Genomic DNA, 56683 nt, shown 5'->3' on the forward strand with positions numbered 1-56683 from the left:
TTCTTTGGAGGAAGGTAATGTTACAACCACGGAGAACTAAATATAGAAAAATGCATCGCGGCAGAAGGAAAGGCAATGCACAGGCAGGTAACCAAATAACATTTGGTGAATTTGGAATGAAAGCCATTGGAAGAGCGTTTATAACTGCAAGACAGATCGAAGCTGCAAGAAGAACTATAACTCGAAGGTTTAGAAGAGGTGGTCAGGTTTGGATACGTATCTTTCCAGATAAGCCAATTACAAGTAAACCTTTAGAAACCCGACAAGGGGGAGGAAAAGGTGCTGTTGATCAGTGGGTGGCTGTAGTTAGGCCTGGAAGGGTTTTATTTGAGGTTGCTGGGGTATCAGAGGATGTTGCGAGAGATGCTTTGTGGCTGGCTTCTCAAAAACTTCCCATAAAGGTAAAAACTGTGGGTAAAGAGGATTTATATACTGCTTAATTAATAATGTAGTAGGGATAAATAATGGACGTTCAAGATATTAGAAAAATGAATAGAGAAGATTTAGCAAAAGAGATGGAAGACAGTCATAAAGAATTAATGGCGCTTCGATTTGGTGCTGCTACGCGGCAATTAAACGATACTTCTCAAATAAGTAAAGTTAGAAAGAAAATAGCTAGGTTAAACACGGTAATTCGTGAAAGAGAAATACTCGGGCAGGAATAATAATGGAAAAGATTAAAAAAATTAGAATAGGTACAGTTGTAAGTGACAAAATGCATAAAAGCATACTTGTTGAAGTTGAACGAATGCAAAAGCATAGAATATATGGCAAAAGAATTCGTCGAGTATCTAAATACAATGTACATGACGAAAATAATGAATGTGTTGTGGGAGACAATGTATCAATTATTGAAACTCGACCAATATCTAAAACCAAAAGATGGAGAGTTTTGAATATTAATAAAAAGAGTGAAATGAATCAGCAAGATCTTTCACCATTGGCAGAGGAAAATGCCACAGATAGTCAAACAGAAGATGCATAGAGGGAAAAAGTGATACAGACATACTCAAAATTAAAAGTGGCAGATAATTCCGGAGCAAAATCGATTCAATGTATTAATGTTCCTGGAGGTACCGGAAGAAGATATGCATATGTAGGTGATATCGTTGTTGCTTCAGTGAAAGAGGCAGAGCCCAGAGCTGCTGTAAAAAAGGGCGATGTGGTTAAAGCTGTTATAGTCCGAACATCATTTCCTATAAGAAGAAAAGATGGTTCATATATCAAGTTTGATGAAAATGCAGCAGTCATATTAACAGAGAGCCAACAACCAAGAGGCACGAGAATTTTTGGACCAGTAGCGAGGGAATTGAGAGAAAAAAATTTCACTCGAATTGTGTCCTTAGCTCCGGAGGTTTTATAAATGAAAATCAAAAAAGATGACCAAGTTAAAATATTATCCGGTAAGGATGCGGGAAAAACAGGTAAAGTTCAACAAGTTTTTCCCAAACACTCGAAAATTATTGTTGAAGGAACAAATATGGTTTCAAGACATATGAAGGCTAACTCTGATATGAGACAGTCAGGGATTATAACTAAAGAAGCTTCTTTAGATATATCTAAAGTTCAATTAATGTGCCCCAAATGTAATAAAGGGGTAAAAATAAAATATACCTTACTTGAGGATGGCAAAAAAGTAAGAGTTTGTAATTTATGTAGTGAAATGGTAGATCAGTAATCATGACAAGTAAACAAGTAGCAACACCAACTTTATTAAATAAATATCGTCAAGATATTATGCCTGTAATGATTGAAGAATTTGGGTATAAATCACCGATGCAAGTTCCAAAATTAGAAAAAGTTGTATTTAACGTTGGGGTTGGAGAATCACTAACAAATTCAAATGCTATCGAATCAGTTGTTAGAATGATTTCAACCATTTCTGGACAAAAACCTGTAATTACAAAAGCAAGAAATTCATTGGCAGGGTTCAAAATTCGTGAAGGTATGAGTATAGGCGTTATGGCAACTTTACGATCTAAACGAATGTATGAATTTGTGGATAGATTGATAAATGTTGCCTTACCTAGGATTAGGGATTTTAGAGGTATACCGACAAAATCATTTGATGGAAGAGGAAACTATTCTTTGGGAATAAATGAGCAAGTAATATTTCCTGAAATAGATTATGCCCAAATAGATAAATTAAGATCTTTTCAGGTTACTGTTGTAACCTCAGCAAATTCAGATAAAGAGGCATTAAGATTATTACAGTTGATGGGATTTCCTTTTATACAAAATCAAAATCGTCAAAATTAACGAGGTAGAAAATGGCAAGAAAAGCTTGTGTAGAAAGAGATAAAAAAAGAGATAGAATGATCGAAAAATATAGTGATCAGTGGGAAACAAATCGCTCTATAGCATTAGATAGTAATTTAAGTTGGGATGAAAGACAACAAGCACGTTTAAACATGGCAAAACTCCCTAAAAATTCCCATTCAACAAGAAAAAAGAATCGATGTTTCGTAACTGGCAGATCACGTGGTTACATTCGTCATTTTGGACTTTCAAGAATAACATTTAGAGAATTAGCCCTTCGAGGTGAACTTCCAGGTATAAGAAAAGCAAGTTGGTAGGTGCTAAGTGAGTATGACAGATCCTATAGCTGATATGTTAACAGTAATACGAAACGGTATTCTAGTACGACGTGAGAAAGTTGATACTCCTCACTCAAAACTAAAAGTTTCGATACTTGAAATATTAAGACAAAGTAATTTTATCGATAATTATGAAATTACTGCGGATGGAAATAAGAAAAGATTACAAATTGGTTTGTTATACGATAGTGATAAACCAGCTATTGAAGGACTGAGAAGAGTTAGCAAGCCAGGTTTAAGAGTTTATATGAATAACAAAGAACTTTCTAAGTTTTTCGGCTCAAGAGGAATTTCAGTCATTTCCACCCCTGATGGGGTTATGACAAGCCAACAGGCCTGGAAAAAAGGAATTGGAGGAGAATTGCTTTGCCATGTATGGTAAACAATTTAACTAAGGAGAAAAAATGTCAAGGATAGGAAACAAACCAATACAAATACCGTCTGGTGTAACAATTGAGATAGCTGAGAGCATGGTGACAGTAAAGGGACCAAAAGGCGAGCTTTCACAATATGTTAACGATGGGATTATACTCAAACAAGAAGAAGATCAAGTTTTGGTTACTCGTCAAAGTGAATCAAAAGAACACAAATCTCTCCATGGTTTAATACGGTCACTTGTTGCAAATATGGTAGAGGGTGTTTCCTCTGGTTTCGAAAAAACACTAGAATTAGTTGGTGTTGGGTACAGAGTACAACAATCAGGCAAAGGGGTAAATTTGCAATTAGGCTACTCGCATACTATTGATGTTCAACCCAAAGAAGGAATAACTTTTGAATTAGAAGGAAATAATTTGATTAAAATACAAGGTATTGATAAACAGGCTGTTGGTGAAACTGCGGCAAATATCAGAAAATTACGAAAACCTAATGTTTATACTGGCAAAGGTGTTCGTTACCAAGGTGAACAAGTTAGAAGAAAAGCCGGTAAGAGTGGAGCTAGCGGTGGCTAAAATAACAACAAAAAAAGGACAAATGATTTCTAGACATGCAAGAGTGCGTAAGAAGGTGATAGGGACATCCCAAAGACCCCGACTTACAGTATTTAGAAGTTTAAATAATGTTTATGCACAAATCATTGATGATTCGTTAGGCAATACTATAGTAGCTTCCTCAAGCTTGAAACTTGATACTGGTGGTCAAAAAAAATCTGAAATTGCATATATTGTAGGTAAAAACATTGCTGAACTTGCTAAAAAAGCAGGAATTAGCAAAGTGGTTTTTGACAGAGGTGGTTACAAATATCACGGCAGAGTTAAATCTTTAGCAGATGGTGCTAGAGAGGGAGGAATTGAATTCTAATGACATTCAACAGAAATAATACAAATCAGCAAGATTATCAACCTGAATTTTCTGAAAAAGTTGTTGATATTAAAAGAGTTGCTAAAGTTGTCAAAGGTGGTCGTAATTTAAGTTTTAGAACACTAGTAGTGATAGGCAATGGCAAAGGTAAAGTTGGTGTGGGATTAGGGAAATCCGAGGCTATACCTGACGCCGTGCAAAAAGCCACATCTGTTGCTCAAAAAAACCTTGTAAGTTTTGATTTGAAAGAAACTACAATTCCATATCAAGTTGAAGCTAAATATGGTGCAGCTCAGGTTATTATTAAGCCTGCTCCGCAAGGTACAGGAATTCGTGCCGGTGCTTCTATGCGTGCAGTTTTGGAACAAAGTGGGGTCAAGGATGTTGTTGCGAAATCTTTAAGAAGCCAAAATCCAATCAATGTAGTACGTGCAACTATTTCAGCTCTAGGACAATTAAGCGAAAAAAATTCTGGTGCTGAAGAAGTCCAAGATGGAGGCTCTGAAGATGTCCAAAATTAAGATAACTTTAGTCAGAAGTACAATAGGTTTGCCTCAAAACCAAAGAAAGATAGTAAAGGCCTTAGGTTTTAGAAAATTAAATCAGAATGTTATTCATGAAAGTTCACCCACAATTAATGGGATGCTTCATAAAGTTAAACATTTAGTATCCATAGAGGATGTTTCCATTACAGATGGAAAGAAAGGTGGCTCATGAAACTACATGAATTAAAGCCTGCCGATGGTTCAAAACGTAATAGAAGAAGAGTTGGGAGAGGAAATGGTAGTGGAATGGGAAATTATGCTACTAGAGGGATGAAAGGCCAGAAATCAAGAAGTGGCGGATCAATAAAACGAGGTTTCGCTGGAGGTCAATTGTCTATGATTAAGGGGCTTCCTATGCTTAGAGGTTTTACCAATAAGTTTAGAACTGAATATCATCCTGTGAATATCTCATCTTTAAATTCTTTTGAATCCGGTAGTACTGTTGGACTGGAAGAGCTTAGGGCAAAAGGGCTCATAAAAAACGAAAAAACAAAAATAAAAGTTCTTGCAAGAGGATCAATTGATGTAGCTTTAACTGTCAAAGCACATAAATTCTCAGAACAAGCTCAAAGTGCAATTGAAAATGCAGGAGGAAAGATAGAGCTGCTATAAGTATGACTACCTCAGCGTCAAGAAATAAAGGACCGGGAAGACCAGCGTTGTTACAAGCGCTGATTGATTCATTTCGCACACCTGACTTAAGATTTAAAATATTATTTACTCTTGGTATGTTAGTTGTGTTTAGAGCCCTAGCTCACGTTCCGGTTGTTAATGTCGATAAAGGAATGATTAGCCGTCTATTTGAACAAGGGGACCCTACTGGTCAACTATTAGGATTTTTTGATCTTTTCAGTGGTGGTGGGCTTAGATCCCTTAGCATCATTTCTCTTGGTGTTTATCCTTATATTACTGCTTCAATTATTATGCAAATAATGAATCCTGTAATCCCGTACCTACAAAACCTTGCAAAGGAAGGTGAACAGGGTAGACAGAAGATTAACCAAATAACTCATTATATGATGATACCAATAGCCATAGCACAAGGATATGGTCAATTAACTTTAATGAAGCGACTTGGAGGTATTAGTGAGGAGTCATTTAGTTCGACATTTGGCTTAGACACTATTGCGATTTTGTTATCACTTGCTGCTGGTACTGCTTTTTTAGTTTGGCTTGGTGAATTGATTACAGAACATGGAATTGGTAACGGTGTTTCAATAATTATATTTGCTGGTATAGTTGCAAACTTTCCAACAGTGATTGGACAAGGGTTTATACAAAGGAATAGTAACCTGGGAGGCCTTTTAACATTGGTTATACTAGGTTTGGTTATTGTCTTTTTGATAGTTTTGTTTAACGAAGCACAAAGAAGAATTCCTGTGCAATATGGGCGGAGCTCCTTTCGAGGGGGGCGTATGTATCGCCAACAAGGTACAAGCTATTTACCTTTGAGGGTAAATTCGGCAGGTATGATTCCCTTGATATTTGCTTTTTCAATAATGATTTTGCCAGCAACCCTTGCATCCTTTTTTGCAGACCCCACCAGTGAATCAATTGGTGGCAAGATAGCTAATTTTTTTACTGTTACTTTTTCTCCTGATACAGCCTGGTATTGGCTATTTGTGTTTATATTAGTTGTAGCTTTTACTTTTTTTTACACGATGATTATGTTCCAACAACAAAACCTACCAGCTACATTGCAGAGAAATGGCGGTTTTATACCAGGAATAAGACCAGGTAAACCTACAGGGGATTACCTTAATCGGTTAATCATACGAATAACTTGGGGTGGCGCCATATTTCTTGGACTTATAGCAGTAATGCCGTATTTTGCCACATTAATAACAGACATTAAAGCTATTCAATTAAGTTCTGCGAGTCTACTAATTGTAGTTGGTGTTGCTCTTGATACATTACGCCAGCTGGAATCCCAATTGCTTATGAGAAATTATGAAGGGTTTATGAATTAGTATGAATAATATTGTTTTTTTAGGCCTAGCAGGTGCTGGTAAAGGGACTCAGGCTAAAATACTTTCAAATGTTATGAATATCCCTATGGTTTCATCTGGGGATTTGTTTCGTTTTCATTTAAGTAATGAAACAGCATTAGGTATTGAAGCTAATAAATATATGAGTACAGGTGCACTAGTGCCAGATGACATAACAATAAATATGATTCTTCAAAGAATTGAAGAAGAGGACTGCAATAACGGTTTTATATTAGATGGGTTTCCAAGAACACTGGAACAAGCAGAAAGTTTACATAAAGCTGTTAATGGAAATATAAACAATGTTGTATATATCGAAGTGGCACAAAATGAATTGGTAAGACGGCTTTCTGATAGAGTTATATGTACGATTAAGTCATGTAACGCTATTTTGTCAAAATCCGATATTATGGGGATGGATTCAAATTGTCCAGTATGTAATGAGCAGAGTTTAACCCAAAGGAAAGATGATTTACCTGACGTGGTTGAAAATAGATTAAAAACACAGATCCCTTTAATTAACCAATTATTGGATTACTATAAAAATCAAGAAATTTTAATCAGTGTAGATGGTGAACAGGATGTTGATATCGTTGAATCTGAGATACAAATCAAATTAGGTATAAATCAATGATTTGGATTAATTGATACTTTGATGTACAATACCATATCTCGGGAAAAGGGAAAAAAAGAGTGAATATAATTTTAGGAACACAACAGCAAGGAATAATAATAAAATCTCAGAAAGAGATAGATATTATGCGTCGTGCAGGAGAAGTAGCTATAGGTACAAAAGAAACAATAAAAAAAGAAATACGAATAGGTATGACGACAAAAGAATTAGATCTTATTGCAGAAAATCAGATAAGAAGCATGGGTGCCATACCCGCCTTTAAGGGGTATAGAGGTTTCCCGGGAACTCTTTGTATTTCTATAAATGATGAAATCGTTCACGGAATTCCTGGTGACAGGGTGTTTCAGGAAGGCGATGTCGTTAGTATTGATCAAGGTGCAATTGTTGAAGGGTTTTATAGTGATACTGCTATTACTTTAATTATGGGAGAATCAGACAATAAAACAAAAAACTTAGTTTTAGACACTAAAGCTGCAATGGAAGCAGGAATAGCTCAGGCAATCCCAGGTAATCGAATTGGTGATATTGCTGCAGCAGTACAAAATATAGGTGACTCAAAAGGGTATGGGGTGATAAAAGATTTTGTTGGGCATGGTATTGGTCGATCTTTACACGAGGAACCAAGTGTTCCCAACGTTGGTGTGGCTGGAAGGGGCCCAAAACTTGTTCCGGGGATGGTTCTGGCAATAGAACCTATGTTTACTTTAGGCACATGGAAAACTCGCACTCTTGATGATGAATGGACAATAGTTACAGCTGACAATAGTCTTGCTGCACATTGGGAACACACCGTTGCTATAACCGAAAATGGTCCAGAAGTACTAACTTAGGGGTGGAATTTAAGGGAGAATATGTCAAAAAAAGAAACAATAGAAGTAGAAGGGACAGTAATAGATACATTACCAAATGCACAGTTTAAGGTTGAACTAGCAAATGGACATGAGGTTTTAGCCCATATATCAGGAAGAATGAGAATGAATTACATAAGGGTTTTACCTGGAGACAAAGTTTTAGTAGAACTTTCTCCATATGATTTAACTAGAGGAAGAGTTACTTTTAGATTTAGATAGAGGATAAAATGAAAATAAGAGCTTCTGTAAAAAAAAGATGTGACAAGTGCAAAATAATTAAAAGAAATAATGTTGTACAAGTTATTTGTTCAACAACACCTAGGCATAAACAAAAACAAGGTTAATAAACTTTGTAAGGAGGAAAGATGGCTCGTATAGCTGGTGTAGATATACCTGATAATAAAAGAATAGAATTGGGACTTACGATGATTTATGGCATAGGTCCAACAGCTGCTTCCAAAATACTAAAGCAAGTTCGTTTAGAAGGAAATCCCAAGATTGGCGATATTGAAGAATCTCAACTTCAACAGATTAGAGAAATTGTAGACCAAGATCACACAGTTGAAGGAGATTTACGCCGAGAAGTTAATATGAATATAAGGCGATTGATTGACATTGGGACTTATCGAGGAGTTCGTCACAGAACTGGTCTTCCAGTGAGAGGACAAAGAACGAAAACAAATGCAAGAGGTCGAAAAGGTGGAAAACGAACTATTGCAAATAAAAAGAAAGTAATAAAGAAATAGATATAAGGAGAAATAATGACACAATCTCGTCAGAGGCCTAGAAGAAGAGATAGAAAATCTGTACCAAAAGGTAATGCTTATATATCCTCAACCTTTAATAATACCATCATTACACTGACTGATTTAGAAGGTAATGCTATAGCATCTGGAAGTGCTGGAATGGTTGGATTTAAGGGAGCAAGGAAAAGTACTGCATTTGCTGCCCAGAGAGCAGCGGAAGCGGTTGCTAAAAGAGGAATGGAGCATGGTTTAAGAGAAATTGATGTTATGGTTAAAGGCCCTGGTGCTGGACGAGAAGCTGCAATACGAGCTATACAATCCTCAGGTATAGCTGTGAACAGTATTCGTGATGTTACCCCAGTTCCGCATAATGGATGCAGACCTCCAAAAAAGAGGAGAGTATAAATGGCAAGATATACTGGCCCAAAAAATAAAAAAAATAGAAGATTTGGATTACCTTTAAAAAATGGGAAACCTGATACCAAGAGGACAGGTACTGGAAGAGGGAGACGTTTATCAGATTATGGACTTCAGTTGAGAGAAAAACAGAAGGCTAAATATCTCTATGGGATTTTAGAAAGACAGTTCCGTAATTACTATTTGAAGGCTTCAAATCTTGAAGGTGTTACTGGAGATAGGTTACTTCAACTACTCGAAAATCGCTTGGATAACGTTGTGTATAGACTTGGTTTTGCAAAAACAAGACCACAAGCCCGTCAGTACGTTAGCCATGGCCACATTCAAGTAAATTCTAAGAAGGTTAATATCCCTTCTTATCAACTTAAAACTGGTGATCAAATTACATGGAAAGAAAGTTCTCAATCATCTGACATTGTGAAAAATGCCTCAGATAACGCTGGGTTTGAGTCAGTAGTCCCTACATGGCTAAATGTCGATTCAAGTCGGCTTTCTGGTGAAGTATTATCCGAGCCAACGCTTAGTGATGTTGAATTAATTATTGATACTAGATTAATTGTTGAGTTTTATTCAAGATAATTAAATTCTTGTAACGACAGGAGGAAATCATGGCAATGATGCCATCAACAGAAGAAGAATTAAATGATTCTATGGCAGTAATACCAGTATTACTAGTCGAAGAAGAAGACGAAAGATATGGTCGTTTTTCTCTAGGTCCTTTAGATAGAGGTTACGGTATGACTTTAGGTAATCCACTAAGGAGGGTTTTACTTGGTTCAATACCTGGAGCTGCCATAACTTGGGTTAAAATAGATGGTGTTTCGCATGAATATACTTCTGTTCCCCATGTTCGTGAGGAAGTTTTTGAATTATTGCTTAAATTCAAAGAAATAAGGATAAAAGCACTCTCTGATCGCCCAGGAAAATTAAGGCTAGATGTTTCTGGAGAAGGAGTAATTACAGCCGGAGATATTATGGTTCCAGGCGACTTTGAAATTGTAAATCCGGAACTGTATATTGCAACACTAGATTCTCCAGATGCTCATTTAGTTATAGAATTTAATGTTGAAAAAGGATCAGGATATATTTCAGCAAATAGTAATGAAGGGTATCCTATAGGAGTTTTGCCCGTAGATTCTATTTATACCCCAGTATCAAAAGTTAGTTATGCAGTAGAACCAATGAGAATTGGTCAAGTTACAGATTATGAAAAGCTAATTGTTGAAATTTGGACAGATGGTACTATTATGCCATCTGAATCCCTCATCGAATCAGGTAATCTTCTAGTAAAAAGTGCAAATTTATTGACAGCAATAGGAACTAGTATTGCAGAAGGTGGGGAAGAAGAATCTTCCAGTAGTACAAATTCTTCAGTCCCTCCAGAGATTTATAATAGTCTTGTCGATGGATTAGGCTTATCAGCCAGAACTTTAAATTGTTTAAAAAGAGCTAAACTTAATCGAGTTGGAGAAATATTAGAAAAAGATAAATCTGAACTAATGCAAATTAGAAATTTTGGACAAAAATCTATGGATGAGCTCTTCGATAAATTAAAAGAACTTAATCTTCTTCCTGAAGAAAACACTGAAAATGTAGAATCTTCAGATGACGAAGATGCTGAAGAGTAAAGAGGTTTTATATGAGACATAGAATAAAAGGAAGACATTTTAATAGACCTGCTGATCAAAGAAAGGCATTATATCGGTCTTTAGTACGATCTGTAATTATTAACGAAAGAATTACGACTACTGAAGCAAAAGCTAAAGAAGCAAAAGCTTTAGTTGAAAAATTGATTACCTATGGTAAAAAAGGTTCTTTACATGATAGAAGACAAGCAATGTCTTTTTTACCTGATAGTAGGGTTGTTTCGAAAGTATTTGATGATATTAGTCCTAGATATAATGAAAGAAATGGTGGTTACACCAGAGTACTTAAAATAGGAAATAGAAAAGGCGATAATGCCCCTATGGCCATATTGGAATTGGTGTAAAAGGATTAGAATGGATAGGAAAATCGCTTTACTAATTGAATATGATGGAACTAAGTATTATGGTTTTCAATATCAACCAAATTATCCCACAATACAAGGTGAAATTGAAAATGCATTGAATAACCTAAATCTTTCAACAGAACGAATAGAAGGTGCTGGAAGGACAGATACAGGTGTTCATGCAAAAGGACAGATAGCATCGTTTGTAACAAATACTAATCTAAATATTAAAGATATAGAATCAGGGATAAATCATTTTCTACCATCTGATATTGCAGTTCAGAAGGCTTACGAAACTCCAATAACCTTTAGTCCTAGAAGAGATGCTATTAGTAGAAGATATAGATATACATTTTTAAATAGGCCTACAAGATCTCCATTATCAGAAAGATATGCATATCGGGTATCCAAACATATAAATGTTGATAAAATGACAAAGGCATTGTTTGCGTTAAAAGGTACACACGATTTTGTAAATCTTTGTGGGAAATATAATGGTAGTACAGTTAGAAATATAATGGACGTGAGTATAAATATTGATGATGAAAGACTGTACATTGATTTAGAAGCAAATGCATTCTTACCTCATCAGGTAAGAAGGACAGCAGGTCTACTTTATCAGGTTGGTTTGAATAAGTTTGATTCAGAAGAAGTTGAAAAACTCATTGACATTGATAATCAGATTACTAGACCAAATATACCCACATTACCGGCATGTGGTTTAGTTCTATTAAAAGTTAAATACAAGGATATGTTTGAATATGACTATTATTAAAAGAAAAAAAACCTATACAGCTAAAAGTGGATCTTTAGACCCAAATTGGCATTTAATTGATGCAACAGATCAACCTTTGGGTAGATTGGCTTCTAAAGTTGCCGTAATACTTCAGGGCAAAGATAAGCCAACATACACACCTAATTTATTGACAGGAGACTTTGTAGTTGTTATAAATGCCAAAGATATTGCTCTTACAGGAAATAAAATTGAGGACAAAGTTTATTATCATCATTCTGGCTATCCTGGGGGTCTTAAAGAAAGACCTTTGTCCAAGTTAATGGAAACGGTTCCAGAAAAAGTTATATACAATGCAGTAAAAGGAATGTTACCGAAGAATGCAATAGGTAGACAAATGTTTAAACGATTAAAAGTTTATCCTTCTCAAGAACATCCACATAATTCACAAATTTCAAACAGTTAGAAATAGGAGACTTCATAATGGCTAATGAACAGTATTACCATGGTGTTGGTAAAAGAAAAACATCTATAGCACAGGTTAGATTATATAAAGAACCTGGTAGCGTAGTTGTCAATGGAAAACCTTTTACTGAGGCTTTTGGTTGGGATACATGGCAAACTATGATAAATAGACCATTAGACGTCACAAATAATACGGGTAAGTGCAGCATTCAGGTAAAGGTTGCTGGCGGTGGTATAGTTAGCCAGGCTGGTGCAATTAGACATGGAATTGCTAGAGCATTGGTAGCTATGGACGAGGAATTAAAACCAATTCTCAAAAAAAATGGGTTACTTACCAGAGATTCGAGAATCAAGGAACGAAAAAAATATGGGCTTAAACGCGCTCGTAAAGCTCAACAATATAGCAAGAGATAAGTATAATTTTTATCAAAGATATTACTATTTCGATTCGGTAATAATAGGATTATAGTGAGGGTCTAATTCGTTAGCCATTGCTAAATAATAACTTATATGGTCACCAAGTGTTAATAAAGAAAACAGGTGCGTAAGTTTGTAATTACCAACTCCATTTATCTCTCTATACAACAAGTCCTGTTTTTTCAATAAGCTTTTTAGTTGATTAAATTTTTTCTTTACTGATTCAGGATATAAATTTGATGTAAGTAAAATAAAAAAGGGATTTGTTTGTTTAAAAACTTTTGATTGATAACCCTCAATAGAATTGTGAAACATTTCCGGTATATTATCTATTACAGCAATTGTTTTACTATTTTCGTTTATTTGAGTTCTCCAACGGTTCGCTGTAGATGTAAGAAAATCCCCACTTATAATAATAGGAAGGCAGTTGAGAATTTTAGTACTAATATCCTTTGCTAGATTTTGCGAAGTTGGAATTCGAATTTGCAAACCATCAATCAAGGTTTCATTTATACTCAAACAGTCATTTATTTCTTCGTGATTAATATCAATTAAGTTATTTTTTGAAAAAAAAGCGATAAGAGAACCTAGTACAAAGGATAAGGAGCTTCTTGCTTCGAGAGTGTTAGGTATTTCTATTAAAGGAATTTTTCGTTGCTTCGCTATATTAGTTAAATCTCCTCCTTGTGAAATGATTACTATACTAGCTTTTTGCTCAATTGAGTCATTAAACATTTTTATTGTTTCTTCTGTATTTCCTGAGTATGAACAAATAAATACCAAAGATTGCTCATTGATTGACTTAGGTGTATTCCATGTTTTAACTATTTGTGTAGGTAGCTTGAGTTGATCTTTGACTAGATCTACAAATACTTCTCCGCCTATTCCTGATCCCCCCATTCCCATAAAGTAAATCGATGTAATATTGGGGTCAATCGCAATATTATTAACATTTTTTGTATTAATTCCATCCTGAAATAATTCAGTTGAATTAGTTATTCTTTGGATATATTTTGTGGAATCGTATTTTTTATATATATTAAGCTGATCTAAATAATCTGAATTTCTCAATAATCTCCTAACAAAATATGTAATCTTTTAACTCATTAATTATATTTGTAACTTCATGTTGGCTGTGCGATTCGGCATAAATTCTTATTAACGGTTCTGTTCCTGAAATTCGTATAGTACCCCAAGAATCATCTTTCAAGTAAAATTTAATACCATCCATATCAGAAGTAGATATAATTGATTTATTATCAATGCTTTCTATTGTTATATCTTGTAATTTTTTAACAATAATGGAATATTGCTTTGCTGTATAGCCAAAATCTGATCTGTCAAAAAATGTTCTACCAAATTTAGAATACATTTCATTTTTAAGTTGTTGTAAACTTTTTTTGCTTGTTGCTAATAATTCAAGGATTAGTAACGCGCTTATTATTCCATCTCTTTCAGGTACATGAAATTTAAAAGCATATCCTCCACTTTCTTCTCCAGCAATTAGTGCGTTTTGGGAAAGCATAGCCTCACATAAATGAGGAAATCCAACAGCGGTTTCTATTATTGGGACATTGTAATATTTAGCTATTTTAGTAAATATACTTCCCATTGTTATAGAAGTAACAATCCCGCCTAATAATTTTTTATTCTCAAATAAATGTAAAATAATAAGAGCAAAAGCTTCAGCGGTATTGATGTAATTTCCTTGACCGTCAAATAACCCAAGTCGATCAGCATCTCCATCAAAAGCAATTCCGAGATCATATTTATTCTCTAATAGTTGTGTTTGCATTTCCTCGAGATTTTTGGGTATAGGCTCTGGTTGGTTGATATCTGGAAATGAGGGGTTAGGATCTTTATGCAATTCAATGACATTTCCTCGATTATTATTAAAGAAATCGTCTAAAAAACCTATTCCTGCTCCATACATATAGTCTACAAGAATATTTATTTTACTTGAATTAATTAACTCCAAATCAACGAAATTTTTTATATTGTCGATATAATTTGGTTTTGGATCAAAATTTGTTAATAGATTGTTTTTAGATTTAGTTAAGATATTAGAGTTTACTTTAGATATTTCTTCTTCTACTTGCTTAATCACGTCTAAAGAAGCACTTCCACCATATTCAGACTTGTACTTTATTCCATTCCAGTTATAAGGATTGTGGCTTGATGTAACTATTAAAGCCCCACCTGCGTTTTTATCGATTACGCTAAAACTAAGAGATGGTGTTGGAGAAAATGTATTGGACAAGATGCAAGGTATTGAATTGGCGGTCAATATCTTCGCTATTTCCTTGGCATAAAAATTAGAATCTTTTCTTGTGTCGTATCCAACTATAATTGGTTTATTGTTTTGATTTGTATTAATCAAGTAATTTGATAGACCTTGAATACATTCTCTAACTGTTTGGATATTAAATCCTTGGCCCATAATGTCACGCCAGCCATCTGTTCCAAATTTAATTTCCAAAATGTCTCCTATAATTGCTCTTTTATTAATTTGGCAATATCAGTTGATTCCCAAGGCAAATCTAAGTCTTCTCTACCAAAATGTCCATAAGAAGCTGTGGGGGTATAAATAGGATTTCTGAGATTCATATTATTAATTATTGCCTGGGGCCTAAGATCAAAGTATGTGTTAACAATTTCAGATATCTTTTGATCAGAAAGATGTGATGTTCCAAAAGTTTCCACACTTACGGATATGGGTTTTGCCATACCGATTGCATATGAAATTTGTACTTCTGCTCTTTCTGCAATACCAGCAGCAACTAAATTTTTTGCCACATGTCTTGCTGCGTATGCACCAGATCTATCAACTTTTGTAGGATCTTTTCCGGAAAAAGCTCCCCCACCATGGCGGGCACTACCACCATAGGTGTCTACTAAAATCTTTCTACCTGTAAGTCCAGTATCAGCATTAGGCCCTCCTAATACAAAAAGACCCGATGGATTGATTTTTATTTCAGTAAATTCATCAATTAAAGATTCGGGTATAATGGGCTTGATTACATTTGATCGTAATTCTTTTTCTAGTTGGTCAGCTTTAACTTCTGGGCTATGTTGAGCAGAAACGATAATAGTGTGAATTCTTTTCGGTTTTCCCTGCGAGTATTCTACTGTAACCTGCGATTTTCCATCTGGCCTTAAATAATTTAAAGTGGAATTTTTCCGAACTTCAGCAAGTCTTTTTGTTAATTTGTGAGCTAGAGAGATTGGTAATGGCATTAGTTCGGGGGTTTCATTACATGCATACCCTACCATCATTCCCTGATCTCCTGCTCCAATGGTTTCATTTTCATTCTCATTTTTTGATTCTCGTGCTTCTAGAGATTTACTAACAGCAGAAGAAATTTCTGGAGATTGTTCTTTTACTGAAACCATAACACCACATGTGTTGTAATCTATTCCAAATTCAGCATTAGTATAACCAATATTTTTTAGTGTTGATCGCACAATATCAGGAATATCCACATATGTTTTAGTAGTCATTTCGCCCATAATAATTACTAATCCTGTAGTTACGCATGTTTCACACGCTACTCTTGCATTGGGATCTTGTGCTAATACTGAGTCTAAAATTGCATCAGATATTTGATCACAAACCTTATCAGGATGGCCTTCTGTTACAGATTCAGATGTAAACAAAAAACTATTGGAATCGTTAAAAGTAGATACCATATCTCTCTCTTTCTACGTACCTGTGGTCCAGCTATGTAAGTATTTAATTTGTTCTTGAGTTAAATTGTCTATAGATACACCCATAGTAGATAATTTTAGTCTCCCTATTTCTTCATCTATTTCTTTTGGTACGTCATGGACTGAAATTGATAATGATTTATTGAATTTAATGATATGTTCTACACATAATGCCTGATTAGCAAAACTCATATCCATTACACTAGAAGGATGGCCTTCAGCAGCGGCAAGATTTACCAAGCGGCCTTCCGCAAGTAAATTTATCTTTTTATCATTTACAGTATATTGTTCGATATATTGTCTTGTGAGTTTAGAAGATAAGGATATTTCTTGTAGTCCTGGTATATTAATTTCAACATTAAAATGCCCACTATTAGCTATAATTGCTCCGTCTTTCATATTTAACATATGATTTGTGTCAATTGCCTTAATACCTCCAGTGGCTGTGATAAACACATCTCCAACAACTGAAGCTTCCTCCATAGGCATTACGGAAAAACCATCCATTATTGCTTCTAAAGCTCTTGTGGGATTAACTTCAGTGACTATAACATTGGAACCTAATCCTCTAGCTCTTGAAGCAATACCTCTTCCACACCATCCATAGCCGGCAACCACAACTTTTCTACCAGACCAGAGTATATTTGTTGCTCTAGTTATTCCGTCTAATGTGCTTTGACCTGTTCCATATCGATTATCAAAAAGATGTTTTGTAGCCGCTTCATTTACTGCAATTATTGGATATATTAATTTATTTTCACTTGATAAGGCTTTTAATCGTATAACTCCTGTAGTTGTTTCTTCAGTACCTCCAATGATTGAATTACTGTATTCTTTCGGATTGTTATGTATTACTGATACTAAATCTGCCCCGTCATCCATAGTTATATTTGGCTTATACGACAAGGTTGCTTTTATATGTTCATAATATTTGTCATTATTTTCACCTTTGATTGCGAATGTTGATATCCCATATTCATTGACTAAAGCAGCAGCAACATCGTCTTGTGTACTTAAAGGGTTGCTAGCGCAAAGCAATACGTTTGCCCCCCCACTCTTTAAGGTAATCATTAAATTTGCAGTTTCTGTGGTTACATGTAGGCAGGCAGCTATGGTTATCCCTTTTAAGGGTTTTTCATTAACAAACCTTGTTTTGATTGAGTTAAGCACAGGCATATCTGTTGATGCCCAATTAATTCTTTCAATTCCAACATCAGATAATTTGTGGTCTGCTATATCATTTGGTGTTAAATTAGATGCCATTCATCTCTCCTATGGAAAACTTCCGCACATGTATATGATAGTATATTTAATAACTATTTTAGTTGGACTATTATTTTCTTTTTCATGTCATAAAAAAGCTAAGACTTATCAGTTGGTTCTTTTTTAGTAGTAGTGGCTTTTTTAGCAGTAGTTTTTTTAGCAGTAGTTTTTTTAGTAGTAGTAGTAGCTTTTTTAGTAGTAGCTTTTTTAGTAGTAGTTTTTTTGGCAACACTAGGTTTTTTAGCAGTAGTAGGTTTTGTAACTTCAGCGACTGTTTCTAAATTATTAACACGAGAGGTTCGTGTTGGAACTCTAGTTTTTACAACTGGATTTTCTAACCTTGTTTTTATCTGTAGTTTATTAGCCCTTTTTCGTCTTTTCATCAAAGATACGCGTTTTGTTTTATTCACGATTGATTACCTCACTTCTAGTTAATTAATTACTCTGCTGGGTAGCCCTTGGCTATCCAAGAGGGAGTTCCTTCTTCTATATTAAACAGTCTTTCTGATTCTATACCAACAGATGCTGCTAATTCACACGCCAAGGCACTTCTTACTCCTGCTGCACAAATGAATAATAATGACCCAGAATCTGGCAGTTGATCAACTTTAGAAAGAATTTCATCAACTGGTATATGTATTGCATTCTTAACATGGCCACTATCCCATTCGTCTTGTTGCCTAACATCAACAACTGTACATTCTTCACTATCAATTTTTTCTTTTGCTTTATCTATAGTGATTCTTTGGAATGGTTCCCCTGTATTAGAACTCATAAAATTCTCCTTTTATTATTTATAAACTTCACTAAAAAGTATTATTGAATGGTGGATATATTATACCAGACTCGGTAATAAATCCAGAAATATTTTCATGTGGGGTTATATCTGTTGTTATATTTGTCACAGAGATGGACTTAGGTGCTATCTCTGAATCATTAATATGTATAACTTCATTTCTGTTGCGTTCTTCGATTGGCAATGAAGCTCCGTTTGCTGATTCTATATCAATTATTGATGTCGGGGCGGCAACATAAAATGGAACATTGTTTTGCTTCGCGATTACGCTTAGAGAATAAGTTCCTATTTCATTTGCAAAATCGCCATTTTTAGCTATCCTTTGAGCTCCTACAATAACAGAATCTATTTTTTTATTTATCATCATAAAACCTGCTGCTGAATCGACAATTAAGTTTGTTGGTATGCCTAGTTGTGCTAATTCCCAAGTAGTAAGTCTTGCCCCATGTAAGAATGGCCTAGTTTCTGTGACGACCACATTGATATTTTTCTTGGATTCATGGGCTTTTCGTATTATACCTAGAGCTGTCCCATATCCTGAAGTTGATAGTGCACCAGTATTACCATGGGTTAATATTGTTTGTCCGGTAGATATTAGATTTTCACCTAAATTTACTATTCGATAGTTAATTGATAGATCCTCTTTATGTATTTTTTCTGCTTCTTTTTGCACAAAATCTTTCATTTCTTGCACAGTTGAGAGTGAATTTAATTTATCAAAAATTTTATATGTAACTTTTAATAAGCTATCCATAGATGGTCGAGAATTTATAATTTCATGAATGACATTTTCTAGATATTCTAAAAATTTTTGAACATCATTAGTAGAAACACTCTTTGCAGCTAAAGTTAAAGCATATGCAGCTGCAATGCTAAGTATAGATCCACCTCTAATAGACATAGATTTAATACTGTCTAGTACATCAATATAGTTGTTAGCAATAATCACTGCTTGTTCTTTTGGAAGTTTAGTCTGGTCAAGTATTTTTAATCGTTCATTTGACCATTCTAAAGGGTAAATTTCTGGCATATCTCCCTTTCTCTAATATACAACAATAGATCTCCCAAGAATTTCCCCATTAGAAAGTGATTGGTATGCTTCATTAATTTCATCAAATTTATATCGTTTGGTGATTAGTTTGTCGAGAGGGAACTGCCCATTTTTATACCAATCTAGGAACATGGGGAAATCGGTATCAGGATATGTAGCCCCTAAACTTCCTTTGTAAAGTCTTTGCCCACCAACAAACAATCTGGGTGGAATGGACATTGTGTGATTCCCGTGTGGCAATCCTATTAAGACAGCTGTTCCTCCAAGATTATTTGCTCCAGAACCGCCTGATCTTGTAGATTCAAGAATTTGCTCATTAGTGATTTTCACACCAATTGCATCGAATGCGTAATCTACTCCTCCATTTGTGATGTCTTTAATTTGTTCAATTGGATCGTTTTGAGAAGCATTGATTAAATGTGTTGCTCCAAATTCTTGCGCAAATTTTAATTTTTCATCATCTAGGTCAACTGCAATTACTGGATTTGCTTTGCTAATAGAAGCAGCTTGTATGGCGCATAATCCAACTCCGCCAACTCCAAATACTGCAACTGATTCCCCAGGTTTTACTTGTGCGGTATTTATTACTGCCCCCGCACCTGTTAAAACTGCACATCCAACAATACAGGATATATCTGTTGGATATTCCTTATCAATCGGTACAACATAATCACTATTTGTTAATACATCTTCTCCTAATGTGTAAACATTTCCATTAACCGGGATTTCATGATATGAAGCACCACTAAGTTCGGCAGGTATAGACCCTTGTGTTTCGACCCGCTTAACCCATGTAACGATTACATGGTCTCCTTCAGAAACATGAGAAACATTTTTTCCTGTTTTTGTGACAAATCCAGTGCCTTCATGACCAAGCACAAGTGGTCTAGGGAGGTTTGGATTTGCCATTTGGTGAAGTTGGGAATGGCATACACCGCTAGAATACATTTTTACTATTACTTGGTTTTCTCTAGGATCAGGAATTTCTAAATCTACAAGTTCCAAAGGTCCATCTAAGGTGAATTGAACAGCTGCTTTTGTTTTCAAATTAACTCCTTGTAAAAATAAAATTGCATGTAAATTATGACTGAGGAATTTGGGATCATCATTATAACATAAAAAGTCTGGTTTTAATCTATTTTGTTGTTATTGGAGGCGTTAATTTTTCTAATCTTGACACAACTTTATATAGGTAATAATATATCAGTCTGATCAGCTAGTGGAGTGTCCGTTTGCTGATTTTGTACGCAAAGTTGTTATTGTATTTAAGGAGGAAAATGTGAACCGATCTTTTCAACCACTTGGCGATAGAGTAGTTGTAAAACCTATCGAGAAAGAAGAAGTAACTAGTTCAGGGTTAGTGCTACCAGATACTGCAAAAGAGAAACCACAGGAAGGTGAAATTGTTGCAGTGGGAAGAGGTAGGGTAACAGATGATGGTAAAACTATTGAACTTGAAGTAAAAGTTGGAGATATAGTTGTATATTCAAAGTACGCTGGAACTGAACTCAAAGAAGAAGGCGAGGATTATTTAGTACTCAGGGAGTCAGATATACTTGCTAAAGTAGGATAATTCATTAGGTAATAGAAAAAATAAATTGTTTTGGAGGAATTAAATATGGCTAAACAATTATCGTTTGGTGAAGAGGCACGAAGATCTTTAAAAAAAGGAATTGACGCCCTTGCAGATTCAGTTAGTGTGACTTTAGGACCTAGAGGCAGAAATGTTATTCTAGATAAAAAATTTGGCCCACCTACTGTTTGTAGTGATGGTGTGACAATTGCAAAAGAAATTGAGTTAGAAGAACCTTTTGAAAATATGGGTGCACAATTATTAAAAGAAGCAGCAAGTAAAACTAATGATGTTGCTGGAGATGGAACAACAACTGCTACAGTTTTAGCACAAGCCTTAGTAACTGAGGGATTTAAAAATGTTGCGGCTGGAGCAAATCCTTTAGCTTTAAAAAGAGGCATGGATAAAGCAGTTGAAAGTATACGTGCCGAATTGAGAAAATTATCTCAAACTGTAGAAGGAAAAGAACAAATTGCACAAGTTGCTGCTTTATCTGCACATGAACAAGAAGTTGGTGACTTAATTGCAGAAGTTATGGAAAAAGTGGGTAAAGATGGTGTAATCACTGTTGAAGAATCTCGCGGACTTCAATATGACGTAGAGTATGTTGAAGGGATGCAATTTGACCGTGGATATATAAGTCCTTATATGGTCACAAATCCTGAAAGAATGGAAGCTGTTAATGATGACCCTTATATTTTAATCACTGACAAAAAAATAACTGCTGTTTCAGATGTTTTACCTGCATTGGAAAAAGTATTACAAATAACCAAGAACGTTGTAATTATTGCAGAAGATATAGAAGGTGAAGCATTAGCAACAATGGTAGTCAACAAATTAAGAGGAACTCTTAATGTTATTGCTGTTAAAGCTCCAGGATTTGGAGAAAGAAGAAAGGCTATGCTTGAAGACATGGCTATATTAACAGGCGGACATGTAATCAGTGAAGAAGTGGGAAGAAAACTTGATTCAGTTACTGTTGAAGATCTTGGTAGAGCAAGAAGAGTTGTTTCCACTAAAGAGGAAACAACTGTTGTTGAAGGACATGGTTCAGACGAGGCAATACAAGGAAGAATCAATCAAATTAAAGCCCAAATTGAAGAAACAACCTCAGAATTTGATCGAGAAAAATTACAAGAACGATTAGCAAAACTTTCTGGTGGAGTGGCAATCATACAAGTTGGAGCGGCTACTGAAGTAGAACTCAAAGAGAAAAAAGCGCGTGTAGAAGATGCGTTATCAGCAACTAGATCTGCTGTTGAAGAAGGTATAGTACCTGGTGGAGGATGTGGATTAGTTCGTGCATCTCAGTCAGTAGCTAAACTTAAATTAACAGGAGATGAGGCAACTGGAGCGCAGATTGTCTTAAAAGCAATTGATGAGCCAATAAGAGTAATTTCGTTTAATTCAGGTGCTGAAGGGTCTGTAATCTTGGATGCTATTAAAAAGGGCAAAGGTGATTATGGATACGATGCTGAGAATGAAAAATTTGGTTCAATGATGGAGTTTGGTATTATGGACCCAACAAAAGTTACCAGAGCTGCTGTTGAAAATTCAGTCAGTGTTGCTGCAATGATACTAACTACTGAGTCATTGGTAACAGAAATTCCTAGTAAGGCGCCAGCTATGCCAGCTGCCCCTCCAATGGATTACTAATACACTGGATTAACAATAAATACATCAATAGAGGGTACTCAAAATATTATGAGTACCCTCTATTTGTAAAAAACGTCTTTATTATTCATGTTCTTTTATTGTAAATAACAATTTGCTGAGTGATACTATCAGGCAATAAAGAAAAAGCAGTGGAGGATTTATATGACAGATTTGCGCAAATCGGCTGCAATTGTAGGCGCTTATGAACACCCGGTTAGATATGCTCCTGACAAAAGCGAAACTTTAATAATGGCAGAGAGTATTATTGGTGCTTTAGCAGATGCAGGATTAGAAAAAAAAGATGTAGATGCTATTTTTAGCGCTGGCGGTTTGAGTGGATATAATTTGGTAGATTATCTCAATATGCAACCTAAATATGCAGATTTTACAACTGTTGGAGGTGCATCTTTTGAATTTCATTTGTCTCATGCAGTTACTGCCATTGCTGCAGGAAGAATCAATTGTGCTGTTATAGTATATGCATCAACTCCACGCGTAACTGGTACTTTAGTAGGAACAGGTGGATTTGCTCGATATGGTTCAAGTCTTTCAGATCCCGTACCAGGAAGTTTTGAAGACCTATATGGAAAAACAACAGTTGGATTATATGCAATGATTGCTAGAAGACATATGCATCAGTACGGAACAACCAGTGAACAGTTGGCAGAAGTTGCAGTGGCTATGAGAAAACATGCAGGATTAAATCCCAATGCACTATTTCGAGATCCGATAACTGTTGAAGATGTATTGGCGTCAAGAATCATTTCAGATCCATTGCATTTGAATGATTGTTGTATTATTTCTGATGGTGGAGGTGCTGTCGTTGTAGCCTCTCCAGAGGTTGCAAGAAATTGTAAAACAAAACCTGCATGGGTGTTGGGTATGGCGGAAGCTATAGCACATCAGGGTGCTGGCAAAAGAGATTTGATTAACATAGCTGCGGCACAAACCGGAGCCCCTGCGATGGAAATGGCAGGAGTAAAACATAAAGATTTAGATATGGCTATGATTTATGATTCATTTACCATTACTGTTGTCGAAACTTTAGAAGATTTAGGGTTTTGTAAAAAAGGCGAAGGTGGAGATTTTGTAAGTGGTGGAAGAATTGAACTGGGAGGGGAATTGCCATTGAATCCTGACGGGGGAGGGCTTTCTTCTAATCATCCAGGTATGAGAGGTATGTTTTTACTTATTGAGGCCACTAGGCAGCTTAGAGGAGATTTTGCAGGTACTCCAAGACAAGTGGAAAATTGCAATCTTGTATTAGCACATGGAACAGGCGGTGCATTAGGTGATAGACATAGCGGTGGTACGATTATTCTAGGAGGTGATTAGATGGTAAATCAAATTCAATGGAAAAAACCATTACCTACAGTGACAGGTGAAACTAGAAAATTTTGGGATGCTGCAAGAAAAGGGCATTTAATGATTCAGCATTGTGAATCTTGTGGATATCAATGGTATCCGAGGGGGTTTTGTTCAGGGTGTTGGTCTAAGGATATAGAATATGTTGAGGCTAAAGGTACTGGAAAGGTTTGGACATATACAGTCACTTATCAAAACAGGACTCCTGGATTTAACGAAGATGTTCCGTACGTATTAGCGTTGGTTGAACTTGATGAGGGTGTTAAATTATTTTCAAATATTATAAATTGTGACCCTAAAAGTGTCACAATTGGTATGGATGTAAAAGTAACGTTTGTTCAAGCAACAAATGAAATTCATGTACCTATGTTTGAACCTTTATAACCAATTTGGCTGGTCTACAGTCATTTTTTGACTTTTGATATTTACATCAACAATTACTGATTTTATAGCTGGTACGAGTACTTCTTCATTATTATCAGTTGTTATAACGTAAACATCATTTGCACCAGTAGTAAGAATATTTGATATTCTACCCAGATATTGTTTGTTAACGTTGAATACATTTATACCAATTAATTCATAATAATAATAAGTATCGTTTTGCTGTGGCGGGGTTTGTGAAGGCTTTACGTAAATATATTTCTCTTTAAGTGTTTTTGCTTTTTCTGGAGTGTTATAACCATCGAGTAGTAAAATGTAATACCACTTTTGTTTAGAAGATTTTTGTATTAATACCTCTTGGTTATTAATTATTATTTTGTTGCCAGTGGTGAAACGGGACTTAATATCAGACAGGGGTCTTACTTTTATTTGCCCCTTGACTCCAAAAATGGAAAAAATCTGACCAACAGCAACAAGATCTGATTCCATCATTTAAACTTTAGAGAATTTCTAAATTAACTCTGGTTCCTGCTTTAACTGCAGCTACTCTTAAGAGAACTCTTATTGCTTGAGCAACTCTTCCCTCGCGGCCTATCAGTTTTCCTTTATCTTCTTCAGCAACTGTGAGTTTAAGAATAACTTTCCCTTCGTCGTCCTCTTCTTCCTCTACTATTACCTCGTCAGGGTTACTAGCTAAGGATTTTGCGATGTATTCAACAAGTTCTTTCATAATAAACCAATCCTCTATTCTTTTGTAGTTTGGTTAAGAATACTTTTCATTGCATCAGAGGGCTGAGCTCCTTTAGCAATCCATTCATCTATTTTACTATGGTTTAAGTTAATTGTTGGGGGGTCAGTTTTTGGGTCATATGTGCCGACGAGCTCAATGAATGCTCCATCTCTTGGAGATCGAGAATCAGCAACCACAACTCTGTATGAAGGTTGTTTTTTTGCTCCAACACGTTTCAATCTTATTTTTAGCATTTAAAACCTTATAATTACTATATGAGCTAGAAAGAAAATTCTATCTTTGTTCCTCGTTATTGTCAAACTTGTGCATATTTTTGCATTGTGTTAGGTTTAATTTAAATTTGCGAGGGGATTAAATTGCTAAATTCATTAAAAAATCCAATGGTTTTTTTACTAACCTCTATATTAGTCTTGAGCTTAGTTCCGTTTTCTACTTTTGTTGCCGCTATACCCTTAATTGAAAACCAGTGGGAATTGATCAATACCGAGGTTGGAGCAATTAGCGGTGTATATTTTTTGGGATATGTTTTAGGTGCAATTTTATTGGTCCCTATGTCAGATAAATATTCAACGAAAAATACATTCTTTTTTGCTGTTTGTGTATCATCATTTTCACACTTAGCTTTTAGTATTTTTGCGAATGGATTATTCTCAGCTTTATTATTGAGGTTCATAAGTGGAGCATCATTTTCTGCTATATATGTCATTGGTCAAAAAATTATTGGGCAAAACATATCTGCTGAATTGAGGGGTTCTTCAATTGGATTATATGTAACAGGATTTTATGCAGGTAGTGGTATTTCATTATTACTAGCTGGTTATTTATTACTTCTTTTTTCTTGGGAAACAGTTTATTTATTGGTTTCTTGTATTTCTATTATTAGTATATTATTAGGATTAATTTTTATAATTAAAATTGATCTTCTTCCAACAAACCCTGGTTCCGCGTTACTGAATCTTAAGGTTTTACTAAACAAAAGACTATTTGTTGCTTCATTTAGTTACGCAATGCATGCATGGGAATTATATATAATGAGAATGTGGTTTCCAGTATTTTTGGCATATTTATATATAGAATCTGGCTCGGAATTGAATTCTAGTGCTGCATTAGCATCTACGATAGCTGGAATTATAGCTATTGTCGCATCGTTTACGCCTCTTTTAGGTGCATCATATTCTGATGGTAAAAATAGAGCAAAAATAGCAATATTTATACTTGCTATAAGTAGTGTTCTTTCTTTACTCATAGGTTTAACAGTTTTATTACCAATAATATTTGCTATTATTATCGGGTTCATTTGGACGCTTTTTGTAGGTTCTGATTCAGCAATATACACTACGTTGATCACAGAAAATGCACAACCTGAAGAGCTGTCATCTAGTTTAGCTGTACATACAGTATTTGCTTTTGGGACAGCAGCAATTTCACCATTAATATTTGGGGTAATACTAGATGTTTTCGGAAGAAACGAATTAGGATGGTTTGTAGGGTTTTTTACATCTTCAATATGTGCATTATTTGCTATGATGTTTTTATATTTGGTCTATGTTCGTAAAGAGTAATCAACCTTAGGATTTTTAATACTAAGAAACATAAAGCTCGAACAAAATAATGTAATAATGAATAAACTGAATGGGATTAAATATGATCCATTAATGCTAAATAGAAGACCTGCGATAAATGGGCCTATTGCTCTACTTAATAGTTGAAACGGTAAGCTAAATCCTCTTATTGTAGCAAGGACATTTCTGTCAAAATATTCCGACCAGGCAACTGCATTTAGCAATTGTTCACCGCCAATATTCAATCCATAGATAATAGCAAATACTAAAGCCATTGGTATAGATGATGCCTGCAGTAAAATCAATGTGGCTAATGCAGCACCAAAGGATGAAATTGCTAGACAATATTTCACGGCAATTTTATCTGCAAAGTATCCCCAAACAAATCTTCCGCATATGCCTGAGAAAGCATGTATACTAACAATAAAAGCTGCAGTATAGGCAGAAAAGCCATTGTCTAATAGGTAACTCAATTCATGTACAACTATTCCGGTAATGGCAAGTCCATTAAGATTGAAAGCGATAATTAATTGCCAGAAAACAATTGTTTTCATTGCACTATATCCTTCTCTTATTTCATTATTACTTACATGTATTTCTAGATCATTTTTATCAATCGGTATTCCATCTGGAAGTAATCCAATATCTTCAGGCCTTCGTTTCATAAAAAACGAAGCAGGAATTATTGTTATTAAGGTAAATCCAGATATAAAAAACCATCCATATTTCCATCCATAGTTATCCATTAAAATGGCCATAATAGGTGTTATAAAAACTCCAACTAGCACCCCTCCCATAGTCCCAAAAGCCAAAGCTTTTCCACGTTTTTTAATAAACCATTTAGGAATAACAGACCCGATAGCAAATTCACCTGCCCCGGCCGAAGCAAATCCTCCAGCAATTCCAAAAAGGATAAGAAATTGCCATGGAGAATACACTTTAGTAATTAAATAAGTGCATAGAGAAGCAATTAATCCAGACAAGAACATAATTTTACCGATACCGTATCGATCTATTATTGGGCCTATTAATAAACTTAATAGTCCACCAACAATTATTCGAAAAGACATTCCAAGGGAAATTATTGCCCTGCTCCATTTTAGAGAAACCGACATAGGTTTAATAAAGGCAGTATATCCAAATTGCATCATTGTGCCGGATCCGGTACTAGATAGCATAATGGCAGCCACAATGACCCATCCGTAATATATTCTGTGTATAGTTTTTATAATTTACTCCTAATGTGGATATAGATGCTTGAATTTACAATCTTTGAACCATAATATTTATCGAGAGTTTTTACAATAGTTTTGGAGGATTTATGAAAGCGGTTCAAGTTAAAGAGTTTGGTGGTAGTGAGGTTTTAAATTACACGGATGTTGAGACTCCATCAATATCTAGTAACGAACTTTTGATAAAGCACGAATCTATAGGTGTTAATTTTATAGATATCTATCAAAGATCAGGGGCTTATCCAATGGATTTACCATTTATTCCGGGTTCAGAAGGTGCAGGCATAGTTACTGAGGTGGGCAAAAACATAAAAAATTTTAAAGTTGGAGATAAAGTAGCATATTCTATGGCAAGTGGTGGATATGCAGAATATACCAAAGTCACTGAAAATACAGTTGTTTCAGTTCCAGAGAGCATTGATTTTACCATTGCTGCTGCATCAATTTTACAGGGAATGACTGCACATTATTTAGCATATTCTACATTTCAATTACAGCCTGAACACACATGTTTAATCCATGCAGGTGCTGGAGGAGTTGGGTTACTCCTTATACAAATGGCCAAAAATATTGGAGCAAAGGTTATAACTACAGTTTCAACAGAAGAGAAAAAGCAATTGGCATTAGAGGCAGGTGCAGATGAAGTGATTATATATACGAAACAAAATTTTGTGGAGGAAGTAAGTAAGATTACCAACGGAAAGGGATTGCCTGTTGTTTATGATTCTGTAGGAAATACTACGTTTAATGGAAGCGTAGATTGTTTACATTCTCGTGGGTACATGGTTCTTTATGGGCAATCAAGTGGTGCAGTATCCCCAGTAGACCCCCAGTTATTGAATAGAAAAGGTTCTATATATTTAACAAGACCTAGTTTGGGAGCTTATATGCAAACTAGAGATGAGTTAAATTGGAGGTCTGGCGATATTTTTAAATGGATAGAAGAGGAAAAGTTAAAGGTGAGAATAGGTTTGTCTTTACCTTTATCTAAGGCAGCGCAAGCACAGGATGACTTGGGTGCACGAAAAACTACTGGCAAAGTAGTTCTTATTCCATAATTATAGATTTCTGAAATGTAATATTTTAGCAGTCAGAGATCCAAGATTGATCGATATAGCAATTCCATACGACCAGGTTAATAAACATATTACTGACTGAAGCGATCCGTAAACTATCTCTATTTGGGGATTAATTTCAAAATACCAACTAAGTATTGTTGTACATATATGAACACCAAAGCTAGCAACAAAAGATCCATAAAATATAAATAATGGCCTCACTTTGGTATATAGAGCAGTCTTAAATACCAAATACATTGCTAAACTTGTGAAAATTAGTTTAGTTGTAATAATAAGTATCCAAATAAAAAAATTAGTATCTTGATCTATTGTGGGGAAAGTGAAAATTTTGAAATGAATTGTTGGTATAAATGAAATAGTAGAACTATTTAATAGAACTAATATAGAGATAAATATATAGGTATAGAAAAGCATTTTAATGTCAATTAACCATTTTGAAATGTAAGATGGACCTTCGTGATCGATTCCCCACACATAATTAAAAGTGTTCCTAATAGCACTGAACACACTTAAGGTAGTAATTAATAACCCAATCATTCCTAGAAGACTGCCAATTTGGTTGTTTTTTGCAGAATTTAGTATTTGTACTTCTATGAATTCTTGGGAGAATGTGGGAATTATTGTGCTAATAAAACCTTCAACTAAAAGCATTTGAGTATCTTTATCTTGTGTTGTATATTCTCCCACTGATCCAATAAGCAATATAATTGGAAACATAGAAAAGAATAACCAGAAAGCTATTGACGATGCAAAATAATGTGATTTGGTTTCAAAAAAGTGTTTTAAAAAATATCTCATAAGGAATGTTATAAATCTTTACTTCTAATTTGTAAAATACTTTATCCTTATTTTGTATCTATTTTATTGGTTTCTTAAAGCCGTTATTGGATCTAATAGCGAAGCTCTCCATGCTGGGTATAAACCAGAAACAATTCCCACAACAGAAGCCACAGTAAAAGCAAGAACTATACTCCAAGGGGTTATTATTGTTATTAGTGGGGTTTCGGCAATTTCATAACCATCCAATAATGTAGAGCTTGTAATTCCGAGCAATATTCCTGCTATACCGCCCAATATTGATAGTGCAAGTGCTTCTATTAAAAATTGAAGAGCAATATCTGGACCTGTGGCACCTATAGCTCGCCTGATACCAATTTCTCTTGTTCTTTCTGTAACCGATACAAGCATGATATTCATAACTCCAATTCCTCCAACAAACAGGGATATTCCAGCTATACTACCTAGTAGTAGTGATATTGTAGTTCCTATTTCATTAACTGTTTCCAATAATTGAGTTTGGCTCGTTACAGTGAAATCGGGTTCATCAACTTGGTGATGTCGTTTTAAAAATTCTGTTATGAATTCTGAAACCTTTTGTTGGTCAATATTTGGCGAAGTTTTAATAGTTATTTGGTTAATAATCGTTTTTCCCGATGTGTTTTGAAGCCCTCTTAGTCGTTGTTGTGCCGAACTCACTGGGATGAAAGCATAATCATCTTGTACACTTTCTCCCCCAGTTGGTAGCAATACACCAATAACTTTAAAATTGAATGAAATTCTTCCATTAAAAAAAGAAGTTCTAATTGTTTTTCCTACTGGATTTTCTTCAGGAAATAAAGCGGTTGCAATATTTGAACCGAGTACCATATATAAAGAACCTGATGAAATATCTTTTGGCGAAATGAATGTTCCTTCAGATACGGATAAATTTCGTACATTAAGATAATCACTATCAGTACCTACTAGCTGTATTTCTTGGTTTAATGAGCCTACAATTGCTTGTGCGTTCCCAATATTTAATTGCGGAGCTGCAGCTTCTACTCCAGGTAAATTAGCCTCTCGTATAGCTATAACATCTTCAGCAAATAGAGTTCTGGCACTACCTCGGCGACCCCTAACACCTTGTTCACTAGCAGAACCAGGGCTAACAAACAATAAATCTGTACCAAGATTAGTAATTTCTTCTTTAATTCCTGCTTGAGTTCCTTGCCCAATCGATACTAGAACAATTACTGAGCCAACACCAATAAGTAAACCTAACATGGTTAGAAAACTTCTTAAACCATTTGCGCTTATTGCTTTTAAGGCAGTTAAAAATCCATCAAATAAACTCATAGAGCTACACCATTATTTTTTGTGTATAAATCTTCGGTAATATTTCCATCGCTCATTTTTATTTGTCGTTCAGCTAAAGATGCAATATGTGGCTCATGGGTAACTAGGACAATAGTTATCCCCTGTTCTTTGGCTAATTTAATCAAAATATCCATAACTTCTGAGCTAGTTTTTGTATCTAATGCCCCAGTGGGTTCATCGGCAAGAATGATTTTGGGATTTATAACAATGGATCTTGCTATCGCTACTCTTTGTTGTTCTCCACCAGATAGTTGATTAGGCGTGTGATAAATTCTTTCAGCTAACCCAAGCATTGCTAGTGCAGTGGCCGCTTTTTTCCTTCTATTAGAATCTTTTTGATAAATCAAGGGTAATTCCACTTGCTCCAAAGCAGTTAGACGTGGAAGTAGATTATAACTTTGGAAAATGAATCCAAAAATCTTACCGCGAAGTCGTGATAATTGAAAATCAGATAATAAGCTGATATCTGCCGTATCAATGTAGTACTTTCCAGAAGTTGGTGTATCCAAACATCCTATAACGTTCATTAAACTACTTTTTCCAGATCCAGATTGCCCAGTAATAGCTATAATTTCTCCGTCCGGTATTGATAAATTAATTCCATTAAGGGCTTTTACTTTACCAGCATCAGTTATGTATTCTTTTGTAATATTTTCGAGTTTTATCATCGTATTCTTCTGATATTTGGGCTTTCAAGAGAAGTGCCTTCCCTTTCTTCTTCTGTAGTTGTATTTGTTGTAGATTTTACTACTTGTGTTTCAATCAAAATAATATTTCCTTCTTCAAGACCAGAAATAATTTCCGTCTGAGAAAAATCTGTAAATCCGGTGGTTATAAATTGTTTTTCTGAAGTTTTGCTTATTTCATTTTGTAACAAAACATAAGATTTTCCGCCTTCTTCTTTAATTGATTTAGAAGGTATCACCAAGGCATCTAATTTTATCTCAGTTATTATTGTTACTGAACCATTCATACCGATGTGTGGAGGTGTAGGATTTAATAAACTTCTCAAAGAGTTTAATTGTTGTTGAGACCTGTTAGTTCCTCGTTCAGACCTATTGCCATTAAGGCAGCCGGCTTCTTGTAATTGAGTTCGTTGCTCAGGAGTTAGATTTCTTATATCTCTTGGATTTGAAATAGAGGTACCAATAGCTTTTTCCACACAAGCTAGCAGTTCGGTTCTATCGCCACTTCCTTCAGTTCTATTATTATTTCCTTCAGTTCTTTCTTCGGTAGAAATTCCTAGCGAAACCAGTATAGGTTGTAAATTTTCCATATCTAAAGATCCGATATTATTTCTAGTAATAATATTTGCTTTTACAGGATAAGAAACCACACCCTGGCTTATTTCTGGAATGAAACTTATCGTAGATATTTCAAAGAGATAAGATTGATCGGGCATGGCATTGAAATTAGCTATACCAAATTGTCCGGTTTTTATGTTAGGTAAATCTGTTTCAGATATGTTCATATCTATACTTATAGAATCCAAATTTGATAACAAGAAAGCATTTGTATTTGTAGTTACATTTTGACCTTTAACTATGTCAACACTTCCTATAGTTCCTGAAAATGGAGCTTTTAGCGTTAGATCATTTATGGTTTCTTCAGCTTCTGCAAGCGTGATTTTTGCTTTTTCAATAGAAAATTGTAATTGTTTAATGTCTATTTCACTAAGCCCAGCTAAATCTTCAGCATTACGTGCGTTTGCAACTGTTAAAGAAGCTTGTGCTTGATTTAAAGTGTTATTTGCTTGCTGTAACTCCTCAGTTGTTGGTTCAGCTAATAAGTCGGTATTCTGATCATTTTTATTTTGTAATCGTTTTTCTGCTATATCTAAAGATTCTTGCGAACTTACTTTAGCTTCATCTAATAGTTGTTTTTGCAATTTATGATTATCTAGAGCATTTTTATAGGATGCATCAGATTGTAATAAAGATGTAGTTAATGAGTATAAATCGTTACTAATAGCATTTACATTATTAATTTGATCACTTAAAGCTTTTATATTTATAGCACTAAGTGGAATATCATCTGCTCCACATACATCAACGCCCGAATTTTGATTTGTTGTGCAATAGTTTTGCCTAGCAACTTTTAAACTAGCCAATGTTGTATCTATTTGCCGACCTGCAGTAATTACAGCTTTTTCTGTTGTGCTGATATTTGTGGCTGTTTCAGGATTAGATTTAGTTAAATTTTCTAATGTTGTTTTGGCTGTATTAACTTGTTGTTTAGCCGTAGCAAGATCATATTCCATTGAAGACTTTTGTAAATTTGTTGCGCCAGCTAGTAAGTTGTCTAGTGTAATTTGAGCATTTAACACCTGAGATTGAGCATTTATTATAGATTGATTATTAGATGCTGTTTCCAGAGCAGAAAGAGGTTGTGTTTGTTCTTGCAGTATTAATTCTGCTTCTTCGAGTGTAATTTTGGCTCGATTCAATGTTCTTTCAGAATCATTGTTTATTAATTTAGCTAATGGTTGGTTTTTTTCTACATAATCTCCAACTGAAACATAGATTTCTAGAACTTTGCCAGATGTATTAAATCGAGTTTGTAATTGTTCGTCTGCAATAATTGTTGAAGCAGCCTCAACCGAGGTTGTTAAATTGGTTTTTTCAACTACATGTTCTGTTGTAATAGTTTCAAAAACAGCTTCTTCATTTTCATTGTTTATATAATCATATAAGAAATAAGAGCCTATTAAAGCTATCACTAGAAGAAATATAAGAACTTTGCTGAAACGGTTTGGATTTTTACCGGATAATAAAGAGTCGATATCAATGTTTGTACTCATACTCACTCAATTCTTTGAACGTTTATTATTAATATATATTATAATAAACGAATAGTATTGGAAAATGTCATTTAAACGAGGGAAAATGAAAGAATTGGCTAATCAAAAATGTGTTGCTTGTGAAAGAGGCGCACCTAAGGCTGATGATGAATTAATTCATCAGTTTTTACAAACATTTGATGAGTGGAACCTGATTACAGAAAACAACATTCCTAAATTAAAGAGGATATATAAATTTAATAATTTTAAATTAGCTTTAGAATTTTCTAATTTAATTGGAGACATGGCAGAAGAAGAAGGACATCATCCCTTAATCATTACAGAATGGGGTAAAGTTACTATTAAGTGGTGGACTCATAAAATAAAAAACCTGCATTTAAATGACCTTATTGCTGCTTCTAAAACTGAGAATTTGTACATAAATGTTTCTCAATAGATTGAATCAACAATTCATCACAAGATTTACAAAGAATTATTCATGGATTTAATTTTAAAAAATCGAAATTTTCGAACCTTTGTTTTTGCACAAACATTTAGAGATATAACTCTAATGTTATTTGTTACGTCCAATGGTTGGTTAGTTTTGGATTTAACAGATTCAACAATATTTGTCGGTTTAGCTGCAGGTTGTGGTGGGCTAGGAATGCTTATTACTAGTTTGTTAGCTGGATCAATTGTTGATAGGGTGGATAGAAAAAAGATTTTAGCACTCAGCCATTTTATTTTATCTATAACTTTTCTTGTAGTAGTGCTTTTTATTTGGACAGGAAGTATTAATATATGGATTTTGTTACTCACAACATTTATAGATGGAAGTTGTACATCATTTAGATTTGTGTGTGGCGGCACAATTACTATGGATTTGGTTGGGTCTAAAGATCTTTCTCGTGCCACGGCAATCAATTTTTCTTGTATGACTATTACAGGTATTTTCATTACAGCTATTGGCGGTAATTTAATTGATAGATACGGGTTTGAATCAACTTACTTATTAATGTCTATATGTGCATTTATTTCTAGTGTGATATTAATGTTTGGATTACCGAATATATCTAAAAATATAAATGATGGTAACCGTACCTCAATACAAGAATTAAGAGACGGGATTTCATATATAAAACAAAATAAACGAATTCGTTCTTTATTACTTTTGGGACTTAGTTCTGAGGTTTTTGGATGGGCCCATGAAAGTATGGTCCCTGTAGTAACTAAATATGTCTTAGGAGGAGGTTCAGTTGAACTTGGTTATATTTTGGCATCTGGGCAAGTCGGAGCATTAATTTCTACGTTAGTATTGTCTAATTATCGAATTAAAAAAAACCGAACGCTAATATTATATTTAGCATATATTTTATTTGGTTTATTCTTGATAGGTTTTGTTTGGTCAAAAATTTTATTATTGTCGATGTTTTTGTATTGTTTGGCATTATTAGCAGTTGCAACATACGAAGTAGTGTTACATTCTTTGGTTCAAACCATAGTACCTAATATAATGAGAGGGCGTGTTGTTAGTTTTCAAATTTTGACATGGGGCGCAACAGGAATATCAGGTTTTATGTTGGGAGTATTAGCTGGTTTCACGAGCCCACCCATAGCTATCACAATAAATACATCTATTCTTGTTTTAAACGGGACGAGAAATGTAGTCAAAAAAATATTAACGAATAAAAGTATATTGAGTTACTGGCAGTAATTACCTATACTTTCATTATGGAATCTGGAGTTGATTTTTTTAAAGGGTGTTTAGTTTTTCTTTTATTTATTTTAGTTGGTGCTACGATAGGTGGTTTGGTAGCAACTTTATTTACTTATATATATATTCAAGGAAGTGATTTAAAGAACGATCCAGGTCTGATATATATATATTTGTCGTATTCATTCATAGGAGTAATTATTGGTTCAGTTGTAGGTTTTGTAGCATGCCAGGTAATGAATATAATTATCGAAAAGAGGCGCTATAATTATTGGAGATATGGGGGATAAAAAATGGATATTGTTGTATATATGTCACCCAGTTGTGATCATACAGATGAAATATTACAGTTGATGGAAGAATGTTTAGCAGAATGTGGTGTTACTACGGGATATCAAACTGTAGAAACACGAGATTTCGAAGATGCAAAAGAGAAAAAAAGCTTAGGATGTCCAACAATTAGAACAAATGGAGTGGATATCGAGTATGGGCCCCAAGAACCTGAAGAATATACTTCAGGTTGTCGATATTACAATACATTAGATGGATGGAAACCCATGCCTCCAAAAAATCTTATTATTGGCGGAATTAAACGAGCCCAAGAGAAACTGTAAATTGTAGGGAGATCTATTATGGCGCTTAGTGGAGTGAGAATAAATTCAAAAGAAATATATGCTAACGGTAAATCATATGGCAAATATGGACGATATGTTGAATTGAAGGGATATCTAGATTTTAAAGTTGATCCCATAATATCAGCAAATTTATCTATCAAAGATTTAGACTTAGCTCCTAGGGATTCTGAAGGATTTGTGCAATTTTCTTCTAAGTTTATATTGGTTACTCCTGAAGATAATACCAAAGCAGGTGAAAGAATTATTGTTGATGTAGTAAATCGAGGAAGGCCGAGAGTTATTCCAACATTTAATCGATCCGATGTAGCTGATCAACCAGAAGGAGATGGTTTTTTATTGAGTCATGGTTTTTCGGTGATTTCAATAGGTTGGCAGTGGGATGTTGTAGAAAGTGAACAATTATTAGGCTTAATTCCTCCATATGTGGATATGGAAGAATTTGAATTGCATGGAGAAACTGTCGTACAAATTAGTCCTAATGTTGTACATACTGGGGCGTTGCTAGCAAATAGAATTCATACACCATACTCTGTAGCAGATTTAGATGATAACACCGCAAAACTTATTGTACGAGATTGGGAAGATGGTCCGGATACTCTGATAGATAGATCTAGATGGCATTTTGCAATCGAGGAAAATGGCACAATTAAACCTGACCAAGATCATATTTATTTTCCTGAAGGATTTATTCCTGGTAAATATTATTATGTGTCGTATCATCCAAAAATCGCACCTGTAGTTGGTACCGGTTTACTATCCTTACGAGATACAGCATCTTTTTTGAAAAGTGATAATAGTGCGAATCAATTTGGGAATAAGTTTAAATATGTTTATGCGTATGGAGTTTCTCAAACAGCACGAATGCTGAGGCATTTGTTATATTTAGGGTTAAATTCAGATGAAAACGGATCTATGGCTTTCGATGCTATGCTTCCACATGTAGGTGGAAGTCGTATGGGGGAATTTAATCATAGGTTTGCTCAGCCTTCGCAACAAGCAGCTTCAGGTTTTGGACACACCTTTCCTTTTGATGATAATGATTCTGAAGATATATATTCTGGTAAAAAAGATGGATTACTGAATAAATTACGAGTATTAAATCAGGTTCCTAAAATTATATATACTAATTCTTCTTCAGAATACTGGAGAGGTGATGGATCTCTAGCCCACATACATCCGAATGGATATGATTTAGAACAAGCGTCTGAGTCTAGGAGGTACCATTTTTCAGGTACACAACATGGTGCTGGATATTTAGGTGAAGAAACGGTTGTAGTGGGAGGAGGAGCTCATGAAGTCAATGGTAGATATACTTTTAATGTGGTTGACTATCGGCCACTATTGAGAGCTGCTCTTATAAATTTAGATCTTTGGGTGCGACAAGGGATTGAGCCTCCACCTAGTAAAAATCCTTCTATTAATAATGGTACTGCAATTTTACCTTCAGAATTTATGGAGGCATTTACGATGGTGCCAGGAATTGAAAATCCTAGTCTAAATAAATTATGGGGAATTAGGGAAATAGAGGAAGATGAACATTTTCAATATGGGGTAGGTTTTTTCCCTGTAAAAGAAGGCCGACGTTACCAAAATTATGTTGCTAACATTGATTCAGATGGAAATGAGCTTGGTGGAATTCGTTTACCCGATTTGGATGTTCCAGTTGGTACACATACTGGTTGGAATTTACGTCATCCGGATTCAGGTTCTCCAGATGATATTATTCCTATGAAAGGTATTTCGGTAGCCTTTGCTAATACCAGAGTGAATAAAGAGAAAAATCAAGATACTAGAAGATCCTTAGAAGAACGATATGAGTCTAGAGAACAATTTATTGAATTAGTGCGTGAATCAGCGCAAAAATTAGTGGATCAGAACTATCTTCTTAATGATGATATTGCGATAGTTATAGAAGCTTGTTTGGATAGATATGATGCTGCAATCAATGGTGGTTTTTAAATGGTTTTAGAAATTCACCCATTTTTCTAATTCATCACTAAGTTGTTTTTCAATAATTGTATATTGTTTTCCAAATTCACTTAGTTCTGAAATATTTTGTGTTTTGGTTGCATTATTTAATTTAATTTCGAGTATTTTTAATTTCTTTTCTAAATCCTTGATAAGGTTTTCTTGTTGTTCAAATTTATATTTATTTATTTTTTTAGATTTACTTTTGTTATTTTGTTTAGTGGCATTTTCTTTTTTTATAGTAGAATTATTGAAAAATTCTTCCCATTGGTTAAAAGTTCCTTTAAATAAATTAATTTGATTGTTTTCTACTATTAGTAGCTGCTCTGCAATATTATTTATAAATAAACGATCGTGAGATACAAATAATACGGCTCCTTCGTAATTTTGCAATATTGTTTCTAATGCTTCTCGACTTTGGATATCTAAATGAGTAGTTGGTTCATCTAAAATCAAAAAATTAGGATTTTGGATCATTGTTCGGGCAATTTGCAATCTAGTTAATTGTCCACCACTTAATGAATTCACATTTTGAAAAACTTGTTCTCCAGTGAATAAAAATCGTGCTAAGTAGCTACGTGCTTCATTTATTGGAATATTTTTTGCTTCTAAAAAAGCAGTTAATACATCAACATTTTCGGGAATATATGATAAGTTCTGATCCACATATCCATATGATATTTGGTGTCCGAAATCAATTATGCCATTTAAGGGAGGAATTTCTCCAATAATTGTTTTTAAGAAAGTAGTTTTGCCAATACCATTTTTGCCCACAAAAGCAGTCTTAGTGCCACGAAGTAATTCTATGTCTGAAACATTTAATAAAATTGTTTCTTTATTTTTTTCTATAAATCCAATATTTGCTTGATGGGTGCTCAAAATAACTCTACCCGTTCTTTTTACTTGCAGATCAGGTAGGTTTATAGTTTGAGTTTTATTTGGTGCTTTTAATAATTGAATTCTATTTAATCTTGTTTCTCTGCCATGTGCTTGCCTAGCTTTTTGACCAGCTCTATATTTTTCTATAAATGCCTGTTCTTTTTCTATAAATGCTTTTTGTGATTCATATTCTTTTTGTTGTCTTAATATATGTTCTGATTTAAGTTTTTTATATTTAGTATAGTTACCAGTATAAGTAGTAATTGATTGGTTTTCTAGTTCCCAAATTGATGTACTTACTTGGTCAAGAAAATGTCTATCATGTGATACAACTAATACTGCCCCTTCATAATGGTTAATAAAATCTTCTAGCCATCGTAAACTTTCAAAGTCTAGGTAATTTGTTGGTTCATCAAGTATAAGCAAGTCAGGTTTTTGTAATAAAGCTTTTGCTAAATTTGCTTTTGTTTTTTCGCCACCACTTGCTGAGTTGAAGGAATTATTTAGAACCTCTGTAGTCAAATTTAAACCTGTAACAGTTTTATTAAATTCTATTAAATATCTATATCCGCCGATCATTTCATATTTATGTAACAAATTTAAGTGGGTATTCTGATTTGTAGTATTATTACTATTTTCCAGAGTTTTTGAACTCTCTTCTATTTTGTTTTCTAATTCAAGGATGCTTTTAAAAACATCCATAATATGAGCTTTAACTGAAGAAGATTTTACATTTTCAGCCGTTTGGGGCACATATCCTACGGATAAGTTTTTCTGTAATAGTATTTCTCCTTGTTGAAAGTCTGTTTCTCCTACAAGGATTTTTACTAATGAAGTTTTTCCTGTTCCATTTTCTCCAACAAGTCCAATTCTAGAACGTGGATTTATATCTAAATTTATATTAGACAGTATTGGTATGTCGCCATAATGCAAATAAAGTTTTGAAGTCGACAAGATAGCCATTTTATACCTGATTAATCTCTAAAATTTACGTACTGTAAGGGTTGATCAATATCCATGTCTTTAATAAATTGAATGATTTTTTGTAAATCATCTCTATTTTTCCCTGATACTCTAAGCTCATCACCTTCAATAGCTGCCTGAACTTTAATTTTTGTACCTCTTATTGCTTTAGTTATTTTTTGCGCTGTTTCTTTATCTATCCCATTTTTGATTATAACCTGTTGCCTTAGTGAATCACCTGTTGCTTTATCAGCAGGCTGAAAATCTAAAGCTTTTTGATCTATTCCTCTTCGTATAAAGTTTGTTTGTATTAAATCATCAAGTTGGGTAAGTTTCATATTATCATCTGCAGTTACTGTCATTGTGTGTTCAGATCTTTCGATATTACAGTTTGAACCTTTGAAGTCAAATCTATTTTTAATTTCGCGTAAAACATTGTTGATCGCATTATCAACTTCCATTAAATCAGTATTTGAAACAACTTGGAAAGACGGCATCATTCCCCCCTTAATTTAATTAGATTCTAGTTATTTACTGTGTTCAAGTTTACTAGTAGTATGTGTTATTGTATCTAGAATTTGATTTGTTTTCAAAAAATAATATGAATAAGGATAATTATGGATGAGATATTAGAGATTAAACGCGAACGAATAGAGAATGATTTCAAAATGTTAGAAACATTTACTGATCCAGAGGCACCTTGGACAAGGCGAGCGTTTTCTTCACAAAATAAAGAAGCTAGGAAATGGCTAGCTGACCAATTTAGAGCAGCAGGGCTAGATGTATATAATGATGCAGCTTCTAATCTTATTGGGAGACGTGGAGGAGAAGGTGATCAAGTATTTATGATGGGATCACATTCCGACACAGTAATAGAGGGAGGTAGATTTGATGGTATTGTGGGGGTATTAGGAGCTCTTGAAATTGCTAGATGTCTTCAGGACTCAGATATCGAACTTTCACTACCTTTGGAAATCGTAGATTTTACTTGCGAAGAACCAACAGTTCCTATAAGTCCTGTAGGAAGTCGTATAATTGCAGGAGATATAACTCAAAAAGATTTAGAGGGAGTGATTACTCCATTTGGAGATACAATTCATAAAGCAATAGATGACTTGGGGGGTGATTCTTCAGATATATCCAAGGCAAAAAGAGCCTTAGGGCAGATTGTTGGATATTTAGAATTACATATTGAACAAGGAGCAGTTTTAGAAAAAGAAGAATTAGCTGCAGGCATAGTTACTGCTATTGCTGGACCTTGCCGAGGAACTGTACAGTTTATAGGTCAACCAGAACATGCTGGGGGTACACCAATGCCAGATAGAAAAGATGCATTAGTTGCGGCTGCAGAATTAGTCATAGCTATTGAAAAAATTGTCACGACTACGGGCATGTCGGAAGAAAACGTAGGTACGGTGGGATGGATGAATGTTAGCCCAAATATGATTAATGTTATTCCTGGCCAAGTTGATATGAGTGTGGAAGTTAGAAGTACAGATTTAGAATCTTTGGTTCTAGTAAGAAAGTCTTTAGAAGAAGAAGTAGAAAAGATTTCAGAAAAGAGAAAAATAGAATCTAAACTAACATGGGATCATCTAGAAGATCCTGTACCCTTGCCATTATTTATGCAAGATGTTGTGAAAAGTGCTTTTACAGATTTATCTATACCAATAAAATATTTACCAAGTCGCGCGTCGCATGATGCAGCGCGGATTGCACCTATTACTCCTGCAGGTATGGTTTTTATTCGCTGTTTAGAAGGCAAGAGTCATTGTCCAGAAGAATGGGCAAGTATGGATGATATAGTTTTAGGAATAAGGCTATTAGGTCAATCATTATTGAGATTAAATGAAAATTTCCTTAAGAATAAGAAAGGATAATAATTAATATGGCTAATACACTGGGCGAAAATAAAACTGTTCTAATTAATGGTATTAACATTGGTTATGTAGATTGGGGAGGGGAAGGAAGAAATATAGTACTTTTGCATGGATTGCAAGATACTGCCAGAAATTGGGATCATATTGCAAAAGAGCTTTCAGAAAATTACCACGTTTTTGCAGTTGATGCTCGCGGGCATGGAAATAGTGATTGGGTCCCTGGTCAATACCAATTTGATAAATATGTTCAAGATGTAAAGGGATTTTTGGAAGAATTAGACTTACAAGACGTTGTTTTGATTGGGCATTCTGCTGGTGGTAAATACGCTTTTACTCACACAGCAAATGATTCTTCCAGAGTTTCTGGTTTAGTAATTATTGACATGGATCCAGATGCTGTGAATCCTGGATCAGGAAATATGTTTGTTAGATATCGTGAGGAAAGTGACGAATGGGCTGATTTGCAATCAGTTGTAGAACGGCTACGATCTAGAGAACCTAAAACAAGTGAAGAAATATTAAATCATCTCGCTGAAATTATGACTAACCCTTTACCGAATGGTGGACGAGTTTGGAAAAGAGATCGTCAAATAGTTTTAGAGTATGAAAGGCCAGAAGCATGGCATATTTTGCCAACAATAAATGTGAAAACATTAATAATAAGGGGTAGTGAATCACCTCTACTACGTTTGGAAGTTGCAGAAAAAATGAACGAAATTATTCCAAACTGTGATCTTGTTCAAATTTCTAACGGAGGACATTGGTGCCTGGATGAAAATCCTAAAGAGGTTATACATCATCTCAATAGTTTTATTAAAAGCTTAAGTTGATAATTAATGAGATATATAGCAGGGATTATACTCTTAATCGTTATTTTGATATCGATTAATCGGTTCTTTTTTGGTGATGATATTGCTGGGTATTCAATTGTTGAAAATTCTATTGATAATGAAATTAAATTTTCTCCAACCCCTATACTAGATTTGAATATAAAACCTACAGTCACGCAAACTCCTAATCCGTCTCCAATTTCGCCTCCTATTCCTTTAGCTACAGAAACACCAGTACTAATTCAAACCCCCACACCAACTTTGGCTCTCATTGCAACACCAACACCAACAGTTACACCAATACCGACAGTTACACCAACACCAACAGCTACAACTATTCCAACGCCTTTACCTACACCAGACCCAAATAAATATGGACCTAACTTAGAGGCCATTGGAATTTCTTTAGAAAATAATGAAATTAGAACAGTTATAGTTGTGGATTCCTATTCAAGTTCTGTTATTGAATCAGTTATTTATATAATGAATCCATTTGGTGAAACAATTAGTGTAGGTTGTTCTCCTTTTGAAAAAAATAGTGGTGTAGAGATATGTAGTGCAAAATTTCGACCTTCTGATCAATTTTTATCTTATACAGGATGGTATTCATTCGAAAGAATTTTTTTAAAAAATAGTAATAATATACAATCAAATTATTGGGGTGATGGTAGATTACAGAAAGGACAATCATTTCCTATAGAAAACAATGCTCATTCAAACCTATCGACAGAAGTTGGATTTACAAAAGAATAAACTAGATAAAAGCAAAACGAATAATATAAGTATTTATATTATTTTGTTGTTGAGAACAAGGTATAGCTATTTGATCAATTGATATAAAATAATGTTAAGGATTTTGCCATGAGATTTATGCTAATTGTTAATCCTTTTAGTGGGAAAAAACAAGGTTTAGAAATACTAAAAAAAATCCAACCACTTATTATAAGATCTGATATAGAAATTGATGTTATAAAAACATGTTATTCTGGTCATGCTGAAAATATTGCTAGAGAATTTGATATAACAAAATACAATGGTCTTTTAATGATTGGTGGCGATGGTACTTTCCACGAAGTTATTAATGGTTTGTTAAATAGAGGTGATCATCAAAAAATTCCTATAGGGATTATACCTGCAGGATCTGGCAACTCTTTTATGAATGATTTAGATATAGCAGATCCCATAAAAGCAGTTGAGCCGATTATTTTAAATAAAACCCGTTTAATAGATGTTATGAGTTTACAAATGGGTGACGAAACTCGTTACGGTATTAATTTGATTGGATGGGGCATGGTGACAGATGTGGGATTAACTGCAGAAAATATTAGGTGGATTGGTCCTATTAGATATACTTTAGCTGCATTGTTTCAAATTTTGTTTAAAAAATCTAGAAAAGCAATTTTAAAAATACAAAATAAAGCTATAGATACGAAATTTATGTTTATCATAGGATGTAATTCAATACACATTGGTAAAGGAATGAAAATGGCACCTAAAGCACGTATTGATGATGGTTTAATAGACGTAGTAGTTGTGGATGATGAAATAAGCAGGTTTAGACTTTTAAGAGTTCTTCCTAAACTTTACAAAGGTACTCATATTTTTGAACCAGAAGTTAAATATTTTCAGTCAGATAGTTTTTCAATAGAGACTAATCAAAATGATGTATTGAATATAGATGGAGAAATAATAGGTAAAACACCGATTAAAGTGGAAGTAATTCCTAAAGTAATAGAAATATTTGCGACAAGATAAATGTTTTAACCAATGATTTAGATAATCTACCTTTCCTTAATCCCTAATTGTTATTGCAATATAGATAAATTGAGAGGTAAACTAATTGGCACCACTTGTGAAGTTGTGGTGGTGATAAGTTATAGTTCATAAACAAAGGAGGAATGCTTATGTCTATGATAGATGGGTTAGAGCGTCCAGTGCCAGTTCCGTTTGATTGGGCAAAACCTTTTTGGGATGCCGCTAATGAAAGAAAATTAGTAGTACAAAATTGTGGTAGTTGTGGTATTAATCATTACCCTCCTAAAGAAAAATGCAATAATTGTGATACTACTGAACCATTAGGATGGAAAGAAGTAGAAGGCAAGGGCCATATTGACGTCTATTTGGTAATAAAAGATTCACGAATCAAAGGATTTAGAGGCGCACAGCCAATAAATTTCGCAATTATTACTTTGGATGAAGATCCTGGTTTAAATTTTCTTTCTAACCTTCCTGGGACTCCTGCTGGAGAAGTACCTGTAGGAGCTGCAGTTGAAGTTATATTTGATGAATCAGTTGAGGTTGGTAGACAACTCGTTCCAGAGTGGCGAGTAATAGGATAATTTAATAACTATAAATATTTGCTTAATCAAGCAATAGATCTGTATTGAGGCAAGAAAGGAATTATGTCATGGCAAACTGGCAAAGAGATAAGGAAGGAATGGGACTTTGGGAACATAGAGGTAAAGTTGCGGTTGTTGGTTGGGGACAGTCTTATATTCAACGTCGATGGGACGGAGTAGATCTTGAAAGGTCATGTGGTGGTACGAGTAAAGAATCAATTTTAAAAGCTATTTCAGATGCAGGAATCGGTCTTGATGAAATTGATGGCCTGATGACAAGTAAAGAGACAAGAGCCGAACAAACTTGGGCTCCTCGCCCATATTTTGCTCCTCCATATGATACTGAAGATGGATTAACCTATTGTTCAGGAGAATTTATTCAAAAAGAACTAGGTTTAAAAAATGTAAAATATATTGAATCAGATGCTCCATACATAGGACCTATGCTTGGTATGGCTGCACAGGCTGTAGGCGATGGAATGGCTGAGACTTTAGTATGTTGGTATCCAATGGTTAATTTATCTGGGCGTTATGGCCATAATAATCCAGCTAATAATAGTAATGAGGCTAAAGGCGGTAATGCATTTACATTACCTTGGGGTTATCAATCAGGTGCTATGTTTAACAATGCAATAGTTTTTCAACAATATTGTCAGAGATATAATACATCTCATGAAGCTTTGGCACCTTTTGTAATGAATCAGAGGCGAAATGGTTTACTTACCCCGTGGTCATATTATTCATTACACGAACCATACCAATTAACCAAAGAAGATTATCTAAATGGAAGAGTAGTTGAAGAGCCTTTAGTTGTATACGATTGCGATAGGCCAGTAATGGCATGTGCTGCTTTCATATTTACTACTGCTGAGAAAGCAAAAACACTACGCCAAAAACCAGTTTACATATTAAACCATGCGCAAAATAGTGTTCGTGGTAGAAGTACAATGGCAACATTGGATGAACACCAAGAAGCTGTATCTAGTTTAGCTAGAAAAATGGAAGAAGGCTCTGGTGTTAATATTAAAGACGTAGATATCTTTAATCCATATGACGGATATGCAACCTTTACACAACAATTCCTTGAAGGTTTTCAATGGCATGGTGTTGGGCGAGGTGAAGCTCATGACTTTTATGCCGATGACATACGAGTGGAAGGGCCACATCCATTTTTATCTAGTGGAGGAAATCTAGGTACAGGTCGTACAAGATCTGCACTTCATAGTGATAGTATCGAACAATTAAGAGGAACAGCTGGACCAAGACAAGTTAATGTTAAAGCGGAGATTGCTTTAGCAGGAAGTAACACCCCTGATGCATGTGGCTTTGTTATGTACAGTAGCCATCAAGGATCATAGGGGTATTATAAGTGAAAGTATTAGTTAGTTTTGATATAGATGGAACATTGGAAGCAGGCGATCCGCCAGGACCAATTACTATGCAAATGGTAAAGAAGGCTAAAGAACATGGATGCATTATAGGCAGCAGTTCCGATCGTCCTCTTCCAGTTCAACAGAATATTTGGGATAGATTTGATATTGAGGTAAGCTTCGTTTCCGCAAAGCATCAGCTTCCAGATATAAAAACCAAATTTCCAGCCGATAAGTATTATCATATAGGTGACACCGAAATAGATCAGCAATACGCCAAACAAGCTGGATTTGATTTTTTATGGGAGCAAGAAGGTTTAGATGAACCTTGGATTACATAAGATAGATCAATACCATCTTATGTAAATTTGGTGCCCCTGATGCGACTCGAACGCACGACACACGGTTTAGGAAACCGTTGCTCTATCCTCTGAGCTACAGGGGCTGAAGGGCTATTTTAAACTTAATAACTTCGATTTACAATGAATTAATTCTTAATGCTAGGTTCTTAAATGAAAAATTCAAAACGTGGTAATGTTGATCCATTTATAGTTATGGATGTTATGGAGGCTGCACGTAAAGCAGAAGAATCTGGACGAAGAATTATTCACATGGAAGTAGGCCAACCTGGAACTGCTGCACCAAAACAAGCTACAAATTCTGTAATTGAATCCATGACTAATAACAATTTAGGATATACTGTCGCTTTAGGTTTACCTGAATTACGTATGCGTATTTCTCAATTATATGGGGAATGGTATAACGTAGATATAAATCCAAACAGAATAGCTATTACTCCCGGTTCTTCTAGTGCATTTGTGGCATCTTTTACCTCTCTTTTTGATTCAGGAGATCGAGTAGGCATAGCAGCTCCAGGATATCCAAGCTATAAGCAAATACTTAAAGCACTTGATTTAGTACCTGTGACGATCAGAACAATTATAGAAAATCGATTTCAGCCTTTACCAGAAGATTTGCCTAATAATGACCTTTCGGGTTTTTTGATTGCATCTCCTGCAAATCCAACAGGTTCAATGCTTGATTACCAATCTTTATCAGATTTGATACATATATCTCAGGAGAATAACATTTCATTTATAAGTGATGAAATATACCATGGTATTGAATATGAAACAAAAGCAGTTACAGCTTTAGAGATAACAGATGATTGTTATGTTATAAATTCCTTTTCAAAGTATTTTTCTATGACGGGTTGGCGAATAGGATGGATCATTGTTCCTGAAAATCATATTCGTCAAATAGAAAGCATTGTACAAAATATGTTTATTTGTGCCCCACATGTCAGTCAAATTGCTGCAATTGCTGCTATGGATGCTAAAGATGAGTTAGAATATAATATGTCAGTCTATCGTAAAAATCGTAGTTTAATGATTGAAGGATTAGCAAAAGCTGGTTTTACTGAAATAGCTCCACCAGATGGCGCTTTTTATATATATGCAAATATTAGTAAATTTAGTAATAATAGTTTTAAATTTACTCGTGAAATTTTAGATGAAGCCGGAATTGCTATAACCCCAGGATTTGATTTTGATGCAGAGCGAGGTAATGAAACAATTAGATTTTCATATGCTGGTACAACAGATGATATGAAAGAGGGGTTAAACAGACTGTATAAATATATGAAATCAAAAGATTTTATTTAATTAGGAAATATAGGAGTTAAATATGAGTGAAGTAAAAATGATAATGGTAGGAGATACTAATGTAGGCAGGCCTAATCCTGATTCAGCTTTTGAATCTGTTCAACATCTTACCCAAGATTCTGATATAGCATTTTGTAATTTAGAAACAGTGCTTGCAGATGCAAAATATCTTTCTCCATATGATAGAGTTACTCTCCCTCGTTCTGATGAATCGGTTCTTGATTCGTATCTAAAAGCTGGTTTTAATGTTATGAATCAGGCAAATAACCCTAACACTTATCACGGCTTAGATCCATTGGTAAGAGCGGTAGAGGTCTTAGATCAGGCTGGTGTTATTCATGCTGGTGCAGGACATAATCTTGAAGAGGCAAGAAAACCAGCATTAATTGAGAAAAATGGAGTTAAAGTGGCTTTTGTATGTAGAACATCAGTAGGTACTCCAGATATGGGGGCAACTATTGATACACCAGGAGTTGCTTTTTACCCAATATATACATCATATGAACCAACTACACGAGTACATTCCAATCCAGGATGGTTCCCAATAATTCGTACTACTCCTGACCGTGGAAAATACCGTGATGAACTTGCTGAAGATATTAAAAAAGCTAAAGAAATTGCTGACTTAGTAGTAATGTCTTGGCATTGGGGACTTTCTCCATATCAACTACACCCAGGTGCAGGGCCAGGAGATGTTGAGGTTATGGAATATCAGAAAGAAATGGCACATTTTGTTATTGATTGTGGAGTGGATTTAGTTTTGGGACATCATTCTCATCAACCACAACCAATTGAAATATATAATGGAAAAGCTATTTTTTATTCTTTAGCAAATTTTGTACATGACTTAGCTGACTTTAAAGAAATGCAATTTATGGCAATATTTTCCAAATGTTTGATTAAAGATGGCAAAATTTCCCAATTATCCTTTATTCCAGGAACAATTGATGGTAATGGGCCTCCAGTATTTGGAAAACCTTCAGAATTACCAGATGTTGTAACCAGGATGCAAGAAATGTCCTCTTCATATGGAACTAAGTTTAAAGTTACTGATGAAGAAGTAATTATTGTCTTGTAATTATATTTTGGGAACTCCAAGGTGTAGGGATAAATAGTCCAATAAAGAGGAAAGATTTTCTGGGTTTTTTTCAATACTTAGATTGGTAGTCATTGGTGTGATAGATATTAGGTCGTTACGAACAGCCCATACATCGGTATGTTCTATTTCATCCCAATCAGGCCTAGTTCTTGTTACCCAATGAAATCTTTGAGTTCGAAAATCTTCAACATTAATTGAATCAGAATATACTCTATCAGCTAGTGTAGTTTGAGTAATACCTTTTATTTCAGTTGGTTTTTTATTTGGCATGTTGATATTTAACAAAGATATATCTTGGTATATTTTTGATTCATATGCTTCAGCCATTAAAGTTGCTACTTTTGCGCCTATATCGAAATTGTCTGGTGTTAAAGAAGCAATTGAAAGAGCGATGGAGGGGATTTTTCTTACATATCCCTGAAGAGCTGCTCCAATGGTTCCAGAAAAAACCACGTCATCTCCAAAATTACTTCCATTATTAATTCCAGAAATAACTAAATCCACCTTTCCGATTATTGTTTCAAGCCCAAGTATTGCAGAATCGGCAGGTGTTCCACTAGTTGCGTAGCAAGGGAAGTTAATATTAGAATTCGGTAAGTCATTGATACAATTTATAGTTATTGGGCTAAATAGAGAAATAGAGCAACCTGCACCGCTACAGTTTTTATTTGGAGCTGTTATAGCAATCTCATGGTTTTCAGATAATGTATTTGCAATTGCCCAAATGCCCGGAGCATAAACTCCATCATCATTAGTGAGTAGTATTTTCATAAATTTTCCTTAAAATGTTAGATTATCGATAAGCCTTGTTTTTCCTATACAAACTGAAATTAGTATAATTGATGACGGTGAGACCAAATCTACCGGCTCAAATGTAACTTTATCACGAATACTAATATATTCAATTCTTATTAAAGATTCTTTTTCAAGATAGTTTTTAATAGATATAATAATATTACTTGCAAGTGTTTCACCCTCTAAGTATAAACGTTTACCATATTTTAATGAAGAATATATTTTATTAGCCGCATTTTTTTCTTTTATATTTAAATAGACATTTCTACTACTTAAAGCTAGCCCATCATTTTCACGTACTGTTGGAATAGCTATAATTTTTGATCCGTGATTTAAATCATTATTTAGTCGATCAATTATCAAGTACTGTTGAAAATCTTTTTGCCCAAAGTAGGCGTTATTTGGTTTTGTTATATTAAGCAATTTTGAAACGACTGTTGATACTCCTCTAAAATGACTAGGTCTCTTTTCACCTTCTAGAACAGAACTTAATTGATCATTAATTACAATAGTTTGAAACTCTTTGGGATACATTGTAGACGCATCTGGTGCAAATAATATATCAATTTCTAGATCTGAAAGTATTTTTTTATCTCTTTGAAAATTTCTAGGATATGTATTAAAGTCCTCATTTTGGCCAAATTGTGTTGGATTAACAAATAGTGTGACTATTGTGGTTGTATTTTGTTTTTTTGATTCATTGATTAATTTGATATGACCTTCATGTATAGAACCCATGGTTGGCACTAGACCAATAGGTCTTTGAACACTATTGCATATTCTTTGCATCAATGGTATGGATTTTATTATTTTCATGAGTTTATAAGAAACTTTTCTAGATGATTTTAGCTACTTATTCTTTGTGAATAGATCGATCACATTTTTGTTGGATAACTATTTCTGGTCTTTCGATAATTGTATTTCATTACAACTGGGTACTCCGCCTAGTGATGAAGCAATTCTAGTACCTCTGATAATTGCTTCAGACATTACCATAGGTGCTAGAGCATATATGGATGTAAGTGTTGATCTATCGATATTTTGAGAAGATTCCCAGGTAGATATTGAGAAAACCACATCACCATCTCCTGGCATATGGCAGGGTTGTATTGTCATTGCAAACCCATCTTGCCCTCTCTCGGCTAGTTTGTTTGTTTGAGACTTATCCAAGCATAAATTTGTTGCCACAATACCTAATGTTGTATTTTCTCTAATATTTTGATCCTCATTATTAGATGATTGGGATGAATTCAGCAAAGAGTTCATATAGGTATCGAATGTTTTATTTTTTCTATCATATGGTTTTGATACATAGGTACCGGTTTTAGGGTCTACTATATCACCAGCGGCATTAACTGCAGCAATTGCTCCAATTTGTATGCCATTATCCAAGGTTATACAATAACTACCGATACCACCTTTTAGGCATCTATCCCAACCTAGCATTTTAGATACCGTAGCACCTGTTGCGGCGCCTACGCTACCTTCATCAAATTCAATAGATGCATTTTTTGCTGCTGTGTAGCCTTCAGTTATACTTGGGCTAAAATCATTACTTAATAAGTTTAAATCAAATAAAATAGCACTAGGTACAATTGGTATGACATTTGTTCCAATGTTATATCCAACGTTCTTTTCTACAAGATATCTCATTACACCACCTGCTGTATCTAGACCAAACGCACTTCCGCCACTTAGAGATATTCCATGGATTTTTTCAACCAATTGACCCGATTTTAATAAATCAGTTTCTCTTGTTCCAGGTGCAGTTCCTCTAACATCTACACCACCTGTGGCTCCGTTTTCACAAAGAAGTACAGTACAACCAGTGCCTTTTTCTTTATTAGTATAATGACCTACGGTTATTCCCTTAATATCTGTTATTTTTCCTATTTTCATTTATATTCATTTCTCATTTAAATAAAAAAACGACTCCTAAAAGTCGCTGGGATGTTCATATTTTACTTGTCTAGGTCATTAACGATCCCAGCAGTAGTTATCAATTTAAAACAATCTTCGCTCATCCCAGATGTGGACTGCCAGTAGATACTATCAATCATTACATCTTTGGTCAAATATTAATAAATCTTATATACGATATAAAAAACTGACTATTACGGAATTCGAAATTGTAGTAATATACACAATATTAATGTTCTTGAAATACTTTGAAATACTAAGGATAGTAGTTGTGTCGGATAATTTTGGGCAATCGAGTCAATTTAAAACTATAAGTCATGCTTATGGGTTTGAAGATGTCGGAATTGTGCCAGGTGAGATTACAATTAATCCAGACCAAACCGATTTAAGCGTTTATATTGGAGAATACAAACTCGATATTCCTGTGTTAGCTTCTGCTATGGATGCCGTTATGTCTCCCGAATATGCTATATTAATGAGCCAAATGGGCGGACTTGGGGTTTTAAACCTTGAGGGTATTTATTCACGATATGAAGACTACCATGAGATAATTGATAGAATTGTCAATTCTGATGCTACACAGGCTACTAATTTGATGCAAGAAATATATGCACAACCTATTCGAGAAGAATTGATTGCTGTAAGAATCAAACAAATTAAAGACCAAGGTGCAATTTGTGCAGTATCATTTACCCCGCAAAATGCTAAAAGACTAGCCCCAGTTGCAGTTGATGCTGGAGCTGATTTAGTTGTGATACAAGCAACGGTGACAACAGCAAGGCATCTTTCAAAAAGTAATGTGGGATTAAATTTCGATACGTTAAAAGAAATTGTCAAAGTACCTTTATTAGTTGGTAATTGTGCATCATTTGGTGCTGCTAAAGAACTTATGAATTGTGGTATTGATGGTTTATTAGTGGGTGTAGGCCCAGGAGCTGCTTGTACAACAAGAGAAGTAGTTGGAGTTGGTGTGCCACAAGTAACAGCAACTATGGAATGTGCTGCTGCAAGAGAGCAGTATTATAATGATTCTGGAAAATATGTACCAATATTCACAGATGGAGGTATCAGAACAGGTGGTGATTTGTGTAAATCAATTGCCTCTGGTGCTGATGGAGTAATGATCGGTACCCCTTTTGCTCAAACTGAAGAAGCAATTGGTAGAGGTTTCAATTGGGGAATGGCTACTCCTCATCCAGCCTTACCTAGGGGTATTAGAATAAATGCAGGAGTGAAAGGTTCTATAAAACAACTTTTATACGGACCATCAAGTCGCACAGATGGGACTCAAAATCTCATTGGGGCTTTAGAGGTAGGAATGGGAATGTGTGGTGCATATAATATCAAAGAAATGCAACAGGCAGATTTAGTTATAGCACCTTCCATACGTACAGAGGGGAAAATATTTCAGCACTCAATCTGATATTATATTTTTGGTACTTTTTGATTTTTCCCAAAGATTTTCTTTCTCTTCAAAAGATAATTCATTAAATTTTGTTTCTGTTCTAGTGCAATAATTTTCAATTCGTTTAAATCTTGTAATAAATTTTGACGTACTTTCTTGTAAAGCTATTTCAGAATCTATATCGATCCATCTAGCGAAATTGACCAAAGTAAAAAATATATCCCCAAGTTCTTCTTGTTTGGATGTTTTTGTATCAGCTTTTTTGTATTCCAATATTTCTTCTTGCAATTTTTCCATTACACCATCTATATCTTTCCAATCAAGGCCATAGGAAGCAGCTTTTCTCTGAATTTTGGTGGCATACATTAAGCCAGGTAAATTGGGGGTAACTGAATCTAAAGCAGAAGTTAAGCCTTTTGAATATAAACTTTGTTTTTTTATTTCTTCCCATTGGGACACAACTTCATTTGATGATAGTGTGGTTTTTATGCTAAATATATGTGGATGACGATCTATGAGTTTTTTTTGTAAATTATAAATAACATCATTTATAGTAAATTGGTTATTTTTTTCTGCAATATCTGAATGAAAAAGGATTTGAAGTAAAACATCTCCTAGCTCTTCTAATAAATTTTGTTGATCATTTTTATCAATAGCATTAAGTGTTTCATATGATTCTTCAATTAAATTAGATTTCAAACTTTCATGTGTTTGTTCTTTATCCCAAGGGCAACCATCAGGTCCTCTGAGCATTTGTATTAATTTGATTAGATCTGAAAATTGTTCGGTTGGATTTATATTTATCATATCTATTTCCTATATTTAATTTATGAATCATTGACTAGTTCTACAAATAGAAATAACATTTTTATATGATAATTCTAGGTAAACTATTTCAAATATTATATAAAGTACTTTTTATAATTAGTATCACATTTATTGCTACTATGTTTCTAGTGCGAATAGCGTTTAATTCTTTGGATTGGTATGACAATGGATTTGATAGACATAGAGTCTATGAGGCAAAACAGTATGTTGGGGGATATGCAGAAAAGTTACCTTTTACACGTATTCAAATATCTGAAATTGCATCAGATATTATTAGTTATTTTAATTCAGAAGAAGAATTTCTTGATGTTAAAAAACAAAATATAAATGGTGAAATTGTCAATGTATTTAATCAAAGAGAAATAGACCACATGTGGGATGTGAAAAATTTACTTGAATTTTTATATCGAATACAAGAAGGATTAATAATTTATGTAATGCTAGTACTTACTATAGGTTTTTTCATGTCTGGTGGAGGGTATGCCCGGCAAATAATTTCATTGATCAATATTTCGTGTTATTTTACAATTTCGTTAGTTTTACTATTTGGTGTAATATCAAGTATTGCATTTAATCAGCTTTTTATTATTTTTCATCAATTAAGTTTCAGTAATGATAAATGGATTTTAAATCCCCTAACATCTAACTTAATTAGATTGTTTCCCACCCAATTTTGGGTGGAGTCAGTAACGTTAATCGGCATGTTGTTGATTTTGTTTTTTATTTCAATCCTCTTATCGCTTTATATAATAAAATGGTGGATTTATTTAAAACAAAAAGAGTCAGAAAATCGTGCTCCTAAGTATTTAAGTCCTGAAAATTAATCTACATATTTTTTTAATATGATACATGAGTTTTGCCCACCAAAACCAAATGAATTTGATAGAACATATTGAACATCGGCGCATCTAGATTCATTTGGAACATAGTCTAAATCGCATTCTGGATCTGGTGTTTCTAGGTTAATTGTTGGGTGAATAATCCCAGAGTTTATAGTTTGGATACACGCTATTGCTTCCATTGCTCCTGCTCCCCCAAGTGCGTGGCCAATCATTGATTTGGTAGAGCTTATAGGAGTTGTAATTGCGTCTTCTCCGAATACAAGTTTAATTGCTTTGGTTTCAATCATATCATTCAAAGGTGTAGAAGTGCCGTGTGCGTTAATATAGTCTATATCCTTTGGACGGAGATTTGCTTGCTTAAGAGCCATGGACATTGCGTTTGCAGCTTGTTGTCCGTTTTGTTCTGGTTGAACGGGATGAAATGCATCTGAGGAAACACCAAATCCTATTATTTCTCCATAAATTGTAGCATTTCTGTTTAACGCATGATTGAGTTCTTCTAATATAATAGTTCCTGAACCTTCGGCTGGTACAAACCCATCTCGATTTTTGTCAAAGGGTCTACTTGCCTTGGTAGGATCATCATTATTTGTTGATAAAGCTCTCATAGAACAAAAACCAGCTAAACCTAATTGACTAATTCCGGCTTCAGTTCCTCCAGTTATCATAATATCTGTTGTACCTCGTTTGATTATTTCAGCAGCTTCACCTATTGCGTGTGTTCCAGCTGCACAGGCAGTTGCTATTGTGGCGTTATAACCTGTTGCCTTTGTAAATCTACTTACGGCAGCTGATGCCATGTTGGGTAGCACTGTTGGGATGAAAAAGGGGGATATTTTTGACCCTCCTCTTGATACTAAAGTTCGTACGGAGCTTTCTAGGGTAGGAAATCCTCCATTGCCATTTCCCAATATGACTCCAGTTTTATTAAGATCAATTTTACTTAGATTTAATTGGCTATGTTCAACAGCCATAAGGGCTGAAGCTATAGCTATTTGGATGAATCTAGATAAACGATTAGATTCTTTGACTTCAATAAATTCATGTGGGTCAAAATCAGATGCTTCCCCTGCTATTTTGCAGGGGTAATCTGTGGTGTCACAAAGAGTCATAGGCCCTATTCCAGATATACCATGAATTAATTTATCCCAAAAATTATCTACATCATTTCCAAGAGGTGAAATGATTCCCATACCAGTAATTACAACTCTAGTAGAATTTGTATTCACATTCTCAACCGTCAAAATGTTCAAATGATAAATAAAAGTGACACAATTTGTAGTATATGACAAAGATTATAAATTGAGAAGTAATGATTTAGGAATTAAATACATAGCTTTCTTTAGATATTCCCAATATTTTTTCACGAGCTTCTGCAGCAATAAATAAAGAACCTGTTATTAGAATTAAATCATCAGGACCTAATGTGTTTTTTGCTATTTCAATTGATTTTTTTATTGAGTTAACCGTTGAAATTGTGACACCAAAGTGTTTAAAAGTATCTTGAAGGACATTTATTGGGGTATGTTTGGGAT

71 protein-coding genes, 1 tRNA gene and 1 pseudogene (1 of these 73 cut by a window edge) are annotated in these 56683 nt (G+C 34.5%); 48 read left to right on the plus strand and 25 right to left on the minus strand.

Annotated elements, in window-relative coordinates:
* Window positions 1-17 precede the first annotated feature (17 nt).
* The 26 genes from rplP to rpsI all read left to right on the plus strand — a co-directional run bounded on the left by rplP (window position 18) and on the right by rpsI (window position 12679).
* Window positions 18-440 (plus strand): 50S ribosomal protein L16, encoded by a 423-nt coding sequence (gene rplP, locus FI695_04010; protein MQG51126.1) that lies wholly within the window; start codon window positions 18-20, stop codon window positions 438-440.
* A 24-nt stretch (window positions 441-464) separates the two neighbouring features.
* Window positions 465-665: a 50S ribosomal protein L29 gene (locus FI695_04015; GenBank protein MQG51127.1), complete on the plus strand. Its 201-nt coding sequence runs from the start codon at window positions 465-467 to the stop codon at window positions 663-665.
* A 2-nt stretch (window positions 666-667) separates the two neighbouring features.
* Complete coding sequence (rpsQ, locus tag FI695_04020; GenBank protein ID MQG51128.1) at window positions 668-985, plus strand: 30S ribosomal protein S17; 318 nt, start codon at window positions 668-670, stop codon at window positions 983-985.
* 9 nt (window positions 986-994) lie between these two features.
* On the plus strand, window positions 995-1363 hold the full coding sequence (gene rplN / locus FI695_04025; GenBank protein MQG51129.1) for a 50S ribosomal protein L14: 369 nt from the start codon (window positions 995-997) through the stop codon (window positions 1361-1363).
* Window positions 1364-1678 (plus strand): 50S ribosomal protein L24, encoded by a 315-nt coding sequence (locus tag FI695_04030; GenBank protein ID MQG51130.1) that lies wholly within the window; start codon window positions 1364-1366, stop codon window positions 1676-1678. It begins immediately after the preceding gene.
* 2 nt (window positions 1679-1680) lie between these two features.
* A complete protein-coding gene (rplE, locus tag FI695_04035) occupies window positions 1681-2259 on the plus strand; it encodes a 50S ribosomal protein L5 (GenBank protein ID MQG51131.1) in 579 nt (192 codons plus the stop codon).
* 11 nt (window positions 2260-2270) lie between these two features.
* The gene (gene rpsN / locus FI695_04040; protein MQG51132.1) at window positions 2271-2576 is read left to right on the plus strand and encodes a 30S ribosomal protein S14; all 306 of its coding nucleotides are present in this window, start codon (window positions 2271-2273) and stop codon (window positions 2574-2576) included.
* Window positions 2577-2583: 7 nt separating this feature from the next.
* On the plus strand, window positions 2584-2979 hold the full coding sequence (rpsH, locus tag FI695_04045; protein MQG51133.1) for a 30S ribosomal protein S8: 396 nt from the start codon (window positions 2584-2586) through the stop codon (window positions 2977-2979).
* A 22-nt stretch (window positions 2980-3001) separates the two neighbouring features.
* Window positions 3002-3547, plus strand: coding sequence for a 50S ribosomal protein L6 (locus FI695_04050; GenBank protein ID MQG51134.1), 546 nt, complete (start codon window positions 3002-3004; stop codon window positions 3545-3547).
* Window positions 3465-3896 carry a 50S ribosomal protein L18 gene (locus tag FI695_04055; protein MQG51135.1) on the plus strand — a complete coding sequence of 144 codons (432 nt, stop codon included), beginning with the start codon at window positions 3465-3467 and terminating at the stop codon, window positions 3894-3896. Before FI695_04050 ends, FI695_04055 begins: the two co-directional genes overlap by 83 nt.
* On the plus strand, window positions 3896-4417 hold the full coding sequence (locus tag FI695_04060; GenBank protein ID MQG51136.1) for a 30S ribosomal protein S5: 522 nt from the start codon (window positions 3896-3898) through the stop codon (window positions 4415-4417). The genes FI695_04055 and FI695_04060 overlap by 1 nt, the downstream gene beginning before the upstream one ends.
* Entirely contained in the window at window positions 4389-4613 is a 225-nt protein-coding gene (gene rpmD / locus FI695_04065; protein MQG51137.1) for a 50S ribosomal protein L30, read from the plus strand. The genes FI695_04060 and rpmD overlap by 29 nt, the downstream gene beginning before the upstream one ends.
* Window positions 4610-5053, plus strand: coding sequence for a 50S ribosomal protein L15 (locus tag FI695_04070; GenBank protein MQG51138.1), 444 nt, complete (start codon window positions 4610-4612; stop codon window positions 5051-5053). The genes rpmD and FI695_04070 overlap by 4 nt, the downstream gene beginning before the upstream one ends.
* Window positions 5054-5100: 47 nt before the next feature.
* Window positions 5101-6411, plus strand: a complete 1311-nt coding sequence (secY, locus tag FI695_04075; protein ID MQG51139.1) for a preprotein translocase subunit SecY — start codon at window positions 5101-5103, stop codon at window positions 6409-6411.
* A gap of 1 nt (window position 6412) precedes the next feature.
* Window positions 6413-7063, plus strand: coding sequence for a nucleoside monophosphate kinase (locus tag FI695_04080; protein MQG51140.1), 651 nt, complete (start codon window positions 6413-6415; stop codon window positions 7061-7063).
* Window positions 7064-7188: 125 nt separating this feature from the next.
* Window positions 7189-7893, plus strand: a complete 705-nt coding sequence (map, locus tag FI695_04085; protein ID MQG51141.1) for a type I methionyl aminopeptidase — start codon at window positions 7189-7191, stop codon at window positions 7891-7893.
* 21 nt (window positions 7894-7914) lie between these two features.
* On the plus strand, window positions 7915-8133 hold the full coding sequence (gene infA / locus FI695_04090; protein MQG51142.1) for a translation initiation factor IF-1: 219 nt from the start codon (window positions 7915-7917) through the stop codon (window positions 8131-8133).
* Between the two features lie 8 nt (window positions 8134-8141).
* Complete coding sequence (gene rpmJ / locus FI695_04095; GenBank protein MQG51143.1) at window positions 8142-8258, plus strand: 50S ribosomal protein L36; 117 nt, start codon at window positions 8142-8144, stop codon at window positions 8256-8258.
* A gap of 21 nt (window positions 8259-8279) precedes the next feature.
* Window positions 8280-8660, plus strand: coding sequence for a 30S ribosomal protein S13 (rpsM, locus tag FI695_04100; GenBank protein ID MQG51144.1), 381 nt, complete (start codon window positions 8280-8282; stop codon window positions 8658-8660).
* Between the two features lie 15 nt (window positions 8661-8675).
* A complete protein-coding gene (rpsK, locus tag FI695_04105) occupies window positions 8676-9065 on the plus strand; it encodes a 30S ribosomal protein S11 (GenBank protein ID MQG51145.1) in 390 nt (129 codons plus the stop codon).
* Window positions 9066-9656 (plus strand): 30S ribosomal protein S4, encoded by a 591-nt coding sequence (gene rpsD, locus FI695_04110; GenBank protein ID MQG51146.1) that lies wholly within the window; start codon window positions 9066-9068, stop codon window positions 9654-9656. It abuts the gene before it with no gap.
* Between the two features lie 29 nt (window positions 9657-9685).
* Window positions 9686-10705: a DNA-directed RNA polymerase subunit alpha gene (locus tag FI695_04115; GenBank protein ID MQG51147.1), complete on the plus strand. Its 1020-nt coding sequence runs from the start codon at window positions 9686-9688 to the stop codon at window positions 10703-10705.
* Window positions 10706-10716: 11 nt separating this feature from the next.
* Window positions 10717-11067 carry a 50S ribosomal protein L17 gene (locus tag FI695_04120; protein ID MQG51148.1) on the plus strand — a complete coding sequence of 117 codons (351 nt, stop codon included), beginning with the start codon at window positions 10717-10719 and terminating at the stop codon, window positions 11065-11067.
* Entirely contained in the window at window positions 11036-11842 is an 807-nt protein-coding gene (truA, locus tag FI695_04125) for a tRNA pseudouridine(38-40) synthase TruA (protein ID MQG51149.1), read from the plus strand. Before FI695_04120 ends, truA begins: the two co-directional genes overlap by 32 nt.
* On the plus strand, window positions 11829-12266 hold the full coding sequence (gene rplM / locus FI695_04130; protein ID MQG51150.1) for a 50S ribosomal protein L13: 438 nt from the start codon (window positions 11829-11831) through the stop codon (window positions 12264-12266). The genes truA and rplM overlap by 14 nt, the downstream gene beginning before the upstream one ends.
* 17 nt (window positions 12267-12283) lie before the next feature.
* The gene (gene rpsI, locus FI695_04135; protein MQG51151.1) at window positions 12284-12679 is read left to right on the plus strand and encodes a 30S ribosomal protein S9; all 396 of its coding nucleotides are present in this window, start codon (window positions 12284-12286) and stop codon (window positions 12677-12679) included.
* A 24-nt stretch (window positions 12680-12703) separates the two neighbouring features.
* Here rpsI and FI695_04140 read toward each other — a convergent pair whose 3' ends face one another.
* The 8 genes and pseudogenes from FI695_04140 to FI695_04175 all read right to left on the minus strand — a co-directional run bounded on the left by FI695_04140 (window position 12704) and on the right by FI695_04175 (window position 20547).
* Complete coding sequence (locus FI695_04140; GenBank protein ID MQG51152.1) at window positions 12704-13753, minus strand: hypothetical protein; 1050 nt, start codon at window positions 13751-13753, stop codon at window positions 12704-12706.
* A 7-nt stretch (window positions 13754-13760) separates the two neighbouring features.
* Window positions 13761-15161, minus strand: a complete 1401-nt coding sequence (locus tag FI695_04145) for a phosphoglucomutase/phosphomannomutase family protein (protein MQG51153.1) — start codon at window positions 15159-15161, stop codon at window positions 13761-13763.
* A gap of 8 nt (window positions 15162-15169) precedes the next feature.
* Window positions 15170-16372 carry a methionine adenosyltransferase gene (locus tag FI695_04150; GenBank protein ID MQG51154.1) on the minus strand — a complete coding sequence of 401 codons (1203 nt, stop codon included), beginning with the start codon at window positions 16370-16372 and terminating at the stop codon, window positions 15170-15172.
* 12 nt (window positions 16373-16384) lie between these two features.
* Window positions 16385-17653 carry an adenosylhomocysteinase gene (locus FI695_04155; GenBank protein MQG51155.1) on the minus strand — a complete coding sequence of 423 codons (1269 nt, stop codon included), beginning with the start codon at window positions 17651-17653 and terminating at the stop codon, window positions 16385-16387.
* A gap of 98 nt (window positions 17654-17751) precedes the next feature.
* Window positions 17752-17898: pseudogene (locus tag FI695_04160) on the minus strand (DNA-binding protein).
* A gap of 194 nt (window positions 17899-18092) precedes the next feature.
* Window positions 18093-18428, minus strand: coding sequence for a rhodanese-like domain-containing protein (locus FI695_04165; protein MQG51156.1), 336 nt, complete (start codon window positions 18426-18428; stop codon window positions 18093-18095).
* Between the two features lie 31 nt (window positions 18429-18459).
* Window positions 18460-19479: an S-methyl-5-thioribose-1-phosphate isomerase gene (gene mtnA, locus FI695_04170; GenBank protein MQG51157.1), complete on the minus strand. Its 1020-nt coding sequence runs from the start codon at window positions 19477-19479 to the stop codon at window positions 18460-18462.
* A 12-nt stretch (window positions 19480-19491) separates the two neighbouring features.
* Window positions 19492-20547 carry a zinc-binding dehydrogenase gene (locus tag FI695_04175; GenBank protein MQG51158.1) on the minus strand — a complete coding sequence of 352 codons (1056 nt, stop codon included), beginning with the start codon at window positions 20545-20547 and terminating at the stop codon, window positions 19492-19494.
* Between the two features lie 232 nt (window positions 20548-20779).
* Between FI695_04175 and FI695_04180 the strand changes: the two genes are divergently transcribed.
* From FI695_04180 to FI695_04195, 4 genes are all read left to right on the plus strand, one after another.
* The gene (locus FI695_04180) at window positions 20780-21073 is read left to right on the plus strand and encodes a co-chaperone GroES (protein ID MQG51159.1); all 294 of its coding nucleotides are present in this window, start codon (window positions 20780-20782) and stop codon (window positions 21071-21073) included.
* 45 nt (window positions 21074-21118) lie between these two features.
* Entirely contained in the window at window positions 21119-22729 is a 1611-nt protein-coding gene (gene groL, locus FI695_04185; GenBank protein MQG51160.1) for a chaperonin GroEL, read from the plus strand.
* 162 nt (window positions 22730-22891) lie between these two features.
* Window positions 22892-24064, plus strand: a complete 1173-nt coding sequence (locus tag FI695_04190) for a hypothetical protein (protein ID MQG51161.1) — start codon at window positions 22892-22894, stop codon at window positions 24062-24064.
* Entirely contained in the window at window positions 24065-24478 is a 414-nt protein-coding gene (locus FI695_04195) for a Zn-ribbon domain-containing OB-fold protein (protein MQG51162.1), read from the plus strand. It abuts the gene before it with no gap.
* On the opposite strand, the gene rimM is transcribed toward FI695_04195, so the two are convergent.
* The 3 genes from rimM to rpsP are packed head-to-tail and all read right to left on the minus strand — an operon-like array spanning window position 24473 to window position 25462.
* On the minus strand, window positions 24473-24970 hold the full coding sequence (rimM, locus tag FI695_04200; GenBank protein MQG51163.1) for a 16S rRNA processing protein RimM: 498 nt from the start codon (window positions 24968-24970) through the stop codon (window positions 24473-24475). The genes FI695_04195 and rimM overlap by 6 nt on opposite strands.
* Window positions 24971-24977: 7 nt before the next feature.
* Window positions 24978-25208 carry a KH domain-containing protein gene (locus FI695_04205; GenBank protein ID MQG51164.1) on the minus strand — a complete coding sequence of 77 codons (231 nt, stop codon included), beginning with the start codon at window positions 25206-25208 and terminating at the stop codon, window positions 24978-24980.
* 14 nt (window positions 25209-25222) lie between these two features.
* Complete coding sequence (gene rpsP, locus FI695_04210; GenBank protein ID MQG51165.1) at window positions 25223-25462, minus strand: 30S ribosomal protein S16; 240 nt, start codon at window positions 25460-25462, stop codon at window positions 25223-25225.
* A gap of 123 nt (window positions 25463-25585) precedes the next feature.
* Here rpsP and FI695_04215 point away from each other — a divergent pair, with 123 nt between their 5' ends.
* Entirely contained in the window at window positions 25586-26791 is a 1206-nt protein-coding gene (locus FI695_04215) for an MFS transporter (protein ID MQG51166.1), read from the plus strand.
* Here the strand turns inward: FI695_04215 and FI695_04220 are convergent.
* The gene (locus FI695_04220) at window positions 26773-27969 is read right to left on the minus strand and encodes an MFS transporter (GenBank protein MQG51167.1); all 1197 of its coding nucleotides are present in this window, start codon (window positions 27967-27969) and stop codon (window positions 26773-26775) included. The genes FI695_04215 and FI695_04220 overlap by 19 nt on opposite strands.
* 143 nt (window positions 27970-28112) lie before the next feature.
* Here FI695_04220 and FI695_04225 point away from each other — a divergent pair, with 143 nt between their 5' ends.
* Window positions 28113-29081: a quinone oxidoreductase gene (locus tag FI695_04225; GenBank protein ID MQG51168.1), complete on the plus strand. Its 969-nt coding sequence runs from the start codon at window positions 28113-28115 to the stop codon at window positions 29079-29081.
* Here the strand turns inward: FI695_04225 and FI695_04230 are convergent, their stop codons facing one another.
* The 4 genes from FI695_04230 to FI695_04245 all read right to left on the minus strand — a co-directional run bounded on the left by FI695_04230 (window position 29082) and on the right by FI695_04245 (window position 34038).
* Entirely contained in the window at window positions 29082-29900 is an 819-nt protein-coding gene (locus tag FI695_04230; GenBank protein ID MQG51169.1) for a YihY/virulence factor BrkB family protein, read from the minus strand.
* A 63-nt stretch (window positions 29901-29963) separates the two neighbouring features.
* A complete protein-coding gene (locus FI695_04235; GenBank protein ID MQG51170.1) occupies window positions 29964-31217 on the minus strand; it encodes an FtsX-like permease family protein in 1254 nt (417 codons plus the stop codon).
* On the minus strand, window positions 31214-31906 hold the full coding sequence (locus FI695_04240) for an ABC transporter ATP-binding protein (protein ID MQG51171.1): 693 nt from the start codon (window positions 31904-31906) through the stop codon (window positions 31214-31216). Before FI695_04240 ends, FI695_04235 begins: the two co-directional genes overlap by 4 nt.
* Window positions 31903-34038, minus strand: a complete 2136-nt coding sequence (locus FI695_04245; protein MQG51172.1) for an HlyD family efflux transporter periplasmic adaptor subunit — start codon at window positions 34036-34038, stop codon at window positions 31903-31905. Before FI695_04245 ends, FI695_04240 begins: the two co-directional genes overlap by 4 nt.
* Window positions 34039-34123: 85 nt before the next feature.
* Between FI695_04245 and FI695_04250 the strand changes: the two genes are divergently transcribed.
* The 5 genes from FI695_04250 to FI695_04270 are packed head-to-tail and all read left to right on the plus strand — an operon-like array spanning window position 34124 to window position 38325.
* Window positions 34124-34474, plus strand: coding sequence for a 4a-hydroxytetrahydrobiopterin dehydratase (locus FI695_04250; protein ID MQG51173.1), 351 nt, complete (start codon window positions 34124-34126; stop codon window positions 34472-34474).
* A gap of 42 nt (window positions 34475-34516) precedes the next feature.
* Window positions 34517-35731: an MFS transporter gene (locus tag FI695_04255; GenBank protein ID MQG51174.1), complete on the plus strand. Its 1215-nt coding sequence runs from the start codon at window positions 34517-34519 to the stop codon at window positions 35729-35731.
* 17 nt (window positions 35732-35748) lie between these two features.
* Window positions 35749-36021, plus strand: coding sequence for a hypothetical protein (locus tag FI695_04260; protein MQG51175.1), 273 nt, complete (start codon window positions 35749-35751; stop codon window positions 36019-36021).
* 3 nt (window positions 36022-36024) lie between these two features.
* Window positions 36025-36345, plus strand: coding sequence for a hypothetical protein (locus FI695_04265; GenBank protein ID MQG51176.1), 321 nt, complete (start codon window positions 36025-36027; stop codon window positions 36343-36345).
* A gap of 18 nt (window positions 36346-36363) precedes the next feature.
* Window positions 36364-38325 (plus strand): hypothetical protein, encoded by a 1962-nt coding sequence (locus tag FI695_04270; protein MQG51177.1) that lies wholly within the window; start codon window positions 36364-36366, stop codon window positions 38323-38325.
* 6 nt (window positions 38326-38331) lie between these two features.
* Here FI695_04270 and FI695_04275 read toward each other — a convergent pair whose 3' ends face one another.
* Both FI695_04275 and FI695_04280 read right to left on the minus strand, forming a co-directional pair.
* Window positions 38332-40176, minus strand: coding sequence for an ABC-F family ATP-binding cassette domain-containing protein (locus FI695_04275; protein MQG51178.1), 1845 nt, complete (start codon window positions 40174-40176; stop codon window positions 38332-38334).
* A gap of 11 nt (window positions 40177-40187) precedes the next feature.
* Window positions 40188-40673 carry a YajQ family cyclic di-GMP-binding protein gene (locus FI695_04280; GenBank protein ID MQG51179.1) on the minus strand — a complete coding sequence of 162 codons (486 nt, stop codon included), beginning with the start codon at window positions 40671-40673 and terminating at the stop codon, window positions 40188-40190.
* Between the two features lie 120 nt (window positions 40674-40793).
* On the opposite strand from FI695_04280, the gene FI695_04285 reads away from it, so the two are divergent.
* From FI695_04285 to FI695_04315, 7 genes are all read left to right on the plus strand, one after another.
* Window positions 40794-42056 (plus strand): M20 family metallo-hydrolase, encoded by a 1263-nt coding sequence (locus tag FI695_04285; protein ID MQG51180.1) that lies wholly within the window; start codon window positions 40794-40796, stop codon window positions 42054-42056.
* An 8-nt stretch (window positions 42057-42064) separates the two neighbouring features.
* A complete protein-coding gene (locus FI695_04290; protein ID MQG51181.1) occupies window positions 42065-42886 on the plus strand; it encodes an alpha/beta hydrolase in 822 nt (273 codons plus the stop codon).
* Window positions 42887-42892: 6 nt separating this feature from the next.
* Entirely contained in the window at window positions 42893-43639 is a 747-nt protein-coding gene (locus FI695_04295; GenBank protein ID MQG51182.1) for a hypothetical protein, read from the plus strand.
* A gap of 108 nt (window positions 43640-43747) precedes the next feature.
* A complete protein-coding gene (locus FI695_04300) occupies window positions 43748-44641 on the plus strand; it encodes a diacylglycerol kinase family lipid kinase (protein ID MQG51183.1) in 894 nt (297 codons plus the stop codon).
* Window positions 44642-44796: 155 nt separating this feature from the next.
* Complete coding sequence (locus FI695_04305; protein ID MQG51184.1) at window positions 44797-45225, plus strand: hypothetical protein; 429 nt, start codon at window positions 44797-44799, stop codon at window positions 45223-45225.
* Window positions 45226-45293: 68 nt separating this feature from the next.
* Entirely contained in the window at window positions 45294-46583 is a 1290-nt protein-coding gene (locus FI695_04310) for a hypothetical protein (protein ID MQG51185.1), read from the plus strand.
* An 11-nt stretch (window positions 46584-46594) separates the two neighbouring features.
* Window positions 46595-46936 carry an HAD family hydrolase gene (locus FI695_04315; GenBank protein MQG51186.1) on the plus strand — a complete coding sequence of 114 codons (342 nt, stop codon included), beginning with the start codon at window positions 46595-46597 and terminating at the stop codon, window positions 46934-46936.
* Between the two features lie 28 nt (window positions 46937-46964).
* Here the strand turns inward: FI695_04315 and FI695_04320 are convergent.
* Window positions 46965-47040 (minus strand) — tRNA-Arg (locus FI695_04320).
* A gap of 67 nt (window positions 47041-47107) precedes the next feature.
* On the opposite strand from FI695_04320, the gene FI695_04325 reads away from it, so the two are divergent.
* Window positions 47108-48259: an aminotransferase class I/II-fold pyridoxal phosphate-dependent enzyme gene (locus tag FI695_04325; protein ID MQG51187.1), complete on the plus strand. Its 1152-nt coding sequence runs from the start codon at window positions 47108-47110 to the stop codon at window positions 48257-48259.
* Between the two features lie 22 nt (window positions 48260-48281).
* Window positions 48282-49337 carry a CapA family protein gene (locus FI695_04330; GenBank protein MQG51188.1) on the plus strand — a complete coding sequence of 352 codons (1056 nt, stop codon included), beginning with the start codon at window positions 48282-48284 and terminating at the stop codon, window positions 49335-49337.
* Here FI695_04330 and surE read toward each other — a convergent pair whose 3' ends face one another.
* The 3 genes from surE to FI695_04345 all read right to left on the minus strand — a co-directional run bounded on the left by surE (window position 49338) and on the right by FI695_04345 (window position 52052).
* The gene (gene surE, locus FI695_04335) at window positions 49338-50129 is read right to left on the minus strand and encodes a 5'/3'-nucleotidase SurE (protein MQG51189.1); all 792 of its coding nucleotides are present in this window, start codon (window positions 50127-50129) and stop codon (window positions 49338-49340) included.
* Between the two features lie 9 nt (window positions 50130-50138).
* Window positions 50139-50969: a pantoate--beta-alanine ligase gene (locus tag FI695_04340; GenBank protein ID MQG51190.1), complete on the minus strand. Its 831-nt coding sequence runs from the start codon at window positions 50967-50969 to the stop codon at window positions 50139-50141.
* Between the two features lie 78 nt (window positions 50970-51047).
* Window positions 51048-52052 (minus strand): P1 family peptidase, encoded by a 1005-nt coding sequence (locus FI695_04345; protein ID MQG51191.1) that lies wholly within the window; start codon window positions 52050-52052, stop codon window positions 51048-51050.
* 253 nt (window positions 52053-52305) lie between these two features.
* Here FI695_04345 and FI695_04350 point away from each other — a divergent pair, with 253 nt between their 5' ends.
* Window positions 52306-53496: a GuaB3 family IMP dehydrogenase-related protein gene (locus FI695_04350; GenBank protein MQG51192.1), complete on the plus strand. Its 1191-nt coding sequence runs from the start codon at window positions 52306-52308 to the stop codon at window positions 53494-53496.
* Here FI695_04350 and mazG read toward each other — a convergent pair.
* On the minus strand, window positions 53488-54285 hold the full coding sequence (gene mazG, locus FI695_04355; GenBank protein ID MQG51193.1) for a nucleoside triphosphate pyrophosphohydrolase: 798 nt from the start codon (window positions 54283-54285) through the stop codon (window positions 53488-53490). The genes FI695_04350 and mazG overlap by 9 nt on opposite strands.
* Before the next feature lie 65 nt (window positions 54286-54350).
* Between mazG and FI695_04360 the strand changes: the two genes are divergently transcribed.
* Complete coding sequence (locus FI695_04360) at window positions 54351-55130, plus strand: TIGR01906 family membrane protein (protein MQG51194.1); 780 nt, start codon at window positions 54351-54353, stop codon at window positions 55128-55130.
* Here the strand turns inward: FI695_04360 and fabF are convergent.
* Together fabF and FI695_04370 are read right to left on the minus strand one after the other, a co-directional pair.
* Window positions 55127-56377 carry a beta-ketoacyl-ACP synthase II gene (gene fabF, locus FI695_04365; protein MQG51195.1) on the minus strand — a complete coding sequence of 417 codons (1251 nt, stop codon included), beginning with the start codon at window positions 56375-56377 and terminating at the stop codon, window positions 55127-55129. The two genes, FI695_04360 and fabF, sit on opposite strands and share 4 nt — an antisense overlap.
* An 88-nt stretch (window positions 56378-56465) precedes the next feature.
* Window positions 56466-56683 carry the 3' portion of a bifunctional folylpolyglutamate synthase/dihydrofolate synthase gene (locus FI695_04370; protein MQG51196.1) on the minus strand. Its footprint extends 1141 nt past the window's final position, so the window shows 218 of its 1359 coding nt (coding positions 1142-1359); its start codon lies beyond the right edge, outside the window; the stop codon is at window positions 56466-56468.

The sequence above is a fragment of the SAR202 cluster bacterium genome, from assembly GCA_009392515.1.
In the GTDB taxonomy this organism is placed as follows: Bacteria; Chloroflexota; Dehalococcoidia; order Lucifugimonadales; family UBA6952; genus UBA6952.

Bases quoted from the DNA above. Each gene is read 5' to 3' on its own strand.
- FI695_04120 (MQG51148.1), top strand. From the start codon at position 10,717: ATGAGACATAGAATAAAAGGAAGACATTTTAATAGACCTGCTGATCAA.
- mtnA (MQG51157.1), bottom strand. From the start codon at position 19,479: ATGCCAGAAATTTACCCTTTAGAATGGTCAAATGAACGATTAAAAATA.
- FI695_04080 (MQG51140.1), top strand. From the start codon at position 6,413: ATGAATAATATTGTTTTTTTAGGCCTAGCAGGTGCTGGTAAAGGGACT.
- rpsI (MQG51151.1), top strand. From the start codon at position 12,284: ATGGCTAATGAACAGTATTACCATGGTGTTGGTAAAAGAAAAACATCT.
- FI695_04030 (MQG51130.1), top strand. From the start codon at position 1,364: ATGAAAATCAAAAAAGATGACCAAGTTAAAATATTATCCGGTAAGGAT.
- FI695_04115 (MQG51147.1), top strand. From the start codon at position 9,686: ATGGCAATGATGCCATCAACAGAAGAAGAATTAAATGATTCTATGGCA.
- FI695_04055 (MQG51135.1), top strand. From the start codon at position 3,465: ATGTTTATACTGGCAAAGGTGTTCGTTACCAAGGTGAACAAGTTAGAA.
- FI695_04220 (MQG51167.1), bottom strand. From the start codon at position 27,969: ATGCTATCTAGTACCGGATCCGGCACAATGATGCAATTTGGATATACT.
- FI695_04190 (MQG51161.1), top strand. From the start codon at position 22,892: ATGACAGATTTGCGCAAATCGGCTGCAATTGTAGGCGCTTATGAACAC.
- FI695_04240 (MQG51171.1), bottom strand. From the start codon at position 31,906: ATGATAAAACTCGAAAATATTACAAAAGAATACATAACTGATGCTGGT.
- FI695_04265 (MQG51176.1), top strand. From the start codon at position 36,025: ATGGATATTGTTGTATATATGTCACCCAGTTGTGATCATACAGATGAA.
- FI695_04255 (MQG51174.1), top strand. From the start codon at position 34,517: ATGGATTTAATTTTAAAAAATCGAAATTTTCGAACCTTTGTTTTTGCA.
- rplM (MQG51150.1), top strand. From the start codon at position 11,829: ATGACTATTATTAAAAGAAAAAAAACCTATACAGCTAAAAGTGGATCT.
- FI695_04295 (MQG51182.1), top strand. From the start codon at position 42,893: ATGAGATATATAGCAGGGATTATACTCTTAATCGTTATTTTGATATCG.
- FI695_04205 (MQG51164.1), bottom strand. From the start codon at position 25,208: ATGAAAGAACTTGTTGAATACATCGCAAAATCCTTAGCTAGTAACCCT.
- FI695_04015 (MQG51127.1), top strand. From the start codon at position 465: ATGGACGTTCAAGATATTAGAAAAATGAATAGAGAAGATTTAGCAAAA.
- FI695_04195 (MQG51162.1), top strand. From the start codon at position 24,065: ATGGTAAATCAAATTCAATGGAAAAAACCATTACCTACAGTGACAGGT.
- rplE (MQG51131.1), top strand. From the start codon at position 1,681: ATGACAAGTAAACAAGTAGCAACACCAACTTTATTAAATAAATATCGT.
- rpsM (MQG51144.1), top strand. From the start codon at position 8,280: ATGGCTCGTATAGCTGGTGTAGATATACCTGATAATAAAAGAATAGAA.
- FI695_04345 (MQG51191.1), bottom strand. From the start codon at position 52,052: ATGAAAATAGGAAAAATAACAGATATTAAGGGAATAACCGTAGGTCAT.
- FI695_04290 (MQG51181.1), top strand. From the start codon at position 42,065: ATGGCTAATACACTGGGCGAAAATAAAACTGTTCTAATTAATGGTATT.
- rplP (MQG51126.1), top strand. From the start codon at position 18: ATGTTACAACCACGGAGAACTAAATATAGAAAAATGCATCGCGGCAGA.
- FI695_04285 (MQG51180.1), top strand. From the start codon at position 40,794: ATGGATGAGATATTAGAGATTAAACGCGAACGAATAGAGAATGATTTC.
- infA (MQG51142.1), top strand. From the start codon at position 7,915: ATGTCAAAAAAAGAAACAATAGAAGTAGAAGGGACAGTAATAGATACA.
- rpsD (MQG51146.1), top strand. From the start codon at position 9,066: ATGGCAAGATATACTGGCCCAAAAAATAAAAAAAATAGAAGATTTGGA.
- FI695_04155 (MQG51155.1), bottom strand. From the start codon at position 17,653: ATGGCATCTAATTTAACACCAAATGATATAGCAGACCACAAATTATCT.
- FI695_04300 (MQG51183.1), top strand. From the start codon at position 43,748: ATGAGATTTATGCTAATTGTTAATCCTTTTAGTGGGAAAAAACAAGGT.
- FI695_04275 (MQG51178.1), bottom strand. From the start codon at position 40,176: ATGGCTATCTTGTCGACTTCAAAACTTTATTTGCATTATGGCGACATA.
- FI695_04260 (MQG51175.1), top strand. From the start codon at position 35,749: ATGGAATCTGGAGTTGATTTTTTTAAAGGGTGTTTAGTTTTTCTTTTA.
- FI695_04225 (MQG51168.1), top strand. From the start codon at position 28,113: ATGAAAGCGGTTCAAGTTAAAGAGTTTGGTGGTAGTGAGGTTTTAAAT.
- FI695_04360 (MQG51194.1), top strand. From the start codon at position 54,351: ATGATAATTCTAGGTAAACTATTTCAAATATTATATAAAGTACTTTTT.
- FI695_04340 (MQG51190.1), bottom strand. From the start codon at position 50,969: ATGAAAATAATAAAATCCATACCATTGATGCAAAGAATATGCAATAGT.
- FI695_04330 (MQG51188.1), top strand. From the start codon at position 48,282: ATGAGTGAAGTAAAAATGATAATGGTAGGAGATACTAATGTAGGCAGG.
- FI695_04050 (MQG51134.1), top strand. From the start codon at position 3,002: ATGTCAAGGATAGGAAACAAACCAATACAAATACCGTCTGGTGTAACA.
- FI695_04280 (MQG51179.1), bottom strand. From the start codon at position 40,673: ATGCCGTCTTTCCAAGTTGTTTCAAATACTGATTTAATGGAAGTTGAT.
- mazG (MQG51193.1), bottom strand. From the start codon at position 54,285: ATGATAAATATAAATCCAACCGAACAATTTTCAGATCTAATCAAATTA.
- FI695_04230 (MQG51169.1), bottom strand. From the start codon at position 29,900: ATGAGATATTTTTTAAAACACTTTTTTGAAACCAAATCACATTATTTT.
- map (MQG51141.1), top strand. From the start codon at position 7,189: ATGCGTCGTGCAGGAGAAGTAGCTATAGGTACAAAAGAAACAATAAAA.
- FI695_04325 (MQG51187.1), top strand. From the start codon at position 47,108: ATGAAAAATTCAAAACGTGGTAATGTTGATCCATTTATAGTTATGGAT.
- FI695_04060 (MQG51136.1), top strand. From the start codon at position 3,896: ATGACATTCAACAGAAATAATACAAATCAGCAAGATTATCAACCTGAA.
- surE (MQG51189.1), bottom strand. From the start codon at position 50,129: ATGAAAATACTACTCACTAATGATGATGGAGTTTATGCTCCGGGCATT.
- rimM (MQG51163.1), bottom strand. From the start codon at position 24,970: ATGATGGAATCAGATCTTGTTGCTGTTGGTCAGATTTTTTCCATTTTT.
- rpmJ (MQG51143.1), top strand. From the start codon at position 8,142: ATGAAAATAAGAGCTTCTGTAAAAAAAAGATGTGACAAGTGCAAAATA.
- FI695_04270 (MQG51177.1), top strand. From the start codon at position 36,364: ATGGCGCTTAGTGGAGTGAGAATAAATTCAAAAGAAATATATGCTAAC.
- truA (MQG51149.1), top strand. From the start codon at position 11,036: ATGCCCCTATGGCCATATTGGAATTGGTGTAAAAGGATTAGAATGGAT.
- rpmD (MQG51137.1), top strand. From the start codon at position 4,389: ATGGAGGCTCTGAAGATGTCCAAAATTAAGATAACTTTAGTCAGAAGT.
- FI695_04150 (MQG51154.1), bottom strand. From the start codon at position 16,372: ATGGTATCTACTTTTAACGATTCCAATAGTTTTTTGTTTACATCTGAA.
- rpsP (MQG51165.1), bottom strand. From the start codon at position 25,462: ATGCTAAAAATAAGATTGAAACGTGTTGGAGCAAAAAAACAACCTTCA.
- FI695_04305 (MQG51184.1), top strand. From the start codon at position 44,797: ATGATAGATGGGTTAGAGCGTCCAGTGCCAGTTCCGTTTGATTGGGCA.
- rpsN (MQG51132.1), top strand. From the start codon at position 2,271: ATGGCAAGAAAAGCTTGTGTAGAAAGAGATAAAAAAAGAGATAGAATG.
- FI695_04310 (MQG51185.1), top strand. From the start codon at position 45,294: ATGGCAAACTGGCAAAGAGATAAGGAAGGAATGGGACTTTGGGAACAT.
- FI695_04070 (MQG51138.1), top strand. From the start codon at position 4,610: ATGAAACTACATGAATTAAAGCCTGCCGATGGTTCAAAACGTAATAGA.
- groL (MQG51160.1), top strand. From the start codon at position 21,119: ATGGCTAAACAATTATCGTTTGGTGAAGAGGCACGAAGATCTTTAAAA.
- FI695_04250 (MQG51173.1), top strand. From the start codon at position 34,124: ATGAAAGAATTGGCTAATCAAAAATGTGTTGCTTGTGAAAGAGGCGCA.
- FI695_04245 (MQG51172.1), bottom strand. From the start codon at position 34,038: ATGAGTACAAACATTGATATCGACTCTTTATTATCCGGTAAAAATCCA.
- rpsK (MQG51145.1), top strand. From the start codon at position 8,676: ATGACACAATCTCGTCAGAGGCCTAGAAGAAGAGATAGAAAATCTGTA.
- FI695_04165 (MQG51156.1), bottom strand. From the start codon at position 18,428: ATGAGTTCTAATACAGGGGAACCATTCCAAAGAATCACTATAGATAAA.
- FI695_04350 (MQG51192.1), top strand. From the start codon at position 52,306: ATGTTCTTGAAATACTTTGAAATACTAAGGATAGTAGTTGTGTCGGAT.
- rpsQ (MQG51128.1), top strand. From the start codon at position 668: ATGGAAAAGATTAAAAAAATTAGAATAGGTACAGTTGTAAGTGACAAA.
- FI695_04235 (MQG51170.1), bottom strand. From the start codon at position 31,217: ATGAGTTTATTTGATGGATTTTTAACTGCCTTAAAAGCAATAAGCGCA.